We start from the raw sequence: 57,671 nt of genomic DNA on the forward strand, positions 1-57,671 counted from the left end.
CTCAACGGCATCGCCAGTTACACCAATAGCGGCTGCAACACGTAAACGTCCATATGTATCTTTATTAGCGATTGGTTTTTGGGTAAGCTTTGTAATATCTCTAAACGTAATTAAACCAACCAATTTGTTGTTTTCGTCAACAACTGGTAGCTTCTCAATTTTGTTCTCTTGAAGAATAACTTCTGCATCGCTTAACGATGTTCCTACGGCTGCAGTAACCAAATTATGATTGGTCATTATCTCTACAATCGGGCGATTGTTTTGCTTTTCGAAACGCAAATCACGATTAGTAACGATTCCTTTTAATTCACCGTTATCATCAATTACGGGAATACCTCCAATACTGTGCTCGGCCATGCTTTTCTTAGCATCGATAACTTTAGCCGTAAGCGGAAGCGTAACAGGGTCTATAATCATACCACTTTCGGCACGCTTTACCTTTCTTACGTGCAAGGCCTGCTCCTCAATGGTCATGTTCTTGTGTAACACCCCAATACCACCTTCCCTAGCAATGGCAATAGCCATTTGGCTTTCTGTAACTGTATCCATAGCTGCAGAAATAATTGGAATGTTAATGGTAATGTTTTTTGTTAACTTGGTTTGGATGTTAACCTCTCTCGGTAAGATTTCAGAGTAAGCTGGAACTAGCAGGACATCATCATACGTTAATCCTTCTCCAACAATTTTGTTTTGATGTGCTATCATGGTGCAATTACGATTATAATTGCATGCAAATATACGATTAAAAAAACTAAATAGTAACGCTCTTTCACAAATAATTAAGAGCGGTTTAGGCAATAGGGTTTTAGTATATTTTCAGCATAATTATAGCGGTCTTCAGCCTCCCTTAAATCACCTTCAAAACGCACTTTCTTAGGCACAATAATACCGTAAAGTGATTTTCCTTTAGCAATGAGTTCTAACTGTCTTAAACTTTTTTCATCCATAGTTTGATATACTTCCTCAACCCACTGGTACTGTTCTTTTTCAAGCATGCGTTTATCCCAATCCTCAGAATCTTTCCCCACCAATACTTTATCGCTAAAAAAGAGTTTACTTAAATATCCAAAAGAACTATGAAATGCAACTTCACTGCCCTCCATCACATATTTTTTAACCTGCTTTGTAGTAAGTAGTTTATAGGGAAGCCGGTTGACCAAGTACAGTTTACTCGAAATATAACGGGCCATTTTGGGCCACTGTACTTCATCTCCTCTTTGATCTATGCAAGATACAAACCAATTGTAAAAGTCCTTCCTTTGCGCTAAGGTTATATACTCATGTGAATTACCATGGTATAAATTATACCGATTCGCATTTTGCCATACAATTGTATTATGCAATCGATCTTTCTCTAACCAATCTAAAATGGAAAGTTGACTTTGACCTGTACTCGCTTTAAATTCATTAAAATGTTTCCACTCTCTAGCATTTAAAACGCTACTTAGCATTAAAGTCCAAAGAATGAATACTCTCATTTTCATATTCTATAAAAATAAGAGAATTCGGTAAGCATACAAACCCTACAATCGTATTTGTAAGGTGGTATACCAATTAAGTGGTGCAGATGGAATTATTCCTGGCCCTGGATAACCTGTGGCTCGTCTGGTAAAGTAGGCATTATCCAATACATTGTTTATTCCCGCTTCCAACTTGAACCTTTTATAGGAATAGGATAAAGAGATATCCAATACATCATAGGCAGGGATTTGCCCCACTACTCCACTTTCATCATTTTCAGACGATGGTTCATTTGAGGCATCTGTAAATTGACTGCTCAAATACGTATATTGAACTCTTGAAAGGAAGTTTTTGTACCCGAACTTCAAACCTGTTTTAATATTTGCATCCGGTATAAATTCTACCTTGTTACCGGTAGCGGTATATTCAGAATCAATAAAAGAACTATTTATAAAACAACTTAATACAATGTCGTTATTCTGAATAAACCAATTTTTTAAATTAACATCTATCAAAGACTCTACTCCGTATATCAGGGCATCGCCAATGTTACCACGCTCAATAATTTCTTCAACCTCACTAACTTCTTTTTGAATCAACCCGATACGATCATTATAAGAAAGAACAAATCCTCCTAAATCGTAAGATACAATCTCTTTGATTCTACCCCTCAACCCGACATCTGCAGTAAAACCTTTTTCATCGGTAATATCTGGAGATATCTCAAAAGAAGGATTTACGATACTTATATCAGCAAAAGTTACCGATCTATAGTTTTGTGATATGTTTGCATACAGTTCTACGCCACTCAGAGGTTTATAGCTCGCACCAACTCCCAATAATAAAAACGAGCGCTCTCGAGTTTCGTTTTGATAATTTGTTATTTCCTCATCAATATTTCCGGCTCCATCAACACTGAATTCCTTATAAAACCCTTCACTGCCTGTTTTGATATATTCAAACCTAAACCCCGGTGTTATAGACAGCCTTTCGTTTATATAAAAAATATTTTCTCCAAATACAGCTGTATTTAAGTTAGGATAAGTGTATGCTGATTGATATCTATAATTTGGATAATCTTCTAAATAATAATCGAAATCCGGTCCAATACCATTAGATCCTGGACCCTGCTGTCCTTTGTTGTTTGCCTTATAGAACTTACCTCCAATCAAAAAAGTGTTTTTCTTATTAAAGAGAGTATACTTATGCAGTAGCCTTGATTCAAAACCAAAATTATTGAACTCCCCTTTAATAAGGTCACGCTCTTGAAGATTATCAGGCTGACTGACTCTATTTGTTCGAAACCCCAAAGCATATCGAGATGCATTAAGCCCGAAGGCGTTGAACGTAAAATTGGTATTCTCGGAAAATTTGTGAGATAATTCCATGTTGTACAGCCACCAATCTACCTCAAACCAGTTCCTGGATCGGTTACTTTGGTAAGGATCTTCGTTGAACATTATATCTGTAAGGCCTCCTGCTTGTTGTGCCAGATAATGCAAATGCGTAAGCTCTCCAGTTATTTTCGTTTTATCGGTTAATTGATATCCTAAATGCATATAGGCATTCTTAGACTCAAACCCTGAGTTTGGTCTAAATCCATCGCCCTTTTTATAGTTAAAGTATCCGTAGTAACTCAGTTTATTTTTGGTTCCACCAATGCTCGTAAAATTGGTATACAAACCAAAACTTCCCAATGTGTTTCGGGTAATAAGTTCAAAAGGCTTATTAGCATTAGGGTCTTTCATTACAAAGTTGACCAAACCACCAAACTGAGTACCATACTGTAATGAAGCGGCCCCACGTACTACCTGGATTTCCTTTAATCCTTCTGCTGCTGGAGTGTAATAACTCTCTGGATATCCCAAAACGTCGGCACTAATATCATACCCGTTTTGGCGTGTATTAAAATTTGAGGTACGGTTAGGATCCAATCCACGCCCACCAATATTCAATTGCAGCCCTGCATCGTCATTCTGGTAAATATTCAACCCAGCAACTTCACTGTAAATCTGCCTGGCATTGTTTGAGGCCAAATTAGCCATAGATTGATCTACCAAAACTACCTCGGTCTTTTTCCCTGCATAGATGGCGGTGCCCTCTACATCATCCAATCGTTCCAAGGCAAAAGCTTTTTCTCTTCTGGCATTGATTTGCACAGCTGTTAATTCTTCTACAGTAACCGTTAACCCTACAGAAATAGATATACTTGCTGTAACTTCAATAGTCTTTTCCAAAACATCATAATCAAAGGAGAAGAATACTAAAGTAAGTTTTTCTTTATCTGTATGGAATTCAAAATGCCCATTGTCGTCTGTTGTAGTTAACAATCCTCTTGACTTATCGTATACCTCTACTTCGGCGACAGGTTCGTTGGTAATGCCATCGATTACAACTCCAGATACTTTATGCTGCGAAACAGCAGTTAGTCCACAAAAAAGTATAAATAGAATACTAGCAACGTTATTCATAAACAATCTCCCTTTCATATTCAATTCTTTATCAAAGCCCTTTAATCTCATCGTTAAATGGTAAAATCCAGTCTTTATGTTTAAACGATTCTTTTTCTTGATATAAATCTACTGTTGGATCTACAAATGGTTTACTCAACCTTCCGTTAAGTGCCACATGACTATCCACATACACCTGCACATTATTGAACCCTTGCCGGGTAGTATAATGATCCCCTAAAAAATGAGCGTATTCCAGAATAAAATCTGGTTGAAAACTCATTTGTTTCTCTTGAAATGACGTTAAAAACTGGGAATTATCTACATATAGAAACTCCCCACTATCACCATCAACAATTTTAAAGTTAGTAAGGCCTTGTTTTTCCATTAACATCACCCGCCAGGATAATCGGTATCCCTCTTCGGTCCAAAACAATTCTCCTGGATATAATAGATATCTAAACGGGAACAACAACTGAAAGGCAAAAAAAACACTTAAGAAAATTAGAGCTGGTTTTTGTCTTCTTGAATGATATATCTCAATTTCATTTACTTCTTTTGAATTTGGCAATAACCCTTTAATTCTATTGATAATTTTCTTGTGAAATCGTGCATCAAAGAAAATCAAGGTGCTTACAATCATAATATAGGGGAACATACCTATTGGGAACAACACTCTAGTGAACACATGAAAGAACACTACCAATGCAAAAGCAAACCATCGCGTTTTCCTGTATAACAATAAAAACGGAATACTAACGTCGTACAGCATACCACACCAACTCATTGCATAATGAAACCACTCTTGTTGCATTAGGTTCTCACCTATAAAAGGCAAATTGTATTTAGAGGGTAACCATATTTTTAAAGGCATTGCCTTAAATAACCAATCTGAATTGAGCTTAGCAATACCAGCATAGAAGTAAACAATTCCCAGCAATAGCTTGACGCTATCAACACTCCATCTCGGAATGGTTTTAAACGATTTCCCCCTTAGAAGGTTATCGACAGAAAAATAAGCGTTAGAAGGCAAAAAAATCATTAAAAAGCTCAACAAACTTATAAAGTAGTAATGGTTCAAATAAGTAGTTTTGTCCATTAACTCGATATATGTAAAGCTTAAAAAGAAAGTTATTACTGCTGCTCTATATTTTAACCCTAAGGCTATAAAAAGGGCTGATAAGCCACATATAGCAAAGAGAACATAGGTGAAGTCCCCCAAGGGTTTCACCCATTCAAAACCGTAATAGGAAAAATGGAATTGAGGCTCGAGATATAGTTTTTCAATCCAGCCTTTACTCCAAAATCGTATAATGCTAATGAACATCATCAGTCCAAAACCTATACGAAAAACCGTTAATGGAGCAGCATTGGTATTTTGTTTGAAATATGTGCTTAAGGCTGAAGGCATAATGCAAAAAAGATTCTCACCTATTAGGGTAAGAATCCTATGTTATTCTTTAAATAATTTGTGGATTAGTCCCCATCGCTATCAACGTAATCAACTGATATATTAAAACTTTGAAGCATATCAACTTTCATAAGAATCACATTCTTCTGAAGTTCGTCATAAGCTTCCAACATCAAGGTATTATTTGTTGAAATCTGGGTGAAGAAATTATCGTTAAGCACATTAATTTTATCTTTGGATATGGTAAACTGATTGTTGATTAAAACACTTAAGTCTGTTCCATTTTTAATTTCATTCAAATAATCCAAATAGGTTTTTAAGCTCTCACCTGTACCATTTTCATTGTAATGATTACCATTAAAAACATCTTCAACAGCTTTCAATGCCACTAATGCCAATTCTTTTGAATAAGTTCCACTATAATAACCTTCTACTTTTTCAGGGTAGGTGCTAGTCGTCCAAACACCAGCTGGGTAACCAATTTTATTTTTTCTCAATCCTGTTTCGTAAAAAGCGATATAATCGTTCATCACCTTATTCAACGAGCTGTTTATGGTATTCCCATCATTACTAACAAATTCATTGCGATAATTTGGCCAATTGGCAACAACAGGCTGGGTCAATTCATCCATTCTGTTCACCAAGTCTATCAAATAGTCCTGATAATTTTCTGCCAAAGGATCTGTAGTGTACTTAGCTAGAATAGAAGCTTCATCAGTCGCCACTCCATATAGCAAATAATCCAGCGCAGGAAAACCTACAGCATCGTGATTATTACTGTGACCTAAATCGTAAGTTCCAGTATTTACATTGCTTTCTATCTCCTCAACAGAAGTTGGAAACACATTCATTTGATACCCCAATTGCACCTCATAAGCCTTACCCAAATCATACATGGCGACATATTGCCAAGTTTTATAAGCTTCAAACCAAGCTGTTCTTAAAACATTTAAATTAGTCTGATCTGGAGTCGCCACAAAAGATTCTGCTGCCGATTTTAAAGCTGTTATGTCTGCACCAAAATCTTCATAAGCAGGTATAATGATGTTATCGGCCAAGTTAGCGAGAATAAGACTTCTGTCGTAACCATCGTTGTTAGCTCCACCCGATCCTGAATCAGAATCACATCCAACTAAAATCAGGGCAACAGCTAAAAGCGAAAAAATATACTTCATCGTTATTTTTATTTACTCTAAATAAACGGTGCAAATATAAAAAAGTGGTTGTTGCATTCCTAATGCAACAACCACTAAATTCAAAAATTAAATATAAAATATGTGATTTAGTTTGCTGCTTGCTCAACTGTAAATCCAAATCGGCTAGCGATCTCTCCCGCAATTGCATCCAAAGTTTCTCCTGAAACATCCCAAAATCCGTTGCCACTCATTAAATCAGCTACATAAGCATCTATTTCTTCCTTTGAAAAGTAAGGAGCATTAGTACCTGCTTCTCTGGTAAACTGAAGACTGTACATAAAACCAAATCCTTCAGATAGCTCATGAAAAGCTTTAGCTTGGTTATTAGCTTCAATAGCCTCTTTGCCTCCGTGGAAGTAGTGTACAGCTCTTACAGCTATAACTTTAGAAACGGCTTCTCTAATAATATCTGCCTGCTCATCACGCAAATCGTAATCTTGAGCTACGATGGCAGCACGTCCTAATTTGAAAGCTTCAAAAATATTTTCAGCAACTCCAGTAAAATCCTCGTCACTATCAACTTGGTTAAGGTAAGTATTTAAATAACTGTCTGCATCCAATACTGGTATAGAAGGATTCTGCTCAGCTCCATAAAGGTATCCATAAGCCTCATCCCACTTATGCTCCATAGACGTGTACATTTTACCTTCTTCTAAAGTCTGATCATCATTATTGGCAATATTATCACCTTCATCCAAAACGTTTACACTTAAGTAATTGTTTAAAATCTGATCTGCCATTAAACCTCCTATTAAAGCTTTGGCTACAGCTTGGTTAAGCTCTAACCCTTTTCCATTTACATATCGAACAGATCCACCGCCTGGCTCTTGAATTTGACCAGCAACACCAGCTTCTGCAGTTACCTCCCAATTAGGGAAAACAACTTCTGCTTGTTCTGTAATCCAGGCATCTAGTTCTGATTTAATAGCATTTGCTGCAACAGAATTAGTAGAAAAGTAATCCGATGAGGCAGCGGTTTTACTTCTAATGTTTTTATTGGAAGCGTTTAACGTTTCATCTGAGAAATCTTCATTTCCTGCTTCGTGAGCAAACATTCCCATTAATTGAGACGCCGTAAGTGTGTTATCCTTCAAAGCGTTTTTTAGCTCTTGAGCCATTGCTATCCTGGTTGTTTGGCCTGAAAAATCAACAGTCGAAACACCTTCCCTTGTAAACTCATAGGTTGCAGGAGCTACTAGTTGGTTGTTTGTTGTGTTATCGTCGTCACTGCTACATGAGGTAAATCCAATTGTTACTAATGCACCTAATGCTAATGCTACTTTTTTCATCTTAATTTAGACTTGTTTAAAATAGGTTATTTTGTGCCGCAAAAATAATAGACACTTTTTAAGCAACAAATTTTATTTGGATTAATTTTAAATAAAAAACAGAGAGGACATTATTACCTGCTAATAATCAACGCTTAATGATAAACACTAAAAATCTTGGTTGCCTCATTATAGGCACTTTCAAAACTCATGGCGTTAAGATTATTACTCTTTTTTGAAGTGAAATAAGACAGTAGTTTTTCAGTTGGCATATTACCTGTTAGTTCATCTTTGGCCATTGGACATCCTCCAAAACCCTGGATAGCTCCATCATAACGACGGCACCCAGCTTGGTAAGCTGCATCGATCTTCTCAAACCAAGTAGAAGGCGTTGTATGCAGATGAGCTCCAAACTCTATATTAGGGTAAAGCGGAATTAAATTGGAGAATAAATAAGTAATAGTCTCAGGATCCGAACTACCAATAGTGTCACTCAGTGACAAAATTGTAACACCCATCTTATTTAAGCGTTCTGTCCAATGCCCCACTATATCAACGTTCCATGGATCACCATAAGGATTACCAAAACCCATAGATAAATAAGCAACCACTTGCTTGCCGTGCTTTTCTGCAAGATTGAGGATATCTTGAAGTGTTCCAACAGACTCTTCAATTGTTTTATGAGTGTTTCTCATTTGGAAATTCTCTGAAATAGAAAACGGATAGCCCAAATACTGAATAGCTTCATGTTGACAAGCATCTGTGGCTCCACGTAAATTTGCTATAATAGCCAAAAGTTTACTTGGTGTATTGCTAAGATCTAATTGCGACAGCACTTCTGCTGTGTCGGCCATCTGAGGAATGGCCTTAGGAGACACAAAACTTCCAAAATCAATAGTATCGAAACCTACACGTAACAATGATTGAATATATTGAACCTTTTTTTCGGTTGGAATAAACGCCTTAATACCTTGCATGGCATCTCTGGGACATTCAATAATCTTAACGTTTTCGCTCATAAATCACGTGTAATTTGCCCATAAAAATACTACTATTTTTATTAAAGAAGAATGAAAATCGCAATCCCTACAAACACAACTATTTGCAACCATTTAAGTACAACCCCTACCTTAGAAAATCTTTTTATATAATTGGAAATGGTTCCCGAGAGTATAGCAATTCCAGAAAATATAATCATAGACACTATCATGAATATTCCTCCTAAAACATAAAACTGAACTACTGTCCCTATATTATCACTAAACAAAAAACCCGGAAAAAACGCCAAAAAGAAAATAGAAACCTTTGGGTTTAACACATTCATAATGACCCCTTGTTTATAAAGTTGACCCAAACTTTTTTTGGGTACTGTCATGCCGTTCAAGGAAATTTGAGAATCGTGTCTGAAAACCTTGTAAGCCAGATAAAGTAAATAACCTGCTCCAAATAATTTAATGATAAAAAACAATGCGTCGTTAGATTTTATAATAGCCGACACTCCAAAGGCAACCAATGTCGTATGGACAATACATCCAGAAATAAGTCCACCAACAGTAGCCAAACCACAAGCTTTCCCATGTGTGATACTTTGTAATAAAACATAAATATTATCAGGCCCTGGAGCAATAGCTAATGTCGCAGAAGCGATAATAAACGAAAGCAGAATTTCGTAATTCATATACAATAGGTAACAGCCGTAAATGTAAGACTTTTGTAGTTCACAGACTTTCAATACATGAAAGGTTATAGCTTTTTTACGACCAAATCATGGTAACCACAAAACGTTCTTATTATGTATAAACTACCCTCCTCCAAGAAATCCCTAGTAGTGCTCGCCTTAATTCTTACCTCCCTTTTCACCTACTCCCAAACTACCGTAAATTACACCATTGTATTCAGTAGCCAATGGAATGAATCAGATCATGGGCCACTCCCACCAAACCCACACTGGTCTAAACTAGTAGGTGCTACCCACAATAGTAATGTTGTGTTCCTTAATCCTGGAGATTTGGCTTCACAAGCCATTGAAAATATTGCAGAATTAGGTAATGAGGAACAGCTTAAAATTGATGTGGAACGAGCTATTGTCAATGGTTTTGCAGATCAATTTATTGATGGTAATAACCTAACTACAGCCGATGGTGAAATTGTTATTACTTCCTTGGATGTTGATTTAGAATTCCCTTATTTAACATTAGTTTCAATGATCGCTCCAAGTCCTGATTGGATCATTACCGTACCTAACCTTCCACTATTTAAAAATGGTCAATGGGAGGATTTCATTGTCATCGACCTTTATGTATTCGACGCTGGTACAGATAACGGTCATGACTACACCTCTGAAGATGACGACACCAATCCTCAGCTCCCTATTAGTAGTCTTCAAAATATTTCTCCTTTTAATAATAACAAAGTAGGAACAATGACAATAACTTTAAATGGAACTTTGGGTGTTGGAGAAAGCTTATTTTCTTCAGTTCGTATCTTTCCAAATCCTTCAAGTGGGTTTATAACACTGAGTAATATTCAAAACTTGAACTTGGAATCGCTACATGTATACTCCAGTACAGGGCAACTGGTTTCCACATTTTCAATGGAAAACAAAGAAGGTCAATATCAAATTAACTTAAATGAACTAAGTGCAGGTTTATATTTTCTGGAGTTAAGGGATGCTTCCGGAGAAAAATTGCAACAAAAACTAGTTATCAAGTAAGGTTTTATTAATGCGCTTAACCAAAGCTGGCCCTTCATAAATAAATCCGGTGTATACTTGTACTAGGTCTGCACCGGCTTTTATTTTTTCCAGCGCATCCGCTTCAGAATGGATGCCTCCTACTCCAATAATCGGGAATGCTTTATTGCTTTTTTCAGCAAGGTATTGAATTACCTGGGTACTTTTTTCCTTGATAGGCTGTCCACTAAGTCCGCCATTGCCTATGGCTTCCAACTGAGCGTCAGACGCTAAAAGGCCTTCCCTGCTTACAGAAGTATTACTGGCAATTACCCCGTCAATTTTTGTCTTGGCTACCAACTCGATAATCTCATCCAGTTGAATCGGATTTAAATCTGGAGCAATCTTCAAAAGAATAGGTTTTTGGACATCAAAAGCTGTATTGGCTTTCTGAACTTCCCCAATAAGTTCCTCCAAATAATCCTTATCAGTTAATTTGGCGTGGCTACCCACGTTAGGACAGCTCACGTTCAGAACAAAATAATCTACATAAGGATGTAGTGCTTTGAAACACTCCAAGTAATCAGCAGTATAACCTTCAGGAGTAGTACTGGTGTTTTTACCAATATTCCCTCCTATAATAACTTTGCCTTTATTCTTTTTCAATTGGGCTATAGCGGCTTCTACTCCTTCATTGTTAAAGCCCATGCGGTTAATAATTCCCTTATCATCCTTTAATCTGAACAATCTCTTTTTCGGATTCCCCTCTTGTCCTTTTGGGGTTACGGTTCCTATTTCTATAAATCCAAACCCAAAATTAGCCAACTCATTGTACAAAACAGCATTTTTATCGAACCCTGCCGCCAAACCTACTGGGTTTTTAAAAGTTAACCCAAATAGTTTGCGCTCTAACCTTTTATCATTCACCTGATATATACCACGAATAATGGCAGGCACAAATGGTAATTTGTTTAACAGTTTAACGAGTGAAAAAGTAAAGTGGTGTATACGTTCCGGATCAAAAGAAAAGAGGATAGGGCGTATGAGTAATTTATACATGCTGTAATATTTGCGCAAAATTACTTTTATTTAAAAAACTTACCAATTCAAAAAGCAAAATAATTATTAATAGTATTTTTGAAAAAAAATAAAAATGATAGACAAACAACATATTATCAATCGTTTTACGAGCTATGTAACTGTTGATACTGAATCCGATCCAAATTCCAAAACCACTCCTAGCACCGAAAAGCAATGGGATCTTGCCAACGAATTGGTTAAAGAACTTAAGGCCATTGGAATGCAAGATGTTTCTATTGACGAGCATGCCTACATTATGGCGACGCTGCCAAGTAATGTAGACCATGATGTTCCAACCATTGGGTTTGTATCGCACTTCGATACTACTCCAGATTTTACCGGAGCAAATGTAAAGCCTCAGATTGTAGAGAACTACGACGGAAAGGATATTATCCTAAACGAAAAGGAAAATATTGTCTTATCTCCAGGTTATTTTGAAGATCTACTGTTATATAAAGGACAAACATTAATCACTACAGACGGAACTACCCTTTTGGGGGCCGATGATAAAGCCGGTATCTGTGAGATAGTATCCGCTATGGAATATTTAATCCAGCACCCTGAAATCAAGCACGGTCCTATTCGTGTTGGTTTTACTCCCGATGAGGAAATTGGTCGTGGTGCCCACAAATTTGACGTAGAGAAATTCAATGCTGACTGGGCTTACACTATGGACGGTAGCCAAATTGGTGAATTGGAATACGAAAACTTTAATGCAGCTGGTGCGGTTGTAAAAGTAAAAGGTAAAATTGTACACCCTGGCTACGCAAAAGGAAAAATGGTAAACTCTATGTATATCGCTACGGAATTTATCAACTCGCTTCCTAAAATGGAAACTCCAGAACATACCGATGGTTATCAGGGGTTCTTCCACTTATACAGTATGAAAGGGGAAGTTGAAGAAACTGTGCTTCAGTACATCATTCGCGATCACGATAAAGATCATTTTGAAGCCAGAAAAGAAATGCTTCAAAAATTAACCAATGAGCTTAACATACAATATGGTAATGAGGTGATTAGCATTGAGATTAAAGACCAGTACTACAATATGAAAGAAAAGGTTGAGCCTGTAATGCATATTGTTGACATTGCTGAAGAAGCCATGAAAGAACTAAACATTGAACCTATTATCAAACCTATTCGCGGTGGTACAGATGGTTCTCAATTAAGTTACATGGGATTACCTTGTCCAAATATTTTTGCTGGTGGGCACAATTTCCATGGACGCTACGAATATGTTCCGGTAGAAAGCATCATAAAAGCTACTGAGGTAATTTGTAAGATTGCCGAACTTACAGCTAAAAAATATGCCAACTAAACCTTAGGCTTAAATGAAGAAAGTAAGCTCCGTTGAGGAATATATTGAAGTTCATGAAAAATGGACAGATGCTTTAAGTTTACTGCGTTCTATTTTATTGGAAACAGAGCTAAAGGAAACTTTAAAGTGGAGTGCTCCCGTTTATACCATTAACGGTAAAAATGTTATTGGAATCGGTGCATTTAAAGAACATATGGCTATATGGTTCTTCAACGGAGTTTTTTTAAAAGATGAAAAAGAGCTTTTAGTAAACGCCCAAGAAGGTAGTACAAAAGCACTAAGACAAATGCGATTCACCTCTATAGAGGAGATCAATAAGGCTACGGTTCTGGCCTATACTAAAGAAGCGATTGAAAACCAAAAACAGGGCAAAGAGTTAAAGCCCGATAAGAAAAAAGAGCTTGTCATTCCTAATGAACTTAAAAAGTATTTGGATAGTGATAAAGAAGTTCTAAACTGCTTTAAAGGTTTAACAGCATACAAACAAAGAGAATACGCAGACTATATTAGCTCTGCCAAAAGAGAGGCAACTAAATTAAGTAGGTTGGAGAAAATCGCTCCTATGATACGCTCCGGATTAGGCTTGAATGATAAGTATAAAAATTGTTAAATAAAAAAGCTGCCAAAAGGCAGCTTTTTTATTCTTAGAGTTTAACCCTACTTTATTTCTCCTTTACTGGAGCATTAAGTTTTTTGCTCATTTCCATTGAAACGGCAGATCGGTCAAACTTAATTTTACCAGCCATAGTCTCTATAACACAGCTGTTATCTTTGTCGTTAAGGTCTACTATTTTACCGTGCATACCACTTTTGGTAATCACCTTATCACCACGCTTAAGCTCAGTAGAGAATTTTTTCTCTTGCTTTTGGCGTTTCATTTGTGGTGCAATCATAAAGAAATAAATCACCACAAACATTAAGACAATTGGTAAAAAAGAGCCTATTCCTTCTCCCATAGCTTTTTACTATTGTACGTGTTTAACTTCAGCTTTTCCTGCTGTTGGAGCTGGTTTTTCTGGAGCATTAGGATCTGGCTTTACAAAAGCACTAATCTTAACAGTTTCCTTACCTGCTTTGGTGTTAGAAGTAACTGTAATAACCTTAGAAACTTTGTTTCTTCCTTTTCCGTTAAACTTAACTGTAAATTGTCCTGTCTCTCCTGCTGCCAATGGCTCTGAACTCCAGTCTTTTGGAATTGTACATCCACAAGAACTCTTGATGTTAGTGATTACTAAAGGAGCTTCACCTGTGTTCTTGTACGAGAACACAGTTTCTACAGGAGTTCCTGATTCGATTTCACCAAAGTCATGATCAACTTTGTCGAATTCGATAACAGGATACTTCTCAGCATTTGCATCACGTTCTGCAGCTTGAGCTACGTTTTCTTCGTTTACTTTTTTAGACGCATCGTCTTTGCAAGATGTAAAAGCGATTAAACATAGTGCGCTTAATCCTAATATCACTTTTTTCATAATAAAAATTTTTTATTCGGGACGTAAAAGTAACAATTATTTTTGACTACATCAATCCTCGCCCAATTTTATTTAATTTTCCTTCCTCTTGATACTCTTTTACCAATTTATCAAGTATTCCATTAATAAAAATACTACTCTTTGGCGTTGAATATTCCTTGGCAATCTCTAAATATTCGTTAATGGTTACCTTAGCTGGAATAGATGGGAAGTTTTGCAATTCGCAAACCGCCATCATCAATAAAATGTGGTCTATTTCAGCGATTCTATCAGCATCCCAGTTATTGGTCTTTCTTTCTATTTCCTTATGCAATTCAGACTGTTTTAAAATGGTCTTCTTAAACAGGTCTATTGCAAACTGCTTATCATCAATGTCCTTATATAGTTTAGGCACAAAATGGGTTTCACCCGAGCTAGGCTTCACCTTGCGCAGCAACTTTAAAATAGTTGTGTTTACAATTGGTAGATCGTCTAACCAAGTTAAATTAGCGTCTTCTAAATAATCATAAAGCTTTTCGTTAGGCGCTATGATGTCTTTATATACCTCAATAATGAAATTCTTATCCTCTTTAAAGTCAGAGGTACGTGTTTGCATATAATCACTAAACAGTTCGCTATTTCGAATTTCCTTGAAAAAGATATCAATATATTCGTTATCCAACTCCCAATTCTTTGCATTGTAACGATCTATAGATTCTGACAACAAGTTATTCTCGTTAAGCATTTGGAGAACTTCGTTGTTGACAAACTTCTTATTGGGGTTTCTATCGGCTTCTGTGGCTAAGTGTTTTTTTTGGGTCTTGTCCATATGGTCCTGAGCCATTTTCTGAACTTCAGTTAAAGTGGACAACATTAGAAGGTACAACTTGTACATGTTATCAATGCTGTACAATAGGAACTTTTGGTCTTTTCCAAAATCGTCGCTTTCATGACCATTAAAAGCGTAAATGGATTGCATTACTTTAATCCTGATGTGTCTTCTGTTTAACATACTTACAAAGAACTTTTAACCACGTTTATTTGAATAAAGAGGCGAAAGTGACACCTCACTTTCGCCTCGCAAAAATACTATATTTTTAAAGATTCAGCTTATTTAGACTGCTCTTTTTTTCTAGCTTCAATTCTATTTTGAGCCACATTCAATGCCGCTTGGTGCGTTGTAATGTGGTTTGCTTCTGCATTAGTCAAGATCTCTAAAGTGGTGTTATAGATATTCTCTGTTTTACGCATGGTTTCTTTCTTGTCGTAACCTTCCAATTCAGCATATACGTTGATCAGTCCACCTGCATTAATCAAGAAATCAGGAGCGTAAACAATACCCATTTCCTGAAGCATTTTACCATGTTTATCCTCATCTGCCAATTGATTGTTAGCAGCACCCGCTATAACTTGGGCTTTTAACTTACTAATAGTAGCATCGTTTACCGTAGCACCTAAAGCACAAGGCGCGTAGATATCCATATCTTCACTATAAAGATCTGCTCCAGTATAAATAGTAGCACCATACTTGCTACTTACTTCTTCTAAACGCTCTTGGTTAATATCAGAAATAACAACCTTAGCACCTTCGTTGGTCAAATGCTCAACTAATGATTCTCCTACGTGACCAATACCTTGTACAATTACTTTTTTGTCCTCAAGTATATCAGACCCAAATTTATACTTAGCTGCGGCTTTCATTCCCATAAATACACCGTAAGCAGTAATTGGCGATGGGTTACCCGATCCTCCTCTGCTTTCAGAAATACCTGTAACATATGGAGTTACATCACGTACAGTATCCATATCTGCAGTTTCCATTCCAACATCTTCAGCAGTAATGTAACGTCCGCTTAAAGAGTGAACAAACTCTCCAAACTTACGCATAAGTTCAGGGTTCTTTTGAGTTTTTGCATCTCCGATAATCACGGCTTTACCTCCACCCAAGTTTAATCCAGAAACGGCTGCCTTGAAAGTCATTCCACGAGAAAGACGTAACACATCGTTAAGTGCTTCCCACTCATTGTTATAGTTCCACATTCTGGTACCTCCTAAAGCTGGTCCCAATACCGTATTGTGAATACCTATTATTGCTTTTAAACCTGTATATTTGTCGTGGCAAAACACAACTTGTTCATGGTTATCAAAAGAAAGTTGCCCAAATACTGGATCAACTTTGTGTAGATCGTTTGAGTTAATAACGTCTGCTATCATTTAATAATTTTTTAAATTAATACGCTGTGTTTAAAGAGTTTCAAAAAACAACGCGCAAAATTAATCCAATATTAGGAATTACACAAAAAAAACGCTATTAAATGAGAATTTTTTAACAGCAGACATCACCAATACCCCTTGTAGATGAGAGAATTACAACACCTTAATAAATACTTCCTTAAATACAAACAAAAGCTTGTTGTAGGCATTATTATTACTATAGTCGCAAGAATATTCCTTTTATTCACGCCTCGACTTATTAATAAACTATTTAAAGTAATAGAAGATTATCAAAATAATCCATCTCCAAATACGGCAGCCTTTAAATCCGATATGGCTCAAATTATCCTCTACATTATTGGAGCTGCCATTATTGCTGGCCTTCTAACTTTTTTAATGAGACAGACCATAATTAATGTGTCTCGTTATATTGAATTCGATCTGAAGAACGAAGTTTACCAACAATACCAAAAACTTTCATTGAACTTCTATAAGAAGAACCGTACAGGTGACTTAATGAACCGTATTAGTGAAGACGTTGGTAGGGTTCGTATGTATGCTGGACCAGCTATTATGTACTCCATTAATACTGTAACACTGTTTGTTATCGCTTTAATATTCATGTTCAATGAAGCCCCAAAACTAACTCTATATACCATTTTACCGCTACCTATTCTTTCGGTAATCATTTACAAATTGAGTAAAACAATCCATAAGCGAAGTACAATCGTACAGGAGTATCTTTCAAAGTTAAATACGTTCACACAAGAAAGCTTTAGTGGTATTGCCGTAATAAAAGCTTATGGGATAGAACCCCAAACCGCTACTGATTTTGAAGATCTCTCAGAACAAAGCAAGCAGAAACAACTCAACCTAACAAAAGTACAAGCTTGGTTTTTCCCCATGATGATTCTTTTAATAGGAGCCAGTAACCTTTTGGTAATTTACATTGGAGGAATGCTGTATATCAATGGAGAAATTGAGAGTTTAGGGACTATTGCAGAATTTATTATATATGTTAACATGCTAACTTGGCCGGTAGCTACCGTAGGTTGGGTTACCTCCATCGTCCAGCAAGCCGAAGCATCCCAAAAACGTATCAATGCCTTTCTAAAGCTGGAACCAGAAATCAGTAACACGGTAACTAACAGCACACCGATTAAGGGAGATATAGAGTTCAAGAATGTATCTTTCACTTACGATGATACCAATATCCAAGCCTTAAAAAATATAAGCTTTAAAATTCCTAAGGGAAAAACCTTAGCGATTATTGGCAAGACCGGTTCTGGTAAATCCACTATTTTAGATCTTATTGGTAGGCTATACGATGTAAGCCAAGGTGAAATCATGATCGATGGAATACCTTTACCAAAATTAAACTTAACCGACTTGAGACAAAGCATTGGATATGTACCTCAGGATGCTTTTTTGTTTTCCGATACCATTAGAAATAACATTAAATTTGGAAAGAACAATGCAACAGACGAAGAAGTCATTGAAGCTGCAAAAAATGCCCACGTTCACAAAAACATCGTAAAATTCACCAAAGATTACGATACCGTATTGGGAGAAAGAGGAATTACCCTATCTGGGGGGCAAAAGCAACGTGTTTCTATTGCCAGGGCAATAATTAAAAATCCTAAAATTCTGTTATTTGATGACTGTCTTTCAGCTGTCGACACCGAAACCGAGGAGAAAATCTTAAAAAACCTAAGTAAAATATCTAAAGACAGGACCACTGTTATTGTAAGTCACAGAATATCATCCGCCAAAAACGCTGATTATATTTTGGTTCTCGATGATGGAGAAATTGTTCAAGAAGGATCGCACGAAATACTAATAAACATTGATGGTTATTATAAAACCCTTTACCTAAAACAGCTTACAGAAAAAGAAATGTAACAAAATGTTTGTTCTTTATATTTTTTTTTAGATTTTTGGTGCGTATAATTTAATTCTTATCTAAAATATGAGTACTAACGATATGATGGAGAAAGAGGAAATTTTTTCTAAAGTATTAAGAGCAGGAAGACGTACCTATTTCTTTGATGTAAGAGCCACAAAAGCAGGTGATTATTACCTAACCATCACTGAAAGTAAAAAATTCACTAACGAAGACGGATCGTTCCACTACAAAAAGCATAAAATTTATCTTTACAAAGAAGACTTCACAGAATTTAAGTCCATCCTTAATGAAATGACAGACTATATTGTTGATGAGAAGGGTATGGAAGTAATCAGTGAGCGCCACCAAAGCGATTACAAAAAGGACTTTTATGACGAAAGTGAAACTGTTGGAGCTCACAATACAACCGAAAGCTTTACAGATGTAAGCTTCGATGACATCTAATCGTTATAATTTTTAGTATTATAAAATATAGCGCCTCCTTTTGGAGGCGTTTTTTTTAAGATATGTTATTACTTATTCCTGACAGTTATAAAATACCAACTTACAGGAAACTGTCTACTTGATAAACTTCTTTTAACTCACAAAACTCCAATCAACACGCCTTAATCTAAAATTCAATATCGGAATTTGTAAATTCACTACCCTACACTTGTTCCATTTTTCACTTTTTCTTCAGGCTTCAAAAGCATCACATCTTCTCCATTTACAGCACCAACCACCAAACATTCACTCATGAAATTGGCAATTTGCTTCTTAGGGAAATTGATAATAGCTACAATCTGTTTCTTTAAAAGGTTTTCTTTAGTATATAATGTAGTAATTTGGGCAGACGATTTCTTAATTCCCAAATCTCCAAAATCAATTGTTAACTGGTAAGCTGGTTTTATGGCTTTAGGAAAATCATCTACAGCTATTATTGTTCCTACGCGCAGATCTACTTTGGTAAAATCTTCAAAATTTATAGTTTCGCTCATAGCTCAAAAGTATTATTTTTTACGAACTTTGAAAAAACAACAAACATGGCTAGAACACCTTCAAACATGCTACCGTTGGGCACTAAAGCCCCTGATTTTTCGTTGACAGATACAGTAAGCGGCAATATACTATCGTTGCAACAAACCAAAGGGAAACATGCCACCTTAATCATGTTTATATGTAACCATTGCCCGTTTGTAAAACATGTTAATGCTGAAATTGCAAAACTTGCAAAATATTACTTTGAAAAAGGTGTTAAATGTATTGCTATATCAAGCAATGATGTAGAAAACTACCCTGACGATGCTCCAGACAAAATGGCAAATAACGCTAGAGAACAAGGTTTTATTTTCCCTTACTTATACGACGACACCCAAGAAATTGCCAAAGCTTATGATGCCGCTTGTACACCAGACTTTTATTTATTCGACAGGGATTTAACCCTTGTATATCGTGGCCAACTCGATGATTCCCGCCCAGGAAATGATATCCCAATAACAGGAAACGATATACGCAATGCGATTGATAATCTTCTAGCCAATAATCCTATATCTCAAAATCAAAAACCGAGTATTGGTTGCAATATTAAATGGAAAACCTCTTAAGTCCTCAAGGTAGAAATACATCTGAATCTTTTTTCTAAAAATAGAACATAAACCCAAAGCTAATCCGCATGGCATCTCTGGATCTGTTCTCAGAAACATTAATATTATTTATTAAACCACTATAGTTAAAGTGTTTAACACCGTAATCCAGTTCCAGGCCAAAAGTCATTCGTTTGTATGGATCATACATCAAATTCACAATACCGTAATAATGGTAATTTCTTACATTTCCATCAAAATGAATTAAATCAGGAGAAATATCTGTAGCAAGGATAAAACGCTCCATATCTTCCAAATTAAATTGAGTATATCCAAAAACAACATTAGTGTGGAGTTTTTTGGTAATAAAATACTCATATGTTGCCCAACCTCCATATGCAGGAGTCGCATTAAAGTCACCTCTTGTTGTTGGATAGCCATCATAACCTAAACCAGCAACACTGGTCATATATGCTGTTATACCTTTGCCCCCAACCAACTGATACTGAAAAATTCCTTTATTCTTAGTATATTTTCCACTTAGCGAAAATCCGTAACCTACAAAACCATCTATTTCATCATTTAGTTTATAACGAATATACCTGAGAATTCCTGCCAAACGTATATGCCCCCAGCCCTTTTTATGTTGAATCGAAGAAGTAAAATCTGGGGTAACCTGTCTAGCATCCTCAACTAACGGTTCCAAATCGTCATAATTAAGATAATCCGTAATAGGTGCCTCTAAACTCAAAGTGTAATTCCAATTCTGGTTACTCAAACTGTTCATGTATTTTAGATGTGGCGAGCGAATCCAAACTCCAGAAGGAGGTCCTTCCCACTCCATTATATTAGGCCAAAGCACCTCATCTCCAAAGTTATTCCAGTTCTGCCCTATCTGCCAATGTTTGGTTTCTATATAGGCTTTTCGCAATCGCATTCTACCATCACCCCCCCAAAAATCGAATTCAACTACCGCCTTAATAACCTGACCATCGTCAAGGGCATAGTAAGTATCGAACTTAATTTGGGTCTGATATAGATCCATTTGAAAGCTCTTTTCATCATCATCGCCAAATACACTAATAAGCCCTACGTTAAAGGTTTCATTATCCTGCAAGCCTCCAAATACGTCAAAATAGCCATTTAACTTCATGTTAGCCCCCAAACTGGATTGAAAACGTGGAATTCCATTTATTGAATCCTTAGATGTAACTGTAAAGAAACGGTCTTGGGATTGTACTGTGGCAGAGAATAAAAAGCACACAGCAAAAAAAAATATAGAAGCACTCTTCATGACAGATATTTTCCCTGAAGTTAATTAAACCCTCCCAAAAACACCGTACAAAACTGACAAACAACGAATTAAAAAGACAAATATCAAAATCCCCTCATGGCTATACTTAAAAAAAAGAGAGCAACTAACTAGCTGCTCTCACTTCTTATATTACATTGAAATAAAATGCTTTATGCAATTCATTTTAAATTATTTGTAAATCTTACTTTACATTCATCAACTCTACATCGAAAATCAAAGTAGCATTAGGTGGAATAACCCCTCCTGCACCTCTGGCGCCATATCCTAAATCGCTAGGAATAACCAAGCGAGCCTTATCGCCTACTTTAAGTAATTGCAAACCTTCATCCCAACCTGGAATAACTTGACCAACACCAACTGTAAACTCCAATGGCTGATTTCTTTTGTAAGAAGAATCGAAAACAGTACCATCAGCTAACTGGCCTTTATAATGTACAGAAACTGTTTTACCTTTTTCTGCTTTAACGCCACTTCCTTCCTGAAGGATCTGGTAACGTAATCCGCTATCGGTTTTTTGGAAACCTGTAGCCAATTTATCCAATTCTGCCTCACGAGCTTGTTTCTCTTCAGCTATACGTCTTTCGCGAGCACCTTCAAATGTTCTAAACGCTTCTACAGCATGAAACGCTTCTGCAGCTTCACCTACGCGAATAATTTCAAGCGATTCAATAGTATCGTCTTGAGCAATTGCATCAACCACATCCTGCCCTTCTGTCACTTTCCCAAAAACAGTATGATTCCCATCTAACCAAGGCGTTTCTACGTGAGTTATAAAAAACTGGCTCCCATTGGTTCCTGGTCCTGCATTCGCCATAGACAGTACGCCTGGTCCATCGTGCTTTAAGTCTGGGTGGAACTCATCATCAAACTGATACCCTGGATTACCCGTACCTGTCCCTAATGGACATCCTCCCTGAATCATAAAGTCTGGAATAACTCTATGAAACTTTAATCCATCATAATAAGGCTTCCCTTGAGGTTTTGCTGAATTCTCCAAATTTCCTTCGGCCAAGGCAACAAAGTTCCCAACCGTTCCCGGTGTTTTCTCATATTCTAAAGCAACTAAGATGTCACCTTTGCTGGTATTGAATTTTGCGTATAATCCGTCTTGCATATGCTTGTATTTTAATTGACCGCAAATTTACAACAATTGTGCCGTTGACAAAACGGCAGTTTTTTCTGCTAGTCATGAAATTATAACTAATATAGTTTTACACCCCATTGTATCCCCCTTATATCAATTTCATCTTTTAACAAACAGATGATGATTATACTGGCTAAAACTAGAATAACAATTACAAACACAGAGTTATGATAATTGCCCTACTAGTTGTATTGATTATTCATTTCAATATTCCAGAAACATCATCCTTAAGACTTACATACTTTACCCTATAGCAATCCAATATTCCAAAATATCAAAGTAACAAGCAAAATCACCGACCAATCCTCTCTATTTTACGTCAACCTACCTTGTGGGTTTCATTTCATCCCACTATATTTAACTTTGTAAATCCAACCAAAAAAATGACCAAACGAAACTGGCACTTTAACATCTCTGAGCGAAAAATACTCCTTCGGCTTTTTGATATTACATTTGTATTGTGCCTGCTTCACCTTATAGGGAGTTATTTTCATTTTAACTATTTTTCCATATCTACAGATAATTGGGTTTGGATATTTGTACTCATGTTATACATCACCATTTTTGGGACTGTTTTTGAAATGTACGATCTAAAAAAATCCAGTGAGCTCTATAGAGTGTTCATAAACATCGTGCTTACCGCTACTTTAACCGTTGGTTTTTATTTGATGACACCATTCTGGACACCTTTTCTACCAGAAAAACGCCTACATATTCTATATTTCTATTTGGCAATCATCTCTGGGCTCTTCCTTTGGCGGTTAGGTTACATCTATTTGGTTAGCACTCCCCGATTTTATAAACGGGTTTTGTTCGTAGGCGATTTACAAAACACCGGTCAGTTGATTTTAGCTTTAGAAAAAGCCGACCCCAACTACCATATTATAGGTTCGGTTTGTTCCCAAACCATGACAAAAAAACCACTGAACGGGAGTTCGTTTGAAGGCTATCAAAATCTCCCCATCACCGAGGTGGTGCATTTAGAAAATGTATCGGAAGTAATTATTACCAATTCAGGAATAGACGACCTACATCCACATGTCTACAATGACCTTATGTCTCTTATGGATCATGGCATTCCCATTAAGGAATACAATAAAGTGTATGAGGATATGACCTACCGCCTTCCGGTGCACACTATGGGGAATGAATTTTACAAACACCTACCCTTCAGCCGTAGTAATTACAATGCGTTGTATCAGTTTTTCCAAAGACTTACAGACATTATTGTAAGTTGCTTGGGGCTATTAGTAATGGTAATACTGCTTCCTTTTATCTTCGCGATTAATCTTGTTGCAAACCGCGGACCACTGTTTTACATCCAAGACCGTGTTGGGCGATTTGGAAAAACGTTCAAAATCATCAAGTTTAGAACCATGATCCCTGAAGCCGAACCCAACGGCCCACAATGGACAACTAAAAATGATAAAAGAGTAACACCATTCGGGAAACTAATGCGTGGATTAAGAATGGACGAAATTCCTCAGTTCATTAACGTGATGAAGGGAGAAATGAGCCTGATAGGTCCAAGACCTGAGCGCCCTGAATTTGTTAAAGAATTATCACAATCCATTCCTTTTTATGATACTCGCCATGTCATTCCTCCCGGACTTACGGGTTGGTCGCAAGTCAATGTGCGCTTCGGTTCCTCCGTAGAAGCAAGTATGCTAAAATTGCAATACGATCTGTACTACATTAAACACCGCGATTTCTTTTTAGATATCAACATTATGGTAAAAACCCTTACTACTGTGCTGTTTTTTAGAGGACAGTAGCTATTTATCACATAGCATTAAGAACAAAGTATTGATAAGGTGAAAGATAAAAAAGGGGGACTTTTCTGAAGAACCTAGACCGCGTTACTGATAGATAATAGAATATAGACTTGATTATTCAAAAAATTTAGCAATCTACAAACATCAACCGTAAATCTGTTGATTCGGGATTGATTAGTTCGTTAATTTGAAGTACAAACTTTTCCTAAACGTCACTGCGAGGCTAACAAGCGAACGCAGTCTCACCTGCATTTAAACAGAGTAATACATAAAGTCAGCTCACATAGTCATTCTGCCAGTTCTTTTCCTAGCTTTATCTGCCTGCCACCTTAACAATTTAAGTTATTTAGGCAGAAGGTTCGAGAACAAGCCTGACTTAATACTTGATACTAACTACATAATACCTCTTTCCAAAGCCCCTTAACAACCTCCCAATCATAGTCTTCCACTTTTTTACGAGCCGCCAGAGCTAGAGATTCTGTCAACGTACTATCTCCATGCAATCTCAAAATAGCATCAGCCATGGCCTCTTCGTCATTAGCAGGAACTAACAAGCCTTCTTTATTATCTTCTATCAAATAAGGCATCCCACCAACATTCGTAGATACAATAGGTAACCCTAAAGCCATAACTTCAATTACACTAACCGGCATATTATCAAAGTTGGTAGTATTGATAAACACATTGTATTCTTTTGCCAACGTTGTCCATTCCTTTTTACTGAGTTTACCCGTAAACTTTACTGTTACTCCCAATGTATTTGCCAAAGCCTTAACCCCAGCCAAGCTCCCATCACTATCAGGGCCAACCATACATAACTCAGTAGTATAACCACTATCTTTTAAGATTTTTAAAACCTTAACTGCCATAGCTGGATTATATATATTTGAAAACGACCTTACCCACAACAATTTTATTGATGATATGTTACGTAACAAAAATGGGTAATCTTCTATATGTAATGCATTTGGAATAAAGATCACATTTTTATAACCATAGCTTGCAAATGCCTCCTGTAAATACCGTGATGGCGAAACCATTGCATAGGCGTGCTTAAAAATGAGTTTTGACAAATAAGGGTTCCTCTTTAAGCGATAAGGTAAGTTGCCGCCATTTAAACTGGGAATGTATTTTAAGTTTAATAACCTACAACATTGACCTACTATTAAGGCATAATAAAAGTTTTGTGTGCTATAAGTATCTATTATAACCCTATCAGCTTTTTTGGCATGAATAAAACAACTTCCAACCATATCCAACAACCTAAACAACTTGTTATTTTTAGTTGAAGCATACCATACCCCATAGCCTTCATTTTCTAATTGGGCACCGTGCAACTGTATGGAAGACACATTAGCCTTGGAGTTGCTTAATCTGTTTCCTATGTAAAGTAGGTTTCTCATTGGTTACATTCACTAAAGATAAAGCGTATAAAAAAGCGGGAGCAGCAATACGCATCCCTGAATGGTTAATCGTTGCAAACCAAAAGGCTAAAAAAGCATAGAAATACAGGCTCTTTTTATTTCTAGTTCTATAAGATAATGGTTTAAATATCAGTATTAAAAGTATTATTATTCCAAAAAAACCATGTTCAGACAACAAGCGCCCTACTTCATTATGAGACGGCAATTCATGCCCATCCCGTTCAACTCTAATGTCTTTTACTCTGCTAGCTCCTATCCCTAAAAATGGACTACTCAAAAAACCATCAACCTCTTCCATAAACAAATCCACCCTACCTGTAGCAATATCATTCTTTTCACGGCCTAAAGCATCTTCATTTGCATAGCGTTTGTCTATCAATCCTTTCGTTTGAGCAGAACTTATAGTCCAAGTGACCATAATAGCGACAGTAAAAAGGAAAAAAGAGCCCATTATTTGATTTTTACGATGATATGACGCTTTCATATACATCACCATTAAAAATGCAGCCACTACAATAATAGCAGCAAACACTCCTCCCCTACTAAAAGTCACAATCGCTCTAAAAGTCATTGCTCCTAAAATAGCCAGATTTAGTAATTTAAGAAAAAAAGTAGGAGACTGCATAAACAAACGAACCACCATTGCAAACATCCCAAGTCCTAAAGCTGTTGACACTTGATTGGGTCCAAACCCTCCAGAAGCTGCCGCATTAGAAGCCGTACCAGACAGCACATCTTTTACACTGGGGTTGTAAAGGAATAAATAAGTAGTTGTTGCAATACATGGTAACGCAAGATAGAGAATTACATCCAGTATTTGTTTATGAGTTACTTTTCTATCATAACAAAACAATGCTGCAATTCCCAAACATACCGGTCCACTGAGTACAAAGGCTATGTTAGTCCTAAAATTAGCACCGAAGCTTAACGTTACTGAAGCTACTAATATGGCCGGAACTAATAAAATTAAGTATAAAAAATAGGGATACCCCTTCCCTGAGACTCCTTTGAAAAATATCCCCATCAAAGTGAATAGAATCACTAAATATTTAGAAGCCTCATAAGCCAAGCCTCCTTTTGTCATTCTAAACAGTATCTCGGCACCAGAAAAATAGGCACAGGCAAGCAATATTTCATAAGTCTTCTCCTTATCAGAGGCTGCTACAATATTCCAGATAAAGTATAACATTATTATAAGGAAAAACAGCTTCGCCAGCGGCTCCATCACAAAAAAAGCCCCCCCCATTCCAATATGCATTAGCACCAAGGAGATGTAATTGTCTTTTGTATATTTTCGTGAAGCCCTAATCAACTTGTAAACTTGTATTTACTTGCATTAACCGATGTATTCTGTTGTTATAATGGTTAAAAGTAAACTTTTGTACCAATTTTGAATTATCTCCAGTCATTTCATCTAGCACATTAAAATCGCCGGAAAGTACATTTTCTAAAACCTCCTTAAGTTCCTTTTCTGTAATATTCTCCAACAAGAAACCATTTTGTCCATGACTAATATACTGACCTATTGATGATATTTTAGAAACTATAGGTAGTAATCCAAAATTCATTGCTTCAGCAATTACCTTGGGAAATCCTTCTGAGGCAGTCGTGGGCATCAAGAACAAATGAGATTTCTTATAAATATCGAACACTTTGTTTCGTTCTAAAAGACCATGAAATACTACTTCTACTCCAATTCCTTCTGCCATCTGTTTAAAGTGATTTAGGTCCTTGCCATCACCGACAAAATGCACCTTTCCCAATTTAGATTTTGCCTCATTAGGTAAAGCTTCCAAGGCTTTGATAATTCTACCCACACCTTTTTCAGTTTCCAAGCGCCCCACATAACAACAATTCAATCTTCCCGACCAATCTTTCAAAGTTAGTATTGCCTCCCCTTCCATTATATCCTCATCAGTCAAACAAGGATTCTCAAAAGTCAGGCAGTGCTCTGGCTGATTGGCCCAATCCCCATTGATAGTGACCGGCCTCCCTTGTTGTTTAAGCATCCATCTTTGTAATCGATATCCCAAAGGCGGTTGATTCTGATTCCAATTCCCCGCATACTTATACCATCCTTGTTTCTTAACACACAAACTTAAAAAAGGAATCAGGTATACTCCAATACCTGTAGGAGTTCTTAACTGAAAACAATCAGACTTCTTTAAGATTCCCCTAACAATTCCAATAACCTTGGGCGCCATTACCATTGAGTGAAACTTACTTGCTAAACTTTGCCCGCCCATCGGAGGCAACGACACAAATGTAACCCGCTCTGATTGGTACGGCAATGCCGATAAAGGTGCTTTTCCTTCATGTAACATAGCCACATGAAAAATATGATCAAAGACCTCCAAAAGATGGTTAATCTCTGTCACGGTTGGTCCCCATCCTACAATGGTACCGTCGTCAAGTTTATAATGTTCTGTATGTGATATTATGGTTAGTTTCAAGCTTCTTGGTTCTGATGATAAATTAACGGATTATCTTTGGTAAAACCAACCCTCTTCAGCCCTATGCGCGCCCTCCCTAAAAAGAGGAAGAACATTATCTATTTCAATTAAAAATGACCAAATTCTTCAGATTAATTCCAAATACCTTTTAACCACCAACTCCCAATCATGTTGCTTTGCCCACTTTCGGGCATTCTGCTGATACATAATGTAATCTTTCATGATTTCTGATAACGCCTGTCCCATCTCACTCGGACTGTCTTTATCAACTAACATCCCGGTTTCACCGCCTTTAATAGCATCCTCAATACCTGATCCTTTTGCCCCAATCGCAGGCTTCCCCAAAACATTAGCTTCTAAAATGGCTATCCCAAAGCCTTCTACATCCCCGGTATCGGTTTCCTGACTCAACATAATAAATACATCACTTGCTGCCAGTTTCTGCTTTAAATCTGAAAACGGCAACACCCCATGAAAGGTTATATGATTTTCAACCTTCAACTCTTTAGCTATAAATTCAAACTCTTTCTGATTACTTGGAATCCCCACACAATGGTAGTGGATATCTGGATACTGCTTTATCAAGTCAGGCAACTGCCTAATTACATTGGCCTGCCCCTTACGTTCGGATACATGTCCTACGGTTATTAAAGCTGGACTTCCTTGCAACTCTTGTTTTTCTTCACCATTTAACTGCCAAAGATTATAATCAATGCCGTTAGGAATAACTCGAACATCCTTCAATTGTAAATGGTCTACCAGTTCTTTTGTGTAAATAGACACTGCCACCACCATAGTAAAGCGCTTAAGAGCCGCATCTATAGATCTCTTTAATAATAGATTTTTAAAATTAACCTCCGTACCATGTATTACAGCTATATACTTTCGCTTGTACAACAAACTTAAACCTGCCGCCAACCATAACGGAAATTTCCCTGTCGCCATTACCGTAGTGACACTTTTAATTTCTGCAACACTTTTCGAAATACGATTAAGGTACATTATACCTCTAGGTTTTGACAATGGTATTCTAACCACCTTAAACGGTAAATCTTTATCAAAATGCTTTTCTTCTTCAAGATGTTCGGAGCGTTGATCGGCAATAACTGTTACTTTACAGCTTTTGGAAAGACCCTTTGCTAGATGAAACGCATGATTCCCTATGCCCCCTGGTAAAGGTGGAAACTCAGAACTAATTAAAAGTATGTTCCCTGTTTGATTCTCCATCTTAGGTCAATCGTTCAATTCTATGTCCCTCTTTTAATTTTATATCAGCTAAATACCACGACTTCCCTAACTGAAACAGCACTATAGGAAACATTAGTACAGACAAAACCGCACCAAAAGTCAACATAAACTTATTCTTTTTAAATCGATAAGGCACAACTGACATGGGAAGATTACGCAACAACGCTAATCTAGCCTGCTTATTTCCAAAGTAATTCCTGAACAAATAAAGGACGGAGGGAATTGGTCTGGGTGACCAGATAGACTTTGGTCTAAACGCATCCCAACTTCCCATTTGTCGCAATCCACCACTATCAACTTTTAAATGTAAACGTTTTGCTTTGGGGTTGGACACATTTAAAAAGCCTGCTTGATGGGCACGCAGTCCAAACTCACCATCTCCCATACGTTGTTTTTCAAATTGTCTATCGAATAAACCAACTACCTCAAATACTTCTTTTTTTATCATGACATTCCCAGTATCTAGTTGATCGCTCACCTTAAAATAACTGTAATGCTTAGGAGTAGGTGCCCCCACTTTAGAAATGGACACTCCTGAAGAGATGTCGGCATTAAAATAATCCAATGCCCTTAAGTGTTCACTAATCCAATTAGGCTCAACACGACTATCGTCGTCATACAACAAGATATAAACCCCTTTAGCTTGCTTAACGGCGGTATTGCGTGCCAACCACAAGGCTTTTTCCTCTTGGTATGTTACATGTAGATCCAAATCAAACCCCTTATAAAAATCCTTTTTAAAAGGTTCCGATTGATCAATCACCAAGACCTCTATATTTTTGAAATCCTGTTGCTGCAAATCGATTAAAACATCCCTAAGATATTCATAACGGTTTAGCGTAGGTATAACCACACTTACTTTAGGATTTGTTTCCAACAAATGAGATTTCTCTGTCACCAAACCAGAGTACTCCAATGCCCCTATACTATAATCCATTTGCTTTACCTGACGAGTTACATACCAAGCACTAAACTCCCTAAAGGGATTTTTCCCAGATACAATCCTTAAAACAAAAACATAGAACACCCAAGCCCTATGGAATTGTTTTCTAATAAATCGGTAATTATCCTTTAGACAAACATCTTTAAAATCGTTGTAACAAGGAGCATCTCCTATATATCCGATCTGAATGGCTTGCCAAGACAAGTCGTAATCTTTTGCTTCTTCATTTTCATAAGCTTCATCTACCTGAAGTCTCTGTTTAATATGATCTGGTAAAACCTTAGGTATAGGATAAATGAAAGCTCCATTCTCTTTTGGTAAAAGAAAGTAATGGGTGGGTTGGAGATATTTGAGGAAATCAAAAAGGGCTATCATTAAAGCAAAATACATTGGTTTAAACCTGGACTAAAAATAGAGGTTTTCTTGGAGAGAAGTCTCTTTATTCAAGATTAATTTAATCATAGAAAACATATATTAAAATCAGTTTATTTTTTTCTCTAATCAAGGATAGTAAACTAAAAGCTTCGACTTGCTGTGCGAGGTATTTTCAAAATTAAACAAATATCAATAATAAACCTCTCTTACTGTCTTTCCCTAACCCTAAAGGGCAATAGTAAGAGCTAAAAAACGACTCTAAATACCCCAATCACTTTATAGAAATCTGTTTAAAACGAACAAGGAATATTAAGGTATTGTACTCCTGCATTCGCTTGGCAAAGATTGCCACACTTCACTTCGTTCCGTTCGCAATGACCGTTCAATCATTATTTGTTTGATTGTCATTCTAGGTCAATACTTTCACTTTAATCGTTTCTACATAATGATTGCCAAACTAGAATGAATTCTTCTATCTCGCTTCTTCTCGATACATCCAGCCCATGCTGGATAATCGAAGTGACGCTTGGGTATAACTGGATTTTGAATGCAAAAAAGGCGACTAAAAAGCCGCCTTATAAAAACCTACACCCGAAGGGTTACATCACATCGATGAGCTCTAAAGCGTTATAAGACCCGTTATTCAATGGGTATTGAAGGCCGTTGATCTCTTGGAAGAATGCAACTTTTAGAAAGTAACACTGAACAGCTGTTCCAACCGGAACTGCTGCAGGTGTTAATGTCACAGTTGAACTTGCACCATCGATTGGCATATTAGATACCGGACTTACTTCCAGATTTTTATCTCCAGTACTGAAATCGATATTCAAAAAACCTGAACTAAAGCTCACATGTGTTGCTCCTTCCGGCACATGTAGATTTTGAATTGGCATAAAATCGGTAATAACGATTTCTCCCGTTGCGGTATCTAAACTAAATCCTGTTAACAGCACACTGCTCAAAATTGCATCTGCATTAAAGTTAAATCCTTTTAATGCTTCCTGGCCTTGAGGTGTAGCTAACCCAACAGCTACTTTACGCTGCCCACGAGGCGATGTTGTATCTGCGTTTTTTACCTTAGCCAAGGTTTTTACCAACCGAGACGTTACCAAGTAATCTTTAGCATCAATCATCATGCTACGGATAGCTCCTCTTAACAATTTTCCTGATGAAGCAATTTGAGCAAATTCCTGTCCGTTTTCCCTTGTTCTAGCAAAAGCCGGATCGGATTCTATTCTCTTTTTGCTAACACCGCCTTTTGTTTTCACTAAATACCCCTGTTTGCCCTTATAAAAGGTAAGATCGTCCAGGGTACCTTCGATCTTGATTATGCTTCTTAATTTTGCCATAATCTTATTATTTTATGATAGTAATGGAACCCCTTTGGATTTTATCCTTCTTCCAAATTTCTTTGAATTAAGAGATCTCCATTGCTATCGGTTTTACAATTCATTATTTGTCAGTTCATTAGGCGTTGAAAGAGGCGCGCATAAGCATCGGCCGCTGCTTATAAAATTCAGTTCCAACAAACCTGTGAATTAACTGACATGATGAAAGTACCCTATAATTTTTCATTTCCCCAATTGACATGACCGTTTGTTCCGTTTTTGCCTATTTATGCCGTTTTTGTCCATTTGTGCCGTTTGTTCCGATTTAAACCAATTATTCCGGTTATTCCAAAATTAGAATTCCATACACTATCCATTAAGTATCCATTAATTAGAGGTACTGGAAATATTACTTTGAGAATAAAAATTTTTGATGAAATAATTAAGTGCTTTTTCTCACTCTACTAATTGATGTTTGCATTAAGGTGAAATTTTTCTCTAATAGTCTCAACTCCCCTTCGTCAAGCTCAGGACAGGCTTCTCGACTTGACAATACATGGTGAAAGATTTTTGATTAAGTTAGACTAGATTATTCAACTTGACAGAAAAAAGTTTAATACAAGATTATTTGGAGAATAAATTGACCGGCAGGCGAACTGACTGTTTTTTTTTAGAGAGTTAGAAAAAATTTAACCTATCAACCCCTTCCGCCTTACGGCACCTTCCCCTGACTAGGGTAAGGATTTTGTTTGTTACATTTTTCTTGCCTTCTCTCCCTAAATCCCCCTGGGGACCTTATATCATTCGGCTTCGATTTATCTTAAAGAATCAATCTATCACCCTAAGATGTTGTCTAAAAAATTTTCCTAATATCAATTCGAGTGCCCCTGCTACACCAACAGCTAGTCAATAATAATTTTTATTAAAAAAATAGCGATTTCGACTCCGCTCAATTTGACAAGAAGTCATAATAAATTACTTATTAGCAGTATCATTTTTCATACTAATACGTAAGAAAATGGCAGGATTTTTGTGTAGGTTTATACGTTAGCCCTTCTCGGTTACAAATCCTCTTTTTCACTAAATACCCACTACAAACGCCTTAAATCGAACAAGTGCTTATGCAACGGTTATGTATCTATGCGAAAGACATTGAGATTCTCACGGGAAGAGGATCTCGGTATGCTCGTGATGTGATACAGGACATTAAAGTATTACATAAAAAGGAAAAACACCAATTGGTTACCATTAGAGAGGCCAGTGATTATTTAGGATTGCCTTATGAGGATGTAATTAAAGTATTAAACAATTACTGAGACTTAGCAATGATTAACTTATTTTACTGTTTCTAAAGCATCTAGGTCATTTTCTAGATCATTAGAATAATACCCTAACTTTGTCATCTCCTTATTTGCCAACAGTTTAAATAATGCTCGCTTAAAAGGCCCCCATTTAGACCATTTCCCTATAAAGTTAAATTTCGATTTATCGTAATCGGGTTGCCAATTAGGTTTTGCCTCATTATTGGAGTCTACACCAAAAGAACTCCCTACGACAGGTGCATTAATGCAGTTTGAAATAATCTCGTCACTTGTATCCAGTCCATAAAAATGTAATAGCTTTTCAATTCCTGTTTTTGAATCCACAAGGTCTTCATATCTAAACTTCTTAACCTGAGCACACTCTTGTATTTTTGAGAACGCCCTAGCTGTTTTTTTCCAATGCAGCGCATGTCCTAAAAAATACAATCCTAAAGCATAAAAGGCTTTTTTCTTAACACGAAGACTCCAATTATGCCAGTTTCTTTTATCGTTTGAAGCCTTTACAGAAGAAATGACATTATCCCTTCCGTCTCTACATATCATCGCTATTTTAGCATTGGGAAATGCTTTTTGCCATAAGTCTAAATTGTAGACAATAAAAGATTTGATAAAAATTGTCTTGGTCTCATCAACCCTATATTTTTCTTTTAAGAGCTTGAGCCACAACTCCCCATAGGCTTCAAAAAACGCAAGCTCATCCTTTGAAGATATATTTATACCAAAAGCGTAGTTTGATACCTTATCGAAAACACTTTCCTTAATCGCCCTATCTGGGAACAAATTAAATTCCCCCATAGATTTATCTGGAGGGAAAGTAACAATATCTGGATGTTTACCAATAGTCGTTCCTACGAAATTAGTACCGCTTCTTACCCTTTGTCCCAATAGAATGACTACTTTATTCATAAAACTCCAAAAATTCCAAACGTTGTTTTTCAAGATTAAACTTTTCCCTAACTCTTATATAGGCATTTTCTCTGATTTTATTTTTTTGGGATTCGGGCATCTTCAAAATTTCCAAAATTTTATCAGCCAACAATTTAGGGTTTCGCTTTGGGACCACCCATCCCGTTTTCCCTTCTAAAACATTCTCTGAAAGCGCTCCTCCATTGGACACCACACACAGGCATCCGGCAGCTTGAGCTTCTAGTACGGCATTACAAAAGCCTTCTGAATGGCTGTACTGGATATATATATCAGAACAGTTAAGATGCTCTATAGTTCTTTCATGAGATAGTTTCCCGACTAAATCAACATAGTTTGTCAACCCCAATTGATGAACAGCAAACCTTAATGGTTGTATTAATTCTCCTGACCCAATGATTTTATACTGAAAATTGACACCCGATTCTTTAACACGTGCCAATGCCTCCAACGTTTCTTCTAACCCTTTTATCCAATGTAATCGCGCAACAGTTAAGAACTGTAAGATATCTGAAGATACTTTACACATATTATTTCTTCCTTCTTTATCAACAGCAGGTGTAATAATTTGATATGGTTTATTGTTGGGATACCCCAATTGACACGCCTTACTAAACATGTATTGTGAGATAGGATGCAGCTTATCTACTTTATCCCAAAGATCATTATAACAATTAGGGTTTTTTAGGGGGTACACATCCAAATCGAAACCACGACAACTTACTCCCATTTTAGCTCCGATAGCTTGAGCCACATTTTCACTTTGAAGTGCCATGGTAGCAAAGCCAAAATGTACCCAATCCAAATCGGCTTTTAACAGATGGTCATTATTGTATATATTTTTAGAGATTTGAGCAAGTGACCTGTTTATCTTTTTTTCGAGTTTTACAAACCTTATCACCCGTTTAAAATATGGTAGCATCCCTAAAAGGATAACCATTGAATTAAACCCACGTTGAATTATTCCCTTAGGTACAGTTGGTGCTACTATTACAGGACATAATCGATAATTATTGGGATTATTTTGCACAAACAAGTATATATCAATGCCCGACTTTTGCAACCCTTTAATTTTATTATTAAAAAAGGTTTCTGAATATGCCGGTGGCGTGGATAACACCAATCCTACTTTTATTTTACTTTTGGGTTCTATAGTGTCTTTTTGATAAGGGTTGCCAAATATTTTGAAAATTCCATACTGGAGTTGGTCTCCAAATGATGCCCGTCCGAATATAGGTATTGTTCCCTTAAGGGCATCGTATTAATGTATTTAATATTCATTTTCTTAGCCACCTGACTCATTAACCCATCAAAATCTGGAATCAGTTTGTTTTCGATCTCAAGCATATCATCACACACTGGTAATCTAATCAAAATTACCGTTCCATGTGCTTTCAAGTAATTCACGATTTCTATAAGGCTTTTCATTCTTTTGTCTGAGACTCCTTTATACTCCTGTTGAATTAGCTGATATCTCTCCAAGGTGCTTTTTTTGACTTTTTTCTGATCATAAGCGTCTGGTAAAGACACCTTGCACCATCCATCTGACTGAACAATGACATTGATTTTATCTGAAGCGACAAATTTATTGGAAATAATATCTATATACCTTTTACCAAAAGACTCAATAAGGTATTCAAAATTGGGGTTTAGGTCAACATTATTAACTTTTCCTAAAAAGCCTCGACTTTCATAAAATATTTCTATTTCCTGTTCATTTTCTTTTTCGGATACTACCCATGGGTTAACCTCTAAAACAAACAAACCATCTTCAACATTAGGCTGCACTTTCTTTTGAACACTTTTAAAATATGGTTCTCCATAAGGGGTATGCACTCGTGAGAACGCAAAATTATAAAGTTCTTTGCCCTCTATGACTTCATTTATTATTTCCGGTTGTAATCCTTGAGCCGCTCGGGAAGATCCTATAATCAGTGATTTTTGCTTAGGAGTGGTTAATTTTAAATAAAAGGAATCCGTTGAACCATCTGCCATGGAAAATACGGCTGTAATTCCGATAATCAACAGAAGAGAAAAAAGTGTAATATTAAATAAGAATTTGTTCATTTAATATAGGCTTCGACTCCGCTCAGCCTGACATTTATTTTTTTACTTCTTTTTACTTTAACTTCTAATTTAGAACTAGCTATTTAATCGCTTTTGTCTTCACCTTCCCTAAAGGGAGCCAAAAGCTTCATTAGTTTCTCAAATATTATTAATAAAGAGTGTAACAATGATTTAAAAAACTGTTCTCGATACTTTTTCTACCTGAAAAAACCTGCTTTCCATGCACTTTGGCAATGAAACCCTCCTACGTTGATTGACAAGCAGGCGAATTGACGTTTTTTTATAAATCTACACCTATTTATTATATCAGAACTGAAAATAAATAAACTCCTGTTCTTTGCCTCCATAAAGGAAAATCACCATTGCAATTACATAATAAATTGTCCAACGCCACCATCTGGGAAAGCGGAGCCATAATTTTTCTATAGCGAATTGATCATGACGTCCAAACCATTCAACCAATAAAAACAGAGCTATTAAAACAATTAAAAATGTTGGGCGTACTTTGGGTAAATGCATCCAATCTCCTGAAAACATTCGATATAAATAATCAATCGCCTGACCAATATTTTCTGCTCTAAAGAATACCCAGGCAATCGTAGTCAATCCAAAGGTTACCAATATAGCCATTAGTTCGTTACCTGCCGGTAATATATTATTTTGAGCCACTACATTGGTATGCACTCTATTTTGATTTAGCAATAACAGCGGTAAAAAGTATAATGCATTTAGTGCTCCCCAAGCCACAAAGGTCCAATTAGCTCCATGCCAAAAGCCACTTACCAAAAAGATGATAAAAACATTCCTTATCTGCGTCCATTGTGATCCTCTCGAACCTCCAAGGGGGATATAAACATAATCACGAAACCAAGTGGACAGGGAAATATGCCATCGTCTCCAAAATTCTGCTATATCCCTTGAAAAATATGGGAATGCGAAGTTTTGCTTAAGATTGAATCCAAAGAGTCTCGCTGTACCAATAGCAATATCGGAATAACCTGAAAAATCGCAATAAATCTGGAATGCAAAAAACATCGCTCCCAGAAAGAGCGTATTCCCTGAATAATTGTGATAATCGTCGAAAATAATATTGACAAACTGTGCACAGTTATCTGCTATTACTATTTTTTTAAACAATCCCCAGAGAATTTGGCGTAACCCATCGGTTGCCTTGGCGTAGTCAAACTGTCTATTTTTAAAAAACTGAGGCAAGAGATTTGAAGCTCTTTCGATTGGTCCTGCAACCAATTGGGGAAAGAAACTCACAAAAGCGGTAAAAGCTATAAGATCTTTTGTCGGCGTTAGCTTTCCTTTATATACATCAATAGTATAACTTAGCGTTTGGAACGTATAAAAACTGATCCCTACAGGAAGAATAATGTTTAAGGTATTAGGCTGGATATCCCTTCCAAACCAAGAAAAGGCTGTCACAAAATTATCTACAAAGAAGTTATAATATTTAAAGACGGCCAATAGTCCTAAGTTTACCAATATACTTAAATAAAGCCATACTTTTCTAGCTTGTTTACTATCTGTTTTTTTGAGCTGTAAGCCTACTGTATAATCCACTAAAGTACTGAAAGCTATCAAAGCCAAAAAACGATAATCCCACCAACCATAAAACACATAGCTAGCCAATACTATCAAAAGGTTCTGTATTATATTGTGCTTAGCAGCAACAAACCAATACAGCCCAAAAACAATTGGCAAATAAATAGCAAAGTCCAAAGAATTAAACAGCATTGTCTATACTAATTTTTCAGGGATTGATACAGATTTTGGTGTTGCTCTACACACTGTTTTAAAGATAAGTTTTGCTGAACAAAATCTGCCATTTCCTCTGCTTTATTTTTTCTATCGGCTATATCCATTTGATATACCGATTCAATTTTATATTGCAAGTCCCGAACATCTGAAGGCTTAAATACAAACTCTGGAAAAGGTTCTAAAAGATCAGTAATCCCAGAGATTCCGGAGCCCAATACCAAACGGGCCGAAGCCATAGCTTCCATAGGGGCAATAGGCAATCCTTCTTTTCGTCCTTCATCCTTAGTAGGAATCACAAATAAATCGGCCACTGCCAAATATGGTTTAACATCATTTTTCTTCCCTAAAAAAAATGCTATCTCACCATACTTATCCATTAATCCCTTCGCATAGTCTGAGTTATTATCACCTACTATAAGTACCTTTATTTTACTAACTCCAATATTTTTTACAGCCTCAAGCAATAACTCAATTCCTTTAACTGGCACTAAATTTGCCACTGTAACAATAACAAAATCACCTTGATTAAATGAGACATCCCCTGGGATTTCAAACGTTTTTTGCAAAGGCTGAAAACGTTCAGTATCAACTCCTAGAGGCATAGGTATCAACTTATCTTTCATTCCTATAAAAAAGGCTTCCATATCCTTATTAATGGTTATAATTTTGGTGCTCAATAAGGAGCGCCAACGCCAAGCCTTATTACCCCAGCCCATTGCTTTTTTGGTATAGACAAATGGAATACCACTCCATTTGGCAGCCAATGGCTCCGTAAAATCGGAACTCCAATGCCAGGAATGAATGATGTCAAATTTGTACTTTTTAAAAAAACGATGTACTTTATAAATTCTTAAAGGCAGTGTTATCAAGGGGCGATAGTCCTGTTGGAAAGGAAAAATATGAATTGGCACCCCTAACTTTTCCACCTCTTCGAAAAACGCTCCCTTACTATGCATGCAGCAGATATGTGGTTCGAACTTAGTTTTATTTAACCCCTTTACCAAATCGTAAACTACTTTACCACTACCAGCGGTATGGAAGTTAGGTATGGTATATAAAATTTTAATTCGTTGTGACACAATCACTCTGTTTATGGAATTGCGACAAGGTTAACAGCACATTTACGGGATGAGCGCTAGCTGAAGTTGGGTTGGATTCCAAATTATTAAGATAGTGTTTGACCATTTTTGTGGGTACCCAATCATTAAATTCCCCTTTTAATAATCTACCTTTTAAATTTGACTTATTTTCTTCTCCAATAAGCTGCAACTCCCAATTGCGCTGTACGTAACGTTTTCCATGAAGCACATTTAAAGTTCGTCCTAACTTATTTTTTATTCGATAAGGCAAATTGTATGGCAGCTTGTTAAGGTGATAAGAGTTTATGCTAAATGGTCGATGATCCTGCCATGTAATCTCCGCTAAATGAGGTGCCTTTTGCTTAATGTACTCAATTTGAATTTGGCGTTTTGCCAAATATTGCTCTGGTAGCTCGCATATAAATTGACACATACTATCGTGATAATACGGTAAGCATACAGGGTGTTTCGATTGAAAAATGGCTAGGTTTACCGACGTCCAACGTGGTGCCCAATACATACTTTTAAATGCCCGAATTCTAGCATTTGCACTGTGAGGAATATCAATGTTCTTCATGAGGATGGCTACTCTACTATGAAAATAGTCGTAGAAATCCCCTTCTAAACTCCAAGTCTTCCATAGGGTTTCTGCTAATTGCTTTCCTCCTTTTTTAATGATTTTACTCAACACTACATCTACCTGACGTTCAAACGACAAATCATCCTCTACTCCCATATCGTTAAACAACACATCTCCCCAATGCCCCAATGAAAACACATCTCCCATGGTATCAAATTCATTATAAATCGCCATTTGCCTTGGGGTGCAAAAATCTGAATAACAGCTATTTATCTCCGTTAATTTATCAATCTTATTCCATAAGTAACCTTTAGGAATATTGTACTTTTCGAATTCAAAGCCGCATGTTTCAGCTATTTGCTGAGCTATTTGGGTTTCTTTGTATCCATTTTGAAATTCATAACTATAAGAGAGCACCTCGGCTTTAAGTCGATTTAAAGCTGCAGCCTGTGTTCTGCTATCCAAGCCCCCTGATAGCGGTAAAATGACTCGTTTCCCTTGGATTTGCTCTTGAACTATAGTTTCGAATAATTCTGTGAATTCTCCAACAGTCTTGTTAAAGGTTAATTCCCTAGGAGCATGAAACCATTTAAACCAAGGCTCTGTTTTTATCAAATAGCCCTTGTCATCAATAGTATTAATGGATGCAGGAGGCAGTACCACCTCATCTTTCCAATAGGTATCCTGATCCAAAAAAAAACCTGTTGCCGCAAACACACAAATAGCTTTAAGATCCAAATCATGGGATTGATTAAGCTTAGCAAAGGTTTGCTGAATAGGTATAATGGGGGTTTTTATGGTTTTCATTGGCTGTTATGCTAATATAAGAAATGGAATGTTATAATTGGTAATTATATCAATTTCGTTAGCACTCTTCTGTAGACTTCGTTCAACCCTTTCCGACCTTCGGCCACCTTTCCCTGTCTAGGGAAAGGAGTTTAGTTTTAGTTCGTAGTTGGCTATTTTCTCCGACAGATAACTTCACCTTAAAGAGAAGCGCCTTTTTCCCATAATACAGACTACTTCGTCGTTGCCCTCCTCGTAGTGACGAAATAATCATCCTTTGCCATCACCGCATCATACAACTCCAAAAACTGCTTAATGGATTGCTCTGCATTAAAATGCTCCTTTACAAAGTTGTGGGCATTTTTAGTGATGCGATATAACTCTTGTGGAGGTGTATTTATTACTTCCCTAACGGCATTGGCTATAGCCTGAGGGTTACGAGTAGGCACCAACCACCCTGTTTCATTTGGAATCACCACTTCGGACATCCCCCCACAATCGGTAGAAATCACAGGAACACCTAATGCCATTGACTCCAAAACCACATTAGCAATTCCTTCTTTCAAACTTGGCAAAATCAAAACATCAATCTCTTTCATCATTCTAAACAACTCGTCTTGAGTTAAAAAAGGGACAACCTTTATTTCTTCTTTTAAGTTTAATTGATTGATTTGAAATCGCACTTCTTCAGCAAGATGATCTGCCACGATAATATACTCAAAATCAACCCCTTTGTTTTTTAAGACATCGCAGGCTTGTATGGAATATTTAAGCCCCTTAACCCAATGAAAACGTCCTATCGAAATTAATTTAATAGGATCACTTGAAACTCTTTGCTTGGGGTGGAAATTATTAATAGTATTTACATTGAGAGGAGAATGAATCATCCTTATTTTTGATATTTCTGCACCATAGGCTTGAGCTTCTTTGGAAATTGCATTTGATACCGCATGGAACCCTTTTACTTTAGGAAAAGTATTTCTGTAAATATCGGCTATCATGGGCTGTAATATCGGAGTATAATTTATGTGTGCCCCCCTTAAGCTAAGTACTAGTTTTATATTGAAATCATCTTGTAAAAACCCATAAAATTCTATATCCCTAGCCCACTGTAAGTGAAGAATATCTGGCTTGTAAAGTACAATTGGTAAAAACTTGGTAAACCAAACCCATTTATCATAGTATGCCTTATACCGCTTTATTTCGTGCAATAACTTAAAAAAATCCCTTGGTCTTCTAATGATTAACTTAAAACTCCTCAAAATATTAACCCATAGATTTTTTATATGGCTTTTAGACGCTGGATAGAGCTTTATACAATTTCCTCCATATTTTACTTTTTTCTCCACGGTACCAAATAATAACACTTGATAAACGCCCCCCACTTCTTGTATTAAATACTCTATAAAGGTTGTTGAGGGAATAACTCCTGAGAATATGGCAATCTTTAATTTCTTCAAAGGTTATGCTTTTTCAAATATCCCAATAATGGAAGCACTGTAAAATCTAGACGGATACTTCATTAAAAACGGGTTCAATCGCTTGAAAATCTTCCGTGTCGCTTTAAATATAACTTTCTGAAAAATATTTAAAGGCTGATGTACAGCAAATGGAAACCCTCCATAATACTGTAAACTGCATACTTTAAGATTATTTCTTTTCGCAAAGTCATTTAAAACCTTGAGTTTCATACTTTTTAAATTATGCGCTTTTAAATTTTTGTAGTCACAAGCATAACCATAAAGTCTCCGAAGAGACCGTTTATTGGGCAACATAACTAATAATTTCCCATTTGTTTTTAGATATTTCACATGTAAATCCAAAATGGCATTAAAGTCTTCAAAGTGCTCTACAAAACCATTGGACATTACATAATCATACTTTTGATCAGTACTAAAAGTAGTAAAGTCTTCATTTATTATATGATAATCTCTCACCCCCAGCTCCTCGAATACCAGTTCAACTTGAGTGGAGTTTGAATTAAAATCCAGACAGGTAGGCTTTACACCATATTTAACAGAAAGATATGCTAAGTAACGTCCTGGATACCCTCCAATTTCAATAATATCGGAATTCGGTGTTACCCCCTCCATAAATTGATCCCAAAACTTATCATAGTGTGAACACACGTTAAAAACATGTTTCTTTTTCGCATAATTTTGTCCGTAATAAGCTTCCCAATAAGCTTTAGTAGTGAGTTTATTATCCAAAGTGATCTACTTTATATTTTTTAATACGATTACCAAGATATTTCAAAAAATAATCATCACAATATCTTAGGGAATAAGCCAAGCACAATGAAACTATTTTAGTTTTTGATTGATGACCTATCTCAATCTTCCTATGCTGTTTTAATGCTTCTTTATAAAATTGTGTTGAAATAATTTCTGGAAATTCTTCTCGGAAGTCCCTTAACAACAATCTTGATGCTTTGTGTTGTGAGGTTTTATCTCTAGTTACCGAATTATTTGCTATGCTTCTATTCATAGTGACCAAGACTTTAGGAATCCCATATACTTTAGACACTAAGGAGAACCGCAACACATAGTCCCAATCCACATTAAAATTCCCATAAGTATTATTAAATCTTAGACCGTATCTTTGATGCACCGATTTTCGAAACATCATGCAGGTATTGACCACTTTTAGTTGATTAACATAGAGAAACCTAAACAAGTTCTCTGCTTGAGGAAATTGCTTTCCGTGCACTAAAATGCCCGGAAAAAGGATTTTATTATTTTCACTAACAAACTCGGCAATACCAGAGATCAACCCGACTTCTGGTTGTTCTTTTAGCACTTCCACTTGCCACTGCAATCTCTCTGAAACATAAATATCATCCTGCTCAGCCATAGCTATAAACTCAGTTTTTTTATCAGCTAAAGCTACAAGTTTATTTACATTTTCAGCCAGCCCCAAATTTTGAGGATGCTCAATGAGTTTAATTCTAGGATCTCCAAAACTTTCGGCTATAACTTTAGAACCGTCCTTAGTTCCATCAATCCCAATCAGCAACTCAAAATTAGAGTAGGTTTGTGTTAACAAACTCACCAGAGTCGCTTTTAATGTTTTCTCTCCATTAAAAACGGGTAATACGATACTGATTAAGGGACTATCCTCCTGCATAATTTTGCTTCAATTTAACTAATTTACTTAAAATAGGATGATACAATTTTAGCAATTTCCATTTATTTTTACTGTGCAAATACCTGAAAAGGTTTATATAGTAACTTTTATAAATGACATCTGTTTCATTTAATCCTCCACTTTTATTTACATGGGAGGCTTGGTTATTGTGCAGTCTAAATTTTGCCAATGGTTTATTTACAAACCCTATGTTATATTTGGTCATTACCCGATACCAATATTCATGATCCAACCCTTGCTTTAAAGTTTCATTAAAATACCCTATTGTTTTAAAACAATCGGTTTTAAGCAACACATTAGTGGGCTCACCAATTTTGTTCTTAGGGGAGCTTAACAATTGCCTATCCTTTAAATAATCTGTTCCTTTTAGCACTCCTTCTTTTACCCCTACTGACTCCCAATACCGATGAAGTTCGCGATAGTACTCTATAAAACTTGTTATTTTGGGAGTTAATTCACTATAAATAAAACCACGTTTGGAATATACCAATCCCACTCTAGGATTAAAACCTGCTACAGCCATCATTTGTTCAATACAAGAAGGCAACAACACATCATCTTGAAACAGGAACTTTATATAACTTCCATTAGCCTTTTGCACACAGTGGTTCCAATTGGCTCCAATTCCTGATGGTTGGTGTTTATATATGTAAATCGGTATTGTGGTTTTCTCTTTAAAGCCCTCTAAAATAATTAACGTTCTATCTGTTGAAGCATCATCAGATACTACAATTTCCAAATTTGAATAAGATTGGCTTATCGCAGAATCCATCGCTTCGTTAATAAAACGCTCCCCGTTAAAGGTTGGGATGCAAATGGACACCAATGGTTTTTCTTTACTCATAAAGCGATTTGTGAACTTTATTAGTCAATTCCCCTTTAGAATTTGTTATCCAAGAAGCAGATTGGTTTGCTGTTTTAGAATAGAATTCCTGTTCCAGAGATAAGGCATCACTTAAATACCACCCTCCATGTTGTGCTTGTAAAGGGAAATCCGTTCTCCATGCTTTGGTAAAGTGTTTTAATTTATAATCGTACCCTGGTCTATACAGTGCAAATGTTGTATCTATTTCTGCCTTGTATGCTTTGGGGTGCATTTTTGATTTCCAAAACCTTGACTCCCATTTTAAAATCCTCTCCTTATTGGGATTTTCATCTTTCAAATCATCAATTTTAAGGGAAAAACCAACTTTGGTTCTATCGTAAGCGAGGTGCAACAATTCAATAAAAGTTTTTAAGAAATCATCGGGACAATTCTCTACTGGTATAACATCGGGATCGGTTACCACATAATATCCTTGAGAATACATGCGATATATTTTACGATTTTTCCAATAAGTCAAATGTCCTTCATTGTTTTTTAATCTATGAACCGTAACCTTATCTGCAATATCATTTAAATAATCTAACAATGGAGGGAAAGATGAAGCATTATCCAGAATAACAATATTTTTGTACCCTTTTTGGAACAATACCTCTACTAATCTCTTTAAATAGTGCAACCTATTAAAACTTATAATTATAATTGGTATACTCTTATAATCATCAAGCTGTTTCCTTACAACTGGATTAAACAAAAAATTACAACATTCTGATACTCGAACTCGAATCAAGCATTTTAATTTATTCCATCTATATTCAAGACTAAGCATACCGTAAAGGTTTTAATATATTATATCCTTTTCCTAATAAAAGGTAAGAAACATAAATTAAAAATACTCGGTTCTTAAATAACACTTTATCAAAGGGATTTACTTCTATATACTCCACCCCTCTTAACAATTTCCTTAACACAAAAAATGCAGCTTTAAACTGTTTTAGCAACAATAATTCTTTAAACATTATTGTTATTATTTCGAGCAGTTTTACTTTAGTTTGCTCACTTAACTTATCCCCGTAATTTTCTAGCACTTGCATTTTCACCAGAACATTAGACTTAATTTTATTTATGTCAAAAAGAATATTGTTGGATAAATTTTGGTCATGTTTAAACATTTCAACCAAAGACTGGTTTATGATAATGTAATTTGAGTTTACCGCTAAAGCTCTTATATGAAATTCATATTCTTGAGATTGGTGCAGACTTTCATTGAACGTTAAATTATTATTTATCAAAAAATTCCTTCTCCATAAGGGAGCCATTATGGACCAAAAAATTCTATATAAAATATAGTCCTCAAATCTATTTTCTGATGTAATATTTTTAGCTCTTAAGCCTAATGGTTTCCCACTATTTTGATCAATCCACATAGACTGACATATACAATAAGGCACTTGATTATCATGCAAAGTCACCATCTGAACTTCAAGTTTTTCAGGAAGAAAAACATCATCACTATCCAACCAGTTAATGAACTCACCCCGACTTAATTCAAACCCATAATTTCTGCAAGCATTAGCCCCTTTAGGTATGCTTTTAGGTCGCCGGTAGTATTGGAACCTGCTATCCTTATCAACAAAGTTTTGTACAACATTTTTAGTATCATCAGTACTCCCATCGTCAACAATAATGCATTCCCATTTACTATATGTTTGATCAAGAATACTATCAAGTGTTCTTGAGATTAAATGAGCTCTGTTATAAGTTGGGATGATAATGGATACCAAAGATGATGGTTTCATAAATTCAATTTAAGCTACTAAAATAGATATTTCACTCACATTATGACAAAATGCTTACGGTCTCTAACAAAACTTAATTCTTTTGTAGACTGAAAAACCGTTCTTTCACAAACAATATAATTTAAGTAATTCATTGGAAATCTTATCTATAGAATAATCACTACTAATTGTTACAACTCCTTGTTCTGTAACCCCCCCCCATTCTGGTCTTATTTCTAAAACAGATAAAATTCCTTTAGTAAAAGCTTCTGGGTCATTCTTAGTTACCACAACTCCAGAAACAACAGCATCCATAACACTTCCAACATTGGTAGCAACAACCATCATCCCAGAGGCTTGTGCTTCCAACAAAACCGTTGGCATGGCTTCCACATCACTCGATAACAAAAAAATATCATGGCACACCATAGCATCCCTTACCACTTCACTATTTTGACTTCCTTTAAAACAAACACAATCTTCTAAGCCTAGACTTTTTACCAAACTTTCTAAGACTATTCTACACTCGCCTTCTCCAATGATGGTATATTCAAATTCCAATTGAGGGCATTGGGCTTTTACCATAGCTAAGGCCTCAATGGCAATATGCAGAGCTTTTTCCTCCACCAATCGCGCCACACTCAACAATTTAACCTTTCCTTCAATGCCATTTATAGGGCTTTCACGCTTAAAAAAATTGCAATCTAAACCATTAGGTAAGTTGATTATTTTATCTAAAGGGGCTCCAAAATTGAGCAAATGGCTTTTATTATAATTGGATATGGCAATAAGCCCATCGGCATGTGCAAAAACCGGAGCATATAAATGCCCCCCTTTCTCAATGCCCAACCGGATATCATAGCCATGATAAGTCACAAAAAACTTTAGAGGCAACCCCAACTGCTTTAGCAAAATGGCATCCAAAGCATTGGTGCCAAAATGCACATGAATCACAGAAATCCCCTGTTCCAACAAAAAGTGCAGTCTAAAAAAAAGCCGAAGCGACCAGGCCTGCGCCTTAAATTTAGGATGTAAGGCCCTTAGGTAGTACTGCCGCTTGGAGCTAAACCCAATTCGGATTAATATGCCTAAAGCCTTCCACAACCTTAGTATTTTACGCTTTTCAAAATAATGGTCTATATCAACAATACAATCCTGTAATTTATAAGCTTCAAACCCCTCTAAAGCTTGCATCTGCTCCTCAACAATGCCTTTTTGAGGATAGATTGTAACCAATAGACCTCGACCCAACAAAGCAACTATTTGGTCTCGGATAAACGTTTCGGATATTGCAGGGAATTTAGTCACCCAAAATAGTACCCTCATACTCTAAGTGCTTTGGTCAGTGGCTTATAAAATAAAAGACTCTTCACCCCAATAATAAGAGCCGTACGCAAGGGTAACCTAACCCCCCTACCAAAATACATTTGTAAATAATACCCTAAATATTGCGGCCTATAACGATGGGAGGTTAACAAAAAACGCTTGGCACTCTCATGCTCAAGCTTCTTCAAATAATCCTTTAAATCTTTTTGAAGAAATCGCTGCTGTTGTTGATTGGCTAGTAGTAGATGATCCACAAGTCGACCAAACGTTTTGATATTTTGATAGCTCAAAGAGGTTTCCTCAAAAACTTGAATTAGAAGGGCTCTAAACTGCGTTTTCACCTCAGGAATGAGTTCTTCCAATACATCCAAACGCGTCTCCCATTTACTATGCAACTGCTGTTCCCGCCTAGCTTTGGAAACTTGAACCTCATGTACCCGATACTCCAAAAGCACCTCATCCAGATTGGCCAATTTCCCTATCCGACTCAATTTCACCCATAAATCATAATCCTCGGCAGGTTCCTTGGCCTCGTCATAGCAAAGTTGGTACCTTTCCAAAGTCGCCTTGCGCAACATCACTGTAGGGTGCCCAAAACAGGTATGCTCCAAAAGCAAACTTCGAATGCTTTCATGCTCCAAAGGCATATGCACCACCCGTTTACTACCTAAAATGCGATAAGCTGTCCCGCAGGCCACTACCTCAGGATGAGCCTCCATAAACAAATATTGTAACTCCAAACGATGGGGCATCGCAACATCATCACCATCCATTCGGGCAATATACTTGCCCCTAGCTATAGAAAGCCCGTAATTCAAGCTATGGGTATAGCCAGTATTTTTCGGTTTTTCTATCAAACGAATTCTAGGATTCGAAATAGCCTTGATCACTTTGAGGGTATCATCTGTAGAAGCATCGTCGATAATTAGGAATTCAAAATCCGTAAAGCTTTGATCTAAAACACTCTGTATAGCCTTATGAACATATAAAGCACAATTATATACAGGCATAATTACGGAGATATTGGGTCCCTTAAGCGTTTGGTTCATCGTTTATGTACTTCAGTTGGATTATAATCTTTGGCTAACTTCACTAATAACTTTTCCTTTAGGTCTTGCGAAACCGGAAACTCAAATTTTCTGGCAAACAAACAATCACTTTTAATAATAGTATCAAAATCTGTGGTGTCTAAATTTGCTGGATCATTACCATTTCTAGAGTTCCAATCAATATATCGTAAACTATGATTAACTACCTTTTTGGAGTAAACAGAATTCATAACAACCGTTTGAAAGTACATCTCTTCAGAACAAAATGTATGTCTAAAACGTTTCAACAATCTTGGTTTTTCCAAAGTATAATCTACCACATATTGTAAAGCCTCCCTAGATAAAGACCACCAAGTTTCGCCTCCATATAATTGGGGCATTTTTTTGGAAATCGGTCGTTTAAACCCAATTTTCTTTTGATACCTCACAAGCTTAAAAATAGTTCCTCTGCGCTTCTTACCATCCAAAAGATCATAAAAATTATAATATTCCAGCCTATTTAACCCCCCATCAAACCAGTGATGAGTTGGAAGTGTAAAATTACTGATATAACTATTTCCCACATTTTTCACAGCAAAGTCTTTAAACTCTTGCAAAGTCTTTATTGGAAAGTCATGCCCACTTATTAGGTGAAAATATTTTAATTCCCCATTATTTAAAGCCTGCTGTGATAAGTGGAGGATACATTTTAAATGGTTCACACCTCCCCAATTCACTTTGTATTTACGTGAAATTAATGTCACATGCTTGTATGCTCTTAATTTTTCAATTTCGGAAACTGAAAGAACACTTTTTTTATCAATATGTATAAACAACTCAAAATCTTCATCATCAAAAAACAAAATGATATCCTTTAAATGATGAAGGTTTTTATACGCAGTTATTAAGATTGCCTGCTTCATTCTACCAATCCAAATTTTAGTCCAACACTATAAACCTTCCCTAAAAATAGGTTTCGCCTAAATTTCAATATCGCAATTTCCTTACGCAAAGCTTTCATTTTTAATATAGATACTTCTTTTTCATTTTTGTTTAAAAAAGGAAAAATACTACGGTAGAACTGATAATAAATCTTACGTGACTGCAATCTACCTAAACCGGAATACATACCTTGATCGTGCACCCTGTACACCGCCATAACATCCCTTAATCCGTAAAAACTATCGCCGTTTGCTAACAGTTTATAAAGCCCCATATCTCCATAAGGCAAAGAATAAAACCAATCTGGGAACTCAAGATTAGTGGGCCTGCGAAACAACACACTGGCCGTTGCAATAAAATTGTTATACTCTAGTAGTTTGGAATAACTAAAACCCCGTTCCATAAAATCTATTTTTATGGAATGCAATCTAACCTCATCCCCAACCTTCATACCTATATTACTAAAACAAAGGTTAATATGATTATGAGATTCCAAAAAATCAACCTGTTTCTGTAACTTTAAAGGGTCAGTCCAGTAATCATCACCATCCAACAAAGCAATATAACGTCCTGTACAATGTTGTATAATATCTGTAAAGTTATACAATCGTCCTAACTGCTGCCGCTTTATATCATAAACATCTCCTCGTCGGCGCTGCAAAACCCTAACATGTAAATTCGGATTGTTAAACCTAAAAGCCTTTATCTTAACTAAAGTGCCATCACTCGAGAAATCATCGCCCACAACCACCTCAAAAGGAAAATGAGTTCGTTGTTTATTAATACCTTTTAAGGCATCTATAATACAATCTGAATGATTATAGGTCATCAACCGTACACTAAGTAGCATAATTAAAAAGTTTTAACGTGGAGCCTGCAATCGCATTAAAACAAGCTATCTCATCAGTATTTAAAGCAGTCTTGTAGGCACCCATAGCACTAGGATCTATAGGTTGTAATGTTTTTTGTTTCCACGCTAGGGTTTCCAAAGGCTCTGTTACTTTTAACTTATTGGTTTTATAAAAATCGACCATTGAAGCCTCATAAGCCATACCAAAATGAGCGAGTATAATTTCCAAAACAGAGGATGGAGACAATAATAAATCTTCATAACGCACCAAAATATAACGTTTATAACCACTGTAATGATTATAAACAGACATGTTATGTTGCTGCCATTCATGGGCTATAGCATCTATAGCATTGGGCAATTGTGGTAAATATTTTAAATCTTTGCTCAATAGGTGGACACCTCTGTAAGAACAAGCTACATCACGCCCATCCCTTACTAGATGTATAATAAACTTATCTGAATATACTTTATCCAACTGGTCTAAATGGCGTATGTAATAATTATTCTTATCACCTAAATACAAAGGCTTTTTCTTTTGCTTTTCAGCATAGCTTAAATAAACACATTGAGCTAAAGCCTCATAACTATCTGGAGAATGCTTCTGTATAACGGTCTTCAACAAAGTGTCATCAATAGCCCAAGTTTCAAACTTTTTACTGGCTTGAACATCGGCTATAAAAACGTCTAAACGTTTACTATTTAAATCCACAAAAGTCCAATCATTGTATTTAGGGTATAACCAGAGCAAAAACCCACATTCAGGAGCAACACTTAGTCCCGAATGATGATGCAGTAACAAACGTAACAAACTAGTTCCAGAGCGGGCATTTCCTAATATAAAAAATTGACCTTTCATCATAATGCAGCACTTATAATAGAGACAGTTTCACCTATCTGCTTAGAAGTCAAACCCATAGACAAAGGCAAACATAATACACATTGAGATAGACGTGTCGAAATAGAACAATCTCCTGCTGTGGTGTAAGGTAAGTGGTCTAACGAAGGGTAAAAATAGCGTCTTGGATAAATGGCAGCGGTCTCCAAAGCAGCCTTAACCTGTAGTAACAAACGTTCACTTTGAAATATGATAGGAAAATAACTATAATTCCAATGTGTCTCTGGGCGTAGCTTAAGCAATTGCAAAGGAAAACCTTGTAATTGCTCTCTGTAATGCTGTACCACACGAGCCCTAGCTTCTAATATTTCAGACATATAAGGCAATACAGCTAAGCCCATAGCAGCCTGTAGTTCACTCATTTTGGCATTCATCCCCAGTCCCCTAAATACATCAGGGCCATCATGTCCAAAATTATGATGGGAATACAGGGTATCAAAATGCTCAGGTTGACAAACCAAAGCCCCTCCCTCGCCTGTATGAAACAATTTAGTGGCATGAAAGCTACAGGTACTCACATCTCCATAATTAAAGAGACTCTTTCCTTGATATTCCACCCCAAAACAATGGGCGGCATCATAAATAACCTTTAAGCCATGCCTATCTGCAATCATTTGGATGGCTTCCACATCACAGGGGTTTCCAAAAACATGGGTCGCCAAAATAGCAGAAGTCTTTGGCGTGATAGCCGCCTCTATTTTAGTTTCGTCTATAGTGAGATACCCTGGATGTATATCTACAAATACAGGCGCACACCCTTCCCAAACAATACTACTGGTAGTGGCCACATAGCTAAAAGGCGTAGTGATTATTTCCCCTGATAAGCCCAGTGCCTTTATGGCAATTTGCAGCGGTAAAGTGCCATTGGTCATGGCGATGATATTAGGTACTCCCAAATAAGTTTTTAATGAGGCTTCCAGCTCCTTGACCAAAATGCCGCGATTGGTCATCCAACCTGTGGCCCAGGCCCTTTGTAAAATGCTTTGGTATTCCTCTTGAGGAGGCAAAAAGGTTTTGGTGACGTTGATCATAATTACTTTATGGCTTTATTTTCTATGTAAGAAGAAACCTAATAATATTTTATTCTAAAAAAGACTTTGAATTAAAATTTGACTTTAAACGCTGTGGCATAGATTTCAAATCTTCAAATTCATACTTAAGGTATTTTATATCAGCTCCGTAAAACTTCTCTAATAATTTTCTTCTTTTATGATTATAGAAAAAAGAGTAATGATTAAGTTTCTTTTTTCCAATATTTGATTTAGAAACTAAAAATTTTTGAATTAATTCTTGGTCTAACTTTAAATCCAAAATATCTTCCCTATAATTTTCTAGCTTTACAACCTTATCATAGATAATTTCCTTACCATGAACAAAAAAATAAGACTTTTGCGAATAAAGGTGATCTCCCCTATAAATTGGACTATTCGATTCTGTCAATATCTTTTTATACTTGCCCTTTGCTTTAATAAAATTAGTAAAGGTATCTTTTAACCGATAATTATTAGATATCCATAAATAATCAGACAATGCTCTGCTCCAAGGATTTCTAACCACAATAAACTTATAATAAGAGTTCCATTGCTCCTTTGTTATATAGCCTAAATCTAAAAGTTGTTCAGGTGTTGCATGCTGTAAATAAATATTGTTTTTATTACACCATCCGAATAAATTCAAGTGATTCTTAACTGTATTATCTGAAGTATCTATACCAAATGACCTTTCAATACTTGAACCAGCACATTTAGAAATATGAATAAATATACATTTATGCTTATGCGAAATCATTGTTTAGCTTCTGTGTATTCGCTCCAAGAATGATCCAAAAGAATTTTACCTAAATTATCTGATGTAGGTAGTTTTCCACTACCGTAAAAATCCCCATTTAAAATTTCGAATTTCTTGAGTTTATTATTCTCGTAAAGCACCTCCATTTCATAAAGATTCAAAATTTGTATTCCTAAAAAATATTCACCAGAACCTATAGATAATTTTTGAACCTTACAAGTAAATTGCCTTACCATATTCCCTTTTATTACAGCTTGACGGCTTAAGTGAAATGTATTTAGTGTGGCAATCAGTGTTTCATTAGTATCGAATATTTGGAGACGAACATTTATATTTTTAGTATTATTTTTATTACAAACATTTAATTGAAAAATAAAAGGCTTACCTAAAATTAAAGAGGTCGCATCTTCATTTAAATAATCTATGATTTTAAAATCCAATAGCTCGATACCTTTTCCTTGGATTGGAAATACGATATCTTCATTGGAACTATTACTTTTTAAATAATAAGAAACACTTTTATCTACATTTCCTTCAAAAACAATGCTTCCATTTGACATAACAATGCATCTAGTACACAACTTCTGTATAGATTCCATATTATGGCTTACAAAGAGAACTGTTCTTCCTTCCCCTTTGGAAATATCCTGCATTTTACCAATGGCCTTCTTTTGAAACTCTGCATCCCCTACAGCCAACACCTCATCAATCACCAAGATATCTGGTTCCAAAAAGGCCGCTACAGCAAAAGCCAGACGCACGCGCATTCCACTACTATAGCGCTTTACCGGGGTATCGACATATTTGTCGCAACCGCTAAAATCAATTATTTCATCTTCTTTGCTTTTTATTTCGGCTTTGGTCATCCCCAGAATTGCTCCGTTGAGGTAGATATTTTCTCTTCCTGTAAGCTCTGGATGAAAACCTGTTCCCACCTCCAGCAATGAAGCTATTCGTCCTTTGGTTTTTATTTCGCCTGTAGTTGGATTGGTTACTCGTGACAGTATTTTAAGCAAGGTAGATTTTCCAGCACCATTTTTTCCTATAATTCCAAGTACCTCCCCTTTTTTTACCTCAAAATTGACATCCTGTAATGCCCAAACATACTTACTACTTCCCTTGACACTACGATCATTAACATCCCCAACTTTTAAAAACGGATCTTCTTTGCCACGCACCTTGTACCAAAAGCGTTTTAAGTCGTCTTGCAAAGCTCCTGTTCCTACCAATCCGAGACGGTATTGTTTACTAATATTTTCTGCTTTTAAGATTACGCTCATATTCATTTCCAACTCCTTTTAAAAAGATTGTCACGGGCTATCTCCCTCGCAATGACATATTTGATTGAATTCTCCTATCCCGCTTCTTCTCGATACATCCAGCCATTGACTGGACACTCGAAGTGACGCTTGGGTTTGATATTGTTTTGCTCGTCATTTCAATTTTTCGGTTGACCATACGTTAGTTCACACAATGACATTTCGTTTCACAACTACACTGTATCGATAAAACTTTTTTCAGTTCTATTAAATACAACCAGTCCTATTAACAAAATCAATAATGTAATGCTAAGGGTATATAACAATCCATATATATTAAAAGTTCCTTCCCCCAACAGCATATAACGGGTCGACTCAATAACGTAAGCCACTGGATTATACTCTACCAACCACGCAAAGCGCGGCAACTTTTCTCTCATCAATGCCAAAGGATACATAACCGCCGATGTGTACATGAGCAGTTGCACCCCGAAATTTAGAAGATACTTTAAGTCTCTGTATTTGGTAATCATTGAGGAAATAATCATGCCCAAGCCCAAGCCCAAAAGTCCCATTAAAGCGACCAAAACAGGAAAAAACATGACATAAGGGGTAGGTTCTACGGTCGCTCCCTTATATATGTAATAGCCATAAAAACCTATAAAAATAAGCAACTGAATAGCAAACCTTATTAGGTTTGAAATCACCACTGACAAAGGTGAAATAATTCTAGGAAAATACACTTTACTAAAAATACCAGCGTTACTCTTAAAGGTGTCTGAGGTAGCCGTCAAACAGCTTCTAAAGTAGTTCCAAATGGTAATCCCTGCTAAATTGAATAAAAAAGGGGGAACTGTGCCTGTATCGATATTAGCTACTTTATTGAAGATTAGCGTAAAGGTTATTGCCGTAAAGAGCGGTTGAATTAAATACCACAGTGGCCCTAAAATGGTTTGTTTATACACTGTAACCACATCCCGCTTTACGAATAGAAAAAGTAAATCGCGATAACGCCATATCTCCTTAAAATTAAAATTAATCAGTTTCCGCTTGGCTGAAATTGTATACAGCCATTGCTCTTCACTCGAGGTATTCAATATTCTGGGGTTTTTAGTCTATGCTAATATAGCAATTCGTTAAGGAAACAAACAAGACAATCTAACGGTTTGCGATAAGTAATCCAAATTTCTCGATAATCGTCTACTAGAGCATTAATATCCCAACAGTAAAAGCACCACATAGCTTGTTCCTTTGTAATAGATTCCCACGCTTCAGTTGGTTTCGCTACCTATGACGTATTAATATAAATACTCCTATCACGCTACTTCTCGATACAATTATCAAAAAATGATGTTTTTTGATAATTACTCGAAGTGACGCTTGAATTTTAGCCCGATTTTGGGATGTCATCTCAATTTATACGGTTTCCAAAAGGTTTGTTCTCGGAATGACACTAATTTTAAATTCGATAAAACACCTATCTGAGGAACTGCAATTATCGCATTCCCGACTTTCTTTTAACGGATTCTCTTATCAAACATGCTTCCGTCAGTTAAAATAAAACTAGTCGCGAAGAAGATTTCAAATAAATAACACACTAAAAGACAACTATTGTCTTAGAAAATCCCTTGTCTTTTCCTCGACCCTAAAGGATGGACAAGGAATTTCCTAAATTATAAACATTCAATCTAAACGTAAAACCAGAAACAAAAAACTAGAACCTTAAAATCAAATCACCGACTAAAACAACCATAAATCTAAAAAGTTCTTAAAAGCATAATCTGCTTAAACTTTTTGAGTAGATTTGAAAGAGCACTAACAAAAATCACAACCTATGCATTCAAAAGACTCCTTAGCCGTTATCGGGCTGGGCTATGTAGGCTTACCCTTGGCAGTTGAATTTGCAAAACAATATCACGTAATTGGGTTCGATATTAATACCAAACGGGTAGATGAACTTCGCAATGGGAAAGACCGTACCTTGGAGGTTGAAGATGCCGAATTGAAATCGGTTCTGTCTATAAATAAAAACAATGAAAATGGGCTTTACATTACCAGTGACATAGAAGACTTGACCCAGTGTAATATATACATTGTAACGGTCCCCACACCCACTGACGAACTGAACAAGCCTATATTCACGCCTTTGATTAAGTCCAGTGAAACGGTAGGGAAAGTGCTTAAAAAAGGGGATATAGTAATCTATGAATCTACAGTTTACCCTGGGGTTACAGAAGACATTTGTGTCCCTATACTAGAACGGGAATCCGGACTAAAGTTCAACTCCGATTTCTATGCCGGTTATTCCCCTGAACGCATAAACCCTGGAGACAAGTTGCATACGGTAACTAAAATATTGAAAGTGACCTCGGGCTCTACCCCAGAAATAGCCGATCGGGTGGATGCTCTGTACCGTTCTGTCATTACAGCTGGCACCCATAAGGCACCGAGCATTAAAGTTGCCGAAGCTGCTAAGGTAATCGAAAACTCACAACGAGATATCAACATTGCCTTTGTCAATGAGCTCTCCAAAATTTTTAGGTTATTGGATATCGATACCAAAGCTGTTTTGGAAGCAGCCGGCACCAAGTGGAACTTTATCAATTTCAGTCCGGGACTGGTAGGTGGACACTGTATAGGTGTAGACCCTTATTATTTGGCTCAAAAAGCCATTGAAACCGGCTATAACCCTGAAATAATCCTAGCAGGACGCAAGATGAACGATAGTATGGGCAGTTATGTAGCTCAGGAAACAGTGAAGATGATGATCAAGAAAGGTGCAACCATTAAAGGCGCAAAGGTTCTGGTATTGGGAATCACCTTTAAGGAAAACTGTCCGGACATCCGCAACTCTAGAGTTATTGATATCATTAGAGAACTGCAAGAATATCAGGTAGAGGTTGAAGTATACGACCCTTGGGCTTCTGCTGAGGAAGTGAATCACGAATACGGCTTGGATTTAATTTGTTGTGATGACCAACTGCACCCTAAATATGATGGCATTGTACTGGCTGTAGCCCACAACCAATTTCTGGAATTGAACATCCCTGCTATGAAATCGGATATCGGAGTTATTTTTGATGTAAAATCCCTATTGCCTAAACACATAACTGACGCTAGATTGTAATGTACACAACAAAATACCATAATCAAGATTTATCTGAATTTTCATTCTTAGTTACAGGAGGAGGTGGCTTTATTGGAAGTAATATCGTCCAATACCTAATAAACCATAATGTAAAATTGGTTCGTGTTCTTGACAATTTCTCCAATGGCTACCGTGAAAACCTCAAAGAATTTATGGGTCACCCTGC

At 36.4% G+C, this 57,671-nt stretch carries 53 protein-coding genes (2 of these 53 only partly in view); 10 read left to right on the top strand and 43 right to left on the bottom strand.

The window, feature by feature from the left end:
* The 8 genes from guaB to PWU04_RS09455 all read right to left on the bottom strand — a co-directional run.
* On the bottom strand, positions 1 to 705 hold the 5' end (the start) of the coding sequence (gene guaB, locus PWU04_RS09420; protein ID WP_274475842.1) for an IMP dehydrogenase. 768 nt of this gene lie to the left of the window's left edge; 705 of the gene's 1,473 nt are visible here — the first part of the coding sequence; the start codon lies at positions 703 to 705; its stop codon lies off the left edge, out of view.
* Positions 706 to 779: 74 nt separating this feature from the next.
* Positions 780 to 1,478, bottom strand: coding sequence for an Insecticidal toxin complex protein (locus PWU04_RS09425; RefSeq protein WP_274475844.1), 699 nt, complete (start codon positions 1,476 to 1,478; stop codon positions 780 to 782).
* 45 nt (positions 1,479 to 1,523) lie between these two features.
* A complete protein-coding gene (locus tag PWU04_RS09430) occupies positions 1,524 to 3,983 on the bottom strand; it encodes a TonB-dependent receptor domain-containing protein (protein WP_406600951.1) in 2,460 nt (819 codons plus the stop codon).
* Positions 3,964 to 5,322 carry an HTTM domain-containing protein gene (locus PWU04_RS09435; RefSeq protein WP_274475845.1) on the bottom strand — a complete coding sequence of 453 codons (1,359 nt, stop codon included), beginning with the start codon at positions 5,320 to 5,322 and terminating at the stop codon, positions 3,964 to 3,966. Before PWU04_RS09435 ends, PWU04_RS09430 begins: the two co-directional genes overlap by 20 nt.
* A gap of 65 nt (positions 5,323 to 5,387) precedes the next feature.
* The gene (locus PWU04_RS09440) at positions 5,388 to 6,497 is read right to left on the bottom strand and encodes an imelysin family protein (protein ID WP_274475846.1); all 1,110 of its coding nucleotides are present in this window, start codon (positions 6,495 to 6,497) and stop codon (positions 5,388 to 5,390) included.
* 107 nt (positions 6,498 to 6,604) lie between these two features.
* Positions 6,605 to 7,807 carry a DUF4856 domain-containing protein gene (locus PWU04_RS09445; protein WP_274475847.1) on the bottom strand — a complete coding sequence of 401 codons (1,203 nt, stop codon included), beginning with the start codon at positions 7,805 to 7,807 and terminating at the stop codon, positions 6,605 to 6,607.
* Positions 7,808 to 7,941: 134 nt separating this feature from the next.
* Positions 7,942 to 8,805, bottom strand: a complete 864-nt coding sequence (locus tag PWU04_RS09450; protein WP_274475848.1) for a hydroxymethylglutaryl-CoA lyase — start codon at positions 8,803 to 8,805, stop codon at positions 7,942 to 7,944.
* Positions 8,806 to 8,846: 41 nt separating this feature from the next.
* Positions 8,847 to 9,464 (bottom strand): LysE family translocator, encoded by a 618-nt coding sequence (locus PWU04_RS09455; RefSeq protein ID WP_274475849.1) that lies wholly within the window; start codon positions 9,462 to 9,464, stop codon positions 8,847 to 8,849.
* Between the two features lie 114 nt (positions 9,465 to 9,578).
* On the opposite strand from PWU04_RS09455, the gene PWU04_RS09460 reads away from it, so the two are divergent.
* Entirely contained in the window at positions 9,579 to 10,499 is a 921-nt protein-coding gene (locus tag PWU04_RS09460; protein ID WP_274475851.1) for a T9SS type A sorting domain-containing protein, read from the top strand.
* Here PWU04_RS09460 and PWU04_RS09465 read toward each other — a convergent pair.
* A complete protein-coding gene (locus PWU04_RS09465) occupies positions 10,485 to 11,516 on the bottom strand; it encodes a quinone-dependent dihydroorotate dehydrogenase (RefSeq protein WP_274475852.1) in 1,032 nt (343 codons plus the stop codon). The genes PWU04_RS09460 and PWU04_RS09465 overlap by 15 nt on opposite strands.
* 94 nt (positions 11,517 to 11,610) lie before the next feature.
* Between PWU04_RS09465 and pepT the strand changes: the two genes are divergently transcribed.
* Positions 11,611 to 12,855 (top strand): peptidase T, encoded by a 1,245-nt coding sequence (gene pepT, locus PWU04_RS09470; RefSeq protein WP_274475853.1) that lies wholly within the window; start codon positions 11,611 to 11,613, stop codon positions 12,853 to 12,855.
* Positions 12,856 to 12,868: 13 nt separating this feature from the next.
* On the top strand, positions 12,869 to 13,465 hold the full coding sequence (locus PWU04_RS09475) for a YdeI/OmpD-associated family protein (RefSeq protein WP_274475854.1): 597 nt from the start codon (positions 12,869 to 12,871) through the stop codon (positions 13,463 to 13,465).
* Positions 13,466 to 13,517: 52 nt separating this feature from the next.
* Here the strand turns inward: PWU04_RS09475 and yajC are convergent, their stop codons facing one another.
* The 4 genes from yajC to PWU04_RS09495 all read right to left on the bottom strand — a co-directional run bounded on the left by yajC (position 13,518) and on the right by PWU04_RS09495 (position 16,520).
* Positions 13,518 to 13,811, bottom strand: a complete 294-nt coding sequence (gene yajC / locus PWU04_RS09480; protein WP_274475855.1) for a preprotein translocase subunit YajC — start codon at positions 13,809 to 13,811, stop codon at positions 13,518 to 13,520.
* A gap of 9 nt (positions 13,812 to 13,820) precedes the next feature.
* Complete coding sequence (locus PWU04_RS09485; protein WP_274475856.1) at positions 13,821 to 14,327, bottom strand: DUF1573 domain-containing protein; 507 nt, start codon at positions 14,325 to 14,327, stop codon at positions 13,821 to 13,823.
* A 46-nt stretch (positions 14,328 to 14,373) separates the two neighbouring features.
* Positions 14,374 to 15,318: a transcription antitermination factor NusB gene (gene nusB, locus PWU04_RS09490; RefSeq protein ID WP_274475857.1), complete on the bottom strand. Its 945-nt coding sequence runs from the start codon at positions 15,316 to 15,318 to the stop codon at positions 14,374 to 14,376.
* Between the two features lie 98 nt (positions 15,319 to 15,416).
* Positions 15,417 to 16,520, bottom strand: coding sequence for a Glu/Leu/Phe/Val dehydrogenase dimerization domain-containing protein (locus PWU04_RS09495; RefSeq protein WP_274475858.1), 1,104 nt, complete (start codon positions 16,518 to 16,520; stop codon positions 15,417 to 15,419).
* A gap of 144 nt (positions 16,521 to 16,664) precedes the next feature.
* Between PWU04_RS09495 and PWU04_RS09500 the strand changes: the two genes are divergently transcribed.
* Both PWU04_RS09500 and PWU04_RS09505 read left to right on the top strand, forming a co-directional pair.
* On the top strand, positions 16,665 to 18,422 hold the full coding sequence (locus PWU04_RS09500; RefSeq protein WP_274475859.1) for an ABC transporter ATP-binding protein: 1,758 nt from the start codon (positions 16,665 to 16,667) through the stop codon (positions 18,420 to 18,422).
* A gap of 67 nt (positions 18,423 to 18,489) precedes the next feature.
* Positions 18,490 to 18,870, top strand: coding sequence for a PUR family DNA/RNA-binding protein (locus tag PWU04_RS09505; RefSeq protein ID WP_274475860.1), 381 nt, complete (start codon positions 18,490 to 18,492; stop codon positions 18,868 to 18,870).
* A 197-nt stretch (positions 18,871 to 19,067) separates the two neighbouring features.
* On the opposite strand, the gene PWU04_RS09510 is transcribed toward PWU04_RS09505, so the two are convergent.
* Positions 19,068 to 19,403, bottom strand: coding sequence for a tRNA-binding protein (locus PWU04_RS09510; protein WP_274475861.1), 336 nt, complete (start codon positions 19,401 to 19,403; stop codon positions 19,068 to 19,070).
* Positions 19,404 to 19,448: 45 nt separating this feature from the next.
* On the opposite strand from PWU04_RS09510, the gene PWU04_RS09515 reads away from it, so the two are divergent.
* A complete protein-coding gene (locus tag PWU04_RS09515) occupies positions 19,449 to 20,009 on the top strand; it encodes a thioredoxin family protein (protein WP_274475862.1) in 561 nt (186 codons plus the stop codon).
* 34 nt (positions 20,010 to 20,043) lie between these two features.
* Here the strand turns inward: PWU04_RS09515 and PWU04_RS09520 are convergent, their stop codons facing one another.
* Both PWU04_RS09520 and PWU04_RS09525 read right to left on the bottom strand, forming a co-directional pair.
* Entirely contained in the window at positions 20,044 to 21,282 is a 1,239-nt protein-coding gene (locus tag PWU04_RS09520) for a hypothetical protein (protein ID WP_274475863.1), read from the bottom strand.
* Positions 21,283 to 21,484: 202 nt separating this feature from the next.
* On the bottom strand, positions 21,485 to 22,417 hold the full coding sequence (locus PWU04_RS09525; protein ID WP_274475864.1) for a peptidylprolyl isomerase: 933 nt from the start codon (positions 22,415 to 22,417) through the stop codon (positions 21,485 to 21,487).
* A gap of 413 nt (positions 22,418 to 22,830) precedes the next feature.
* Here PWU04_RS09525 and PWU04_RS09530 point away from each other — a divergent pair, with 413 nt between their 5' ends.
* Positions 22,831 to 24,222, top strand: a complete 1,392-nt coding sequence (locus PWU04_RS09530) for an exopolysaccharide biosynthesis polyprenyl glycosylphosphotransferase (RefSeq protein ID WP_274475865.1) — start codon at positions 22,831 to 22,833, stop codon at positions 24,220 to 24,222.
* Between the two features lie 389 nt (positions 24,223 to 24,611).
* On the opposite strand, the gene PWU04_RS09535 is transcribed toward PWU04_RS09530, so the two are convergent.
* The 6 genes from PWU04_RS09535 to PWU04_RS09560 all read right to left on the bottom strand — a co-directional run bounded on the left by PWU04_RS09535 (position 24,612) and on the right by PWU04_RS09560 (position 32,014).
* Positions 24,612 to 25,625 (bottom strand): glycosyltransferase family 4 protein, encoded by a 1,014-nt coding sequence (locus PWU04_RS09535; RefSeq protein ID WP_274475866.1) that lies wholly within the window; start codon positions 25,623 to 25,625, stop codon positions 24,612 to 24,614.
* A complete protein-coding gene (locus PWU04_RS09540) occupies positions 25,576 to 26,835 on the bottom strand; it encodes an O-antigen ligase family protein (protein ID WP_274475867.1) in 1,260 nt (419 codons plus the stop codon). Before PWU04_RS09540 ends, PWU04_RS09535 begins: the two co-directional genes overlap by 50 nt.
* A gap of 115 nt (positions 26,836 to 26,950) precedes the next feature.
* Positions 26,951 to 28,099 carry a glycosyltransferase gene (locus PWU04_RS09545; protein ID WP_274475868.1) on the bottom strand — a complete coding sequence of 383 codons (1,149 nt, stop codon included), beginning with the start codon at positions 28,097 to 28,099 and terminating at the stop codon, positions 26,951 to 26,953.
* A gap of 126 nt (positions 28,100 to 28,225) precedes the next feature.
* On the bottom strand, positions 28,226 to 29,326 hold the full coding sequence (locus tag PWU04_RS09550) for a glycosyltransferase family 4 protein (RefSeq protein WP_274475869.1): 1,101 nt from the start codon (positions 29,324 to 29,326) through the stop codon (positions 28,226 to 28,228).
* 1 nt (position 29,327) lies between these two features.
* Positions 29,328 to 30,680, bottom strand: a complete 1,353-nt coding sequence (locus PWU04_RS09555; RefSeq protein ID WP_274475870.1) for a glycosyltransferase family 2 protein — start codon at positions 30,678 to 30,680, stop codon at positions 29,328 to 29,330.
* Between the two features lie 584 nt (positions 30,681 to 31,264).
* On the bottom strand, positions 31,265 to 32,014 hold the full coding sequence (locus tag PWU04_RS09560; protein WP_274475871.1) for a hypothetical protein: 750 nt from the start codon (positions 32,012 to 32,014) through the stop codon (positions 31,265 to 31,267).
* 1,100 nt (positions 32,015 to 33,114) lie between these two features.
* Here PWU04_RS09560 and PWU04_RS09565 point away from each other — a divergent pair.
* Positions 33,115 to 33,309, top strand: a complete 195-nt coding sequence (locus tag PWU04_RS09565) for a hypothetical protein (RefSeq protein WP_274475872.1) — start codon at positions 33,115 to 33,117, stop codon at positions 33,307 to 33,309.
* Between the two features lie 18 nt (positions 33,310 to 33,327).
* On the opposite strand, the gene PWU04_RS09570 is transcribed toward PWU04_RS09565, so the two are convergent.
* The 21 genes from PWU04_RS09570 to PWU04_RS09670 form a co-directional block, all read right to left on the bottom strand.
* Positions 33,328 to 34,221, bottom strand: a complete 894-nt coding sequence (locus tag PWU04_RS09570; RefSeq protein ID WP_274475873.1) for a sulfotransferase — start codon at positions 34,219 to 34,221, stop codon at positions 33,328 to 33,330.
* Positions 34,214 to 35,359 (bottom strand): glycosyltransferase family 4 protein, encoded by a 1,146-nt coding sequence (locus PWU04_RS09575; RefSeq protein WP_274475874.1) that lies wholly within the window; start codon positions 35,357 to 35,359, stop codon positions 34,214 to 34,216. The genes PWU04_RS09570 and PWU04_RS09575 overlap by 8 nt, the downstream gene beginning before the upstream one ends.
* A gap of 29 nt (positions 35,360 to 35,388) precedes the next feature.
* Positions 35,389 to 36,306: a hypothetical protein gene (locus PWU04_RS09580; RefSeq protein WP_274475875.1), complete on the bottom strand. Its 918-nt coding sequence runs from the start codon at positions 36,304 to 36,306 to the stop codon at positions 35,389 to 35,391.
* A 306-nt stretch (positions 36,307 to 36,612) separates the two neighbouring features.
* Entirely contained in the window at positions 36,613 to 38,049 is a 1,437-nt protein-coding gene (locus tag PWU04_RS09585) for an MBOAT family O-acyltransferase (protein WP_274475876.1), read from the bottom strand.
* An 8-nt stretch (positions 38,050 to 38,057) separates the two neighbouring features.
* Complete coding sequence (locus tag PWU04_RS09590) at positions 38,058 to 39,152, bottom strand: glycosyltransferase (RefSeq protein WP_274475877.1); 1,095 nt, start codon at positions 39,150 to 39,152, stop codon at positions 38,058 to 38,060.
* Positions 39,136 to 40,539 (bottom strand): asparagine synthase-related protein, encoded by a 1,404-nt coding sequence (locus PWU04_RS09595; protein WP_274475878.1) that lies wholly within the window; start codon positions 40,537 to 40,539, stop codon positions 39,136 to 39,138. The genes PWU04_RS09590 and PWU04_RS09595 overlap by 17 nt, the downstream gene beginning before the upstream one ends.
* Before the next feature lie 212 nt (positions 40,540 to 40,751).
* The gene (locus PWU04_RS09600; protein ID WP_274475879.1) at positions 40,752 to 41,978 is read right to left on the bottom strand and encodes a glycosyltransferase family 4 protein; all 1,227 of its coding nucleotides are present in this window, start codon (positions 41,976 to 41,978) and stop codon (positions 40,752 to 40,754) included.
* Positions 41,979 to 41,981: 3 nt separating this feature from the next.
* Positions 41,982 to 42,728: a class I SAM-dependent methyltransferase gene (locus PWU04_RS09605; RefSeq protein WP_274475880.1), complete on the bottom strand. Its 747-nt coding sequence runs from the start codon at positions 42,726 to 42,728 to the stop codon at positions 41,982 to 41,984.
* Positions 42,721 to 43,644 carry a glycosyltransferase family 2 protein gene (locus PWU04_RS09610; RefSeq protein WP_274475881.1) on the bottom strand — a complete coding sequence of 308 codons (924 nt, stop codon included), beginning with the start codon at positions 43,642 to 43,644 and terminating at the stop codon, positions 42,721 to 42,723. The genes PWU04_RS09605 and PWU04_RS09610 overlap by 8 nt, the downstream gene beginning before the upstream one ends.
* Entirely contained in the window at positions 43,631 to 44,509 is an 879-nt protein-coding gene (locus PWU04_RS09615) for a glycosyltransferase family 2 protein (RefSeq protein ID WP_274475882.1), read from the bottom strand. Before PWU04_RS09615 ends, PWU04_RS09610 begins: the two co-directional genes overlap by 14 nt.
* Positions 44,502 to 45,317 carry a glycosyltransferase family 2 protein gene (locus tag PWU04_RS09620; RefSeq protein ID WP_274475883.1) on the bottom strand — a complete coding sequence of 272 codons (816 nt, stop codon included), beginning with the start codon at positions 45,315 to 45,317 and terminating at the stop codon, positions 44,502 to 44,504. Before PWU04_RS09620 ends, PWU04_RS09615 begins: the two co-directional genes overlap by 8 nt.
* Positions 45,310 to 46,287 carry a glycosyltransferase family 2 protein gene (locus tag PWU04_RS09625; RefSeq protein WP_274475884.1) on the bottom strand — a complete coding sequence of 326 codons (978 nt, stop codon included), beginning with the start codon at positions 46,285 to 46,287 and terminating at the stop codon, positions 45,310 to 45,312. The genes PWU04_RS09620 and PWU04_RS09625 overlap by 8 nt, the downstream gene beginning before the upstream one ends.
* 105 nt (positions 46,288 to 46,392) lie before the next feature.
* Positions 46,393 to 47,592, bottom strand: a complete 1,200-nt coding sequence (locus PWU04_RS09630; protein ID WP_274475885.1) for a glycosyltransferase — start codon at positions 47,590 to 47,592, stop codon at positions 46,393 to 46,395.
* The gene (locus tag PWU04_RS09635) at positions 47,589 to 48,641 is read right to left on the bottom strand and encodes a glycosyltransferase family 2 protein (RefSeq protein ID WP_274475886.1); all 1,053 of its coding nucleotides are present in this window, start codon (positions 48,639 to 48,641) and stop codon (positions 47,589 to 47,591) included. Before PWU04_RS09635 ends, PWU04_RS09630 begins: the two co-directional genes overlap by 4 nt.
* A complete protein-coding gene (locus PWU04_RS09640) occupies positions 48,638 to 49,543 on the bottom strand; it encodes a beta-1,6-N-acetylglucosaminyltransferase (RefSeq protein WP_274475887.1) in 906 nt (301 codons plus the stop codon). The genes PWU04_RS09635 and PWU04_RS09640 overlap by 4 nt, the downstream gene beginning before the upstream one ends.
* On the bottom strand, positions 49,540 to 50,412 hold the full coding sequence (locus PWU04_RS09645; protein ID WP_274475888.1) for a glycosyltransferase family 2 protein: 873 nt from the start codon (positions 50,410 to 50,412) through the stop codon (positions 49,540 to 49,542). Before PWU04_RS09645 ends, PWU04_RS09640 begins: the two co-directional genes overlap by 4 nt.
* Positions 50,402 to 51,274, bottom strand: coding sequence for a sulfotransferase family protein (locus tag PWU04_RS09650; protein WP_274475889.1), 873 nt, complete (start codon positions 51,272 to 51,274; stop codon positions 50,402 to 50,404). The genes PWU04_RS09645 and PWU04_RS09650 overlap by 11 nt, the downstream gene beginning before the upstream one ends.
* Positions 51,271 to 52,341, bottom strand: coding sequence for a DegT/DnrJ/EryC1/StrS family aminotransferase (locus PWU04_RS09655; protein ID WP_274475890.1), 1,071 nt, complete (start codon positions 52,339 to 52,341; stop codon positions 51,271 to 51,273). The genes PWU04_RS09650 and PWU04_RS09655 overlap by 4 nt, the downstream gene beginning before the upstream one ends.
* A 49-nt stretch (positions 52,342 to 52,390) precedes the next feature.
* A complete protein-coding gene (locus PWU04_RS09660; RefSeq protein WP_274475891.1) occupies positions 52,391 to 53,098 on the bottom strand; it encodes a sulfotransferase family 2 domain-containing protein in 708 nt (235 codons plus the stop codon).
* Entirely contained in the window at positions 53,095 to 54,378 is a 1,284-nt protein-coding gene (locus PWU04_RS09665; protein ID WP_274475892.1) for an ABC transporter ATP-binding protein, read from the bottom strand. Before PWU04_RS09665 ends, PWU04_RS09660 begins: the two co-directional genes overlap by 4 nt.
* Before the next feature lie 212 nt (positions 54,379 to 54,590).
* Positions 54,591 to 55,454 carry an ABC transporter permease gene (locus PWU04_RS09670; protein ID WP_274475893.1) on the bottom strand — a complete coding sequence of 288 codons (864 nt, stop codon included), beginning with the start codon at positions 55,452 to 55,454 and terminating at the stop codon, positions 54,591 to 54,593.
* A gap of 737 nt (positions 55,455 to 56,191) precedes the next feature.
* Here PWU04_RS09670 and PWU04_RS09675 point away from each other — a divergent pair.
* Together PWU04_RS09675 and PWU04_RS09680 are read left to right on the top strand one after the other, a co-directional pair.
* Positions 56,192 to 57,484 carry a nucleotide sugar dehydrogenase gene (locus PWU04_RS09675; protein ID WP_274475894.1) on the top strand — a complete coding sequence of 431 codons (1,293 nt, stop codon included), beginning with the start codon at positions 56,192 to 56,194 and terminating at the stop codon, positions 57,482 to 57,484.
* Positions 57,484 to 57,671, top strand: the 5' portion of a protein-coding gene (locus PWU04_RS09680) for an SDR family oxidoreductase (protein WP_274475895.1). The gene runs 796 nt beyond the window's last position; the window shows 188 of its 984 coding nt (coding positions 1-188); the start codon lies at positions 57,484 to 57,486; the stop codon falls past the right edge of the window. Before PWU04_RS09675 ends, PWU04_RS09680 begins: the two co-directional genes overlap by 1 nt.

This window comes from Mangrovimonas aestuarii (assembly GCF_028767185.1).
GTDB lineage: Bacteria > Bacteroidota > Bacteroidia > Flavobacteriales > Flavobacteriaceae > Mangrovimonas_B > Mangrovimonas_B aestuarii.

Coding starts and splice junctions, on each gene's coding strand:
- PWU04_RS09500 (WP_274475859.1), top strand. CDS start 16,665: ATGAGAGAATTACAACACCTTAATAAATACTTCCTTAAATACAAACAA.
- PWU04_RS09550 (WP_274475869.1), bottom strand. CDS start 29,326: ATGGAGAATCAAACAGGGAACATACTTTTAATTAGTTCTGAGTTTCCA.
- PWU04_RS09450 (WP_274475848.1), bottom strand. CDS start 8,805: ATGAGCGAAAACGTTAAGATTATTGAATGTCCCAGAGATGCCATGCAA.
- PWU04_RS09675 (WP_274475894.1), top strand. CDS start 56,192: ATGCATTCAAAAGACTCCTTAGCCGTTATCGGGCTGGGCTATGTAGGC.
- PWU04_RS09565 (WP_274475872.1), top strand. CDS start 33,115: ATGCAACGGTTATGTATCTATGCGAAAGACATTGAGATTCTCACGGGA.
- PWU04_RS09625 (WP_274475884.1), bottom strand. CDS start 46,287: ATGAAACCATCATCTTTGGTATCCATTATCATCCCAACTTATAACAGA.
- PWU04_RS09615 (WP_274475882.1), bottom strand. CDS start 44,509: ATGAGTAAAGAAAAACCATTGGTGTCCATTTGCATCCCAACCTTTAAC.
- PWU04_RS09520 (WP_274475863.1), bottom strand. CDS start 21,282: ATGAAGAGTGCTTCTATATTTTTTTTTGCTGTGTGCTTTTTATTCTCT.
- PWU04_RS09665 (WP_274475892.1), bottom strand. CDS start 54,378: ATGAGCGTAATCTTAAAAGCAGAAAATATTAGTAAACAATACCGTCTC.
- PWU04_RS09445 (WP_274475847.1), bottom strand. CDS start 7,807: ATGAAAAAAGTAGCATTAGCATTAGGTGCATTAGTAACAATTGGATTT.
- PWU04_RS09595 (WP_274475878.1), bottom strand. CDS start 40,539: ATGAAAACCATAAAAACCCCCATTATACCTATTCAGCAAACCTTTGCT.
- PWU04_RS09430 (WP_406600951.1), bottom strand. CDS start 3,983: ATGAGATTAAAGGGCTTTGATAAAGAATTGAATATGAAAGGGAGATTG.
- PWU04_RS09495 (WP_274475858.1), bottom strand. CDS start 16,520: ATGATAGCAGACGTTATTAACTCAAACGATCTACACAAAGTTGATCCA.
- PWU04_RS09515 (WP_274475862.1), top strand. CDS start 19,449: ATGGCTAGAACACCTTCAAACATGCTACCGTTGGGCACTAAAGCCCCT.
- PWU04_RS09540 (WP_274475867.1), bottom strand. CDS start 26,835: ATGTTATACTTTATCTGGAATATTGTAGCAGCCTCTGATAAGGAGAAG.
- PWU04_RS09640 (WP_274475887.1), bottom strand. CDS start 49,543: ATGAAGCAGGCAATCTTAATAACTGCGTATAAAAACCTTCATCATTTA.
- PWU04_RS09630 (WP_274475885.1), bottom strand. CDS start 47,592: ATGAGGGTACTATTTTGGGTGACTAAATTCCCTGCAATATCCGAAACG.
- PWU04_RS09535 (WP_274475866.1), bottom strand. CDS start 25,625: ATGAGAAACCTACTTTACATAGGAAACAGATTAAGCAACTCCAAGGCT.
- PWU04_RS09440 (WP_274475846.1), bottom strand. CDS start 6,497: ATGAAGTATATTTTTTCGCTTTTAGCTGTTGCCCTGATTTTAGTTGGA.
- PWU04_RS09485 (WP_274475856.1), bottom strand. CDS start 14,327: ATGAAAAAAGTGATATTAGGATTAAGCGCACTATGTTTAATCGCTTTT.
- PWU04_RS09460 (WP_274475851.1), top strand. CDS start 9,579: ATGTATAAACTACCCTCCTCCAAGAAATCCCTAGTAGTGCTCGCCTTA.
- PWU04_RS09580 (WP_274475875.1), bottom strand. CDS start 36,306: ATGAACAAATTCTTATTTAATATTACACTTTTTTCTCTTCTGTTGATT.
- PWU04_RS09655 (WP_274475890.1), bottom strand. CDS start 52,341: ATGATCAACGTCACCAAAACCTTTTTGCCTCCTCAAGAGGAATACCAA.
- PWU04_RS09465 (WP_274475852.1), bottom strand. CDS start 11,516: ATGTATAAATTACTCATACGCCCTATCCTCTTTTCTTTTGATCCGGAA.
- PWU04_RS09525 (WP_274475864.1), bottom strand. CDS start 22,417: ATGCAAGACGGATTATACGCAAAATTCAATACCAGCAAAGGTGACATC.
- PWU04_RS09530 (WP_274475865.1), top strand. CDS start 22,831: ATGACCAAACGAAACTGGCACTTTAACATCTCTGAGCGAAAAATACTC.
- PWU04_RS09650 (WP_274475889.1), bottom strand. CDS start 51,274: ATGATGAAAGGTCAATTTTTTATATTAGGAAATGCCCGCTCTGGAACT.
- PWU04_RS09570 (WP_274475873.1), bottom strand. CDS start 34,221: ATGAATAAAGTAGTCATTCTATTGGGACAAAGGGTAAGAAGCGGTACT.
- PWU04_RS09635 (WP_274475886.1), bottom strand. CDS start 48,641: ATGAACCAAACGCTTAAGGGACCCAATATCTCCGTAATTATGCCTGTA.
- nusB (WP_274475857.1), bottom strand. CDS start 15,318: ATGTTAAACAGAAGACACATCAGGATTAAAGTAATGCAATCCATTTAC.
- PWU04_RS09645 (WP_274475888.1), bottom strand. CDS start 50,412: ATGCTACTTAGTGTACGGTTGATGACCTATAATCATTCAGATTGTATT.
- PWU04_RS09475 (WP_274475854.1), top strand. CDS start 12,869: ATGAAGAAAGTAAGCTCCGTTGAGGAATATATTGAAGTTCATGAAAAA.
- PWU04_RS09610 (WP_274475881.1), bottom strand. CDS start 43,644: ATGCAGGAGGATAGTCCCTTAATCAGTATCGTATTACCCGTTTTTAAT.
- PWU04_RS09620 (WP_274475883.1), bottom strand. CDS start 45,317: ATGCTTAGTCTTGAATATAGATGGAATAAATTAAAATGCTTGATTCGA.
- PWU04_RS09560 (WP_274475871.1), bottom strand. CDS start 32,014: ATGGCAAAATTAAGAAGCATAATCAAGATCGAAGGTACCCTGGACGAT.
- PWU04_RS09455 (WP_274475849.1), bottom strand. CDS start 9,464: ATGAATTACGAAATTCTGCTTTCGTTTATTATCGCTTCTGCGACATTA.
- PWU04_RS09435 (WP_274475845.1), bottom strand. CDS start 5,322: ATGCCTTCAGCCTTAAGCACATATTTCAAACAAAATACCAATGCTGCT.
- PWU04_RS09660 (WP_274475891.1), bottom strand. CDS start 53,098: ATGATTTCGCATAAGCATAAATGTATATTTATTCATATTTCTAAATGT.
- PWU04_RS09555 (WP_274475870.1), bottom strand. CDS start 30,680: ATGTATTTTGCTTTAATGATAGCCCTTTTTGATTTCCTCAAATATCTC.
- pepT (WP_274475853.1), top strand. CDS start 11,611: ATGATAGACAAACAACATATTATCAATCGTTTTACGAGCTATGTAACT.
- PWU04_RS09585 (WP_274475876.1), bottom strand. CDS start 38,049: ATGCTGTTTAATTCTTTGGACTTTGCTATTTATTTGCCAATTGTTTTT.
- PWU04_RS09510 (WP_274475861.1), bottom strand. CDS start 19,403: ATGAGCGAAACTATAAATTTTGAAGATTTTACCAAAGTAGATCTGCGC.
- PWU04_RS09425 (WP_274475844.1), bottom strand. CDS start 1,478: ATGAGAGTATTCATTCTTTGGACTTTAATGCTAAGTAGCGTTTTAAAT.
- PWU04_RS09505 (WP_274475860.1), top strand. CDS start 18,490: ATGAGTACTAACGATATGATGGAGAAAGAGGAAATTTTTTCTAAAGTA.
- yajC (WP_274475855.1), bottom strand. CDS start 13,811: ATGGGAGAAGGAATAGGCTCTTTTTTACCAATTGTCTTAATGTTTGTG.